A 57,153-nucleotide genomic window follows, 5' to 3' on the forward strand; every position below is an offset into this window, starting at 1 on the left:
GCAGGCGATGAAACACTGGTACGCTGACAGGCCCGATCTATTTCACAAAAAGCCACGGAATCGTCCGGGACCTGACAACTAATCCAGTAGGTGACGCCGTCGAGTTCTACGCTGCGCGCCCTCCCGGCGGCGTACCATCGCGTTACGGCCGACCGTCCACTTCTGACCGACAGCGGTCGCTGATGAACGGGTGTGCGTCGTTCGCACGGTGCAGCCGTCCGTCGGCTGCCAGTATGAAGCGGCTTTTGGACAGGCCATCGGCGACCGGCGAATCATCAGGAACGCCGTGGCCTGATCTCCTCGCTCAGCGTACTTGATACCAGGCAACCGACACGCCTGATCCGTGGCACTCGACAATACCTTCCTGCCCGACTATAGAAGGGAAATTCTTCCTGCCACTGCGCAACGCCCGGACGCCGGAGGAGGTAGCGCCATGAGCGAACGCCCGTTCGATCCGGCGCAGTGGGAGCAGACGGCCCGGCGGGGCTGGGACTCAGCGGCGTTGGGCTGGAAGGATTGGGCGCCAACCATCGAGGCCGGCGCCCATGTGGTCAACAACCGGCTGGTGGAAATGGCACGCCTTGAAGCCGGTCAGAAGGTCCTCGACATCGCCACGGGCTACGGCGAGCCTTTGGTGAGCGCACTCGAACGTATCGGCGCCACCGGCAGCGCCGTGGCAACGGACCTCTCACCGGAGATGCTCGTGCTTGCCCGTGAGCGGATCACCGAGCTGGGATTCGCGAACGTCGCCTTTCATGAATGCAACGGCGAGACTCTGAACATCCCTGAGACCGGGTTCGACGCCGCTCTGTGCCGCTGGGGCCTGATGCTGATGGCTGACCCAGACGCGTGCCTTAGACGGGTTCACGAGCTGCTTAAGCCGGGCGGGTATGTCGCCATGGCCGTCTTCAGCGAACCGCAGAACTCGCCGCTGCTAGCGATTGCGGGCATGACGGTGCGGCGCGAGGTCGGCGCGGGGCCGTCGGCTCCCGGCGAGCCCAACATCTTCCGGCTCGCCGACGCCGCGGATCTTCAGCGGCGGTTCCATGAAGCCGGCTTCGGCGAGATCGCGCTGGAGCAGGTCTCGGGTACGTATGTCTACGAGTCGCCCGAGGCCTACACCCGCTTCATCCAGGACGTCGCCCAGGACATCGTCAGACTCCTCGAGGGGCTGTCGCCCGAGCGACAGACGGCCATCTGGCGAACGGTCGCCGAGGCGGTCCAACCGTACCAGGCAGAAAACGGCCAGGTTCAGCTTGGTTTCGAGTGTCATTGCATCGCGGCACGTAAACCGGCTGGGGCTTAGGGCTGCACGAAAGACCAGGGAAGGCCATCAACGGGATGGCTGCGGCTGCTGACGAGCGCCCGACATTGCCACTTGGATCGATGTCGCGTTCGCAAGGCGCGTCATTCGCCCATGATGACTGCTCGCGGCCCTTCTTCTCCGCCCGGGGTTGAGCGCTGACTACAGCGGCGTTCAGTCCGGACGCCTTTGTTCTTTGCGTCGCACGGCTATCCCATACCCCCAGCCTGACCGGATTCAGCCATCCGCCGAGTTCCGGCTCCGACCCGTCACCAACTGGACAGAACCACCCGGCGATGCAAGCCTGCGGGAAGGCGCAGGAGGGGAACCTCCACCCCCGCATCCCGAAGCTGAAGGGATGGCGTATGGCCGGATCATCCTCGGTTTCATGATCGCCACGGCCTTTTTGTCCATGTGGATCCCCAACACGGCGACGACCATCATGATGACTGCATACTTCGCGTACGGATTCAGACTCGGAGAGAACGAATCATGGAATTCAAAGACAAGGTCGCTCTTGTAACGGGTGCCGGCACCGGAAACGGAGAAGCGTTGGCAGAGCGTCTACATGCTGGTGGGGCGTCGGTCGTGCTGGTTAGTCGTCGCCTTGAGCCGGTGGAATTGGTTTGTAGGAGAATTGACCCGAAGGGTGTACAGACTTTGGCGCTCAAGGCAGACGTGCGTGATCCATTAGCTATGGCATCCGCAGTGAACCAAAGCATCGAGCGATTCGGGAAGCTCGATTTGGCTGTGAATAACGCTGGTGTAACTGGTCCAGCCGGTGTGCCGGTCCAGGACGTAGAACTGGATATATGGCGCGAGGTCATCGACACGGGCCTGACCGGTATCTTCCACTCCATGAAGTATGAGATACCTGCAATACGGGCCAATGGTTCTGGTGCGATCGTGAACATGTCGTCTGCCAATGGATTAGTCGGGCTAGCGGGCATGGCCGCATACACCGTAGCGAAACACGGAGTAATCGGGTTGACTCGCTCAGCCGCCCTGGAGTTGGCAGAGTCAAATATCCGCGTATGTGCAGTTGCACCGGGCTACGTCGCAACCCCACGGATAATGGATTCCGGCAAAGAGGTCACGGACTGGATGGCGAGCGTGCATCCCATGAAGCGTCTCGCCACCCGGGAAGAAGTTGCTGATCTGGTCGCATATCTATTGAGTGAGCGCGCGGCCTTCATTACCGGGAGCGTCCATTCTATAGACGGCGGGTACACCGCACAGTAATGCTATTGCGCATAACCGGAACGTTGGGCGGACGGGAATTTATGAATACTCCAATCTTAATTGCCGCTGGAATCGTGTTTCTTGCATTTATGGCTCATACGGTTGTTGGTAATCGAGAGGCACTGAGTACACGGCCCTCGATGGCGGGTGGCGCGCACGGCGGCGATCCGACCACCGTGGAACGCAACTGGGTCCAGTCCCTCTGTGCCTTCCAGATGGTTACGGTCGATCTTCTTGCGCTGTCACTGCTGCTGTTTGCGCTGGGTGCTACGGACGCCGTACCCGCAGAACGGGAAGTCGCCGTAGCCGTCTCGGTTTTCCTTGCACTCTGGGGCGGGGCCTGGCTTGTCCAGTTGCTGGCATTGCGCCGTCGTCTGACGGACTATCTGCTGCTCAGTCAGTGGCTTTTCTGGTTTGTTTGTTCTGGCCTACTGTATTGGGGATCGCAGTCCCTATGAGTGGGGCCCAAAAGGAGGGTGGGCGGCGTTCATCCCATCACGTAAGGCGGACGCGTGAGACGCGCCGCTTCGTTCAGCGTCGCTACCGAGAATCCGCTTCTGGCCGAACTCGAACTCCGGTAGCTCAGGGCTGGACGGGACCATCCGGCGATGAAAACCTTCGTGAAGACGGAGGCGGAATTGGCTTTGACACCCAATCCCACAGCCGGAGGCCCAATCCTGGCACCCGGAGGGACATCGGATGGCCCATGACGAGCGAGACGATACGGACCGCGAAGTAGACGTCTCCGAACCCGCTGTGCATGGAAGCTCTGGATCCGGGAACGGTGCCTTCCCCGAACCGCTCCCCTGGATGCGGGCTGCCGGCCTGATCGGCGGACCGCTGCTCGCGATCGTCATTCTGTTCAGTCCCGAGCCCGAGGGCATGCCCGACGAGGCGTGGCGAATGGTGGCGGTGACGGTCTGGATGGTCGTCTGGTGGCTGAGCGAGGCGGTGCCGATTCCCGCGACGGCGCTGCTGCCGCTACCGCTTATGCCGCTGCTCGGGATCAGCGGTATTACCGGGACGGCGGCCCGGTATGCGCATCCCCTGATCTTTCTGTTCCTCGGCGGCTTCCTGCTGGCGGCAGCGATGCAGCGGGCCGGGCTTCATCGGCGTATCGCCCTCCACATCGTCACAGCGGTGGGGACGTCGCCTGGCCGGATCATTCTCGGCTTCATGATCGCCACCGCCTTCTTGTCCATGTGGATGTCCAACACGGCGACGACGATCATGATGTATGCCGTCGGCCTCTCGGTGATTGCCTTCGTCGCGGAGGAAACCTCCAGCGAGGTGATGGTCAGGAACTTCGGGGTGGCGCTGATGCTGGGCATCGCCTACAGCGCGTCCATCGGCGGTGTCGGCACGCTGATCGGTACGCCGCCCAACGCGCTTCTCGCGAGCTTCCTCCAGAGCAACTACGACGTCGGGATTACGTTCTTCAACTGGATGCTGCTCGGCGTGCCGGTGGTCGTCATCATGCTGCCGGTGGCCTGGCTGCTCCTGACCCGGCTCCTGTTCCCGGCACGCAAGATCGCCATCGAGGATCCCCAGCGGGTCATCGATGAACAAATGGCGGCGCTCGGGCGGATGCGCCCGGCCGAGCGGCTGGTCGGCACCGTGTTCCTGGGTACCGCAGTCTGCTGGATCTTTCGCGGCCCCATCGCCGGGGTGACCGGGCTGCCCATCGACGACACGATCATCGTCATGGTCGCAGCCCTGGTCCTGTTCTCGGTGCCGGTCTCGCCGGCGCGGGGCGAATTCGCCCTGGACTGGGAGGCCGCGCGCGATGTGCCCTAGGGCGTGCTGATTCTCTTCGGCGGCGGGCTGGCCCTGGCGCAGGGTTTCTCCGTCAGCGGCCTTGCCGAATGGATCGGCAATTCGGTGAGCGGCCTGAGAGTGAGCACTCTTGTGCTTGTGCTCGTCGTCATGGCGGCGATCGTCTACCTGACGGAGATCACTTCCAACACCGCGTCGACGGCGACGTTCCTGCCGATTCTCGGCGCCGTCGCTATGGGCCTGGAGCTCGACGCCGCCGTGCTGACGGTGCCGGTGGCACTTGGCGCGTCCATGGCGTTCATGATGCCGGTGGCGACGCCTCCCAACGCGATCGTTTTCTCCTACGAGCAGATGCGGCTCCGTGACATGGTCCGTGCAGGCTTTCTGCTGAATCTCATCGCGATCGCGGTCGCGTTCGGCCTGTTCGTGCTGCTCGGGCCGTTCGTCTTCGGCTTCACCCTCTGAAAATCGGTCGCGGGAGCGGCTGACGCAGGTAATGGTGAAACGATCACGACTTGATTCAAGAACTGACGCGCGGTCACCAAGTCGCTCACCTGCCCACCCCTCATCCGATCGAGCGGGCATAGGCCGCCAGACAATGGATGATGGTTCGGGCGCCGGATCCAGGTGTCAGCCGCATCCTCGCGCGGCAGCAGAATCGTCAACGCTTCGTAGATACCAAGTAGCAGGCTCAACCGCTCCAGCTGATGCACGTCCAACGTACCGTCAGGATGTGTCTTCCAGCGCCGGTAGGTGCTGGTGTTGTCCACCATTCCCGTGGAGAAGCCTGTGGACAGAGCGGCAATGGCCGCGTCACTCCAGGGAAAGCGACGTCTGATCACAAACTGATCAGTTCGATCAGCCTTGGCAGTTCACGAACAGATCGGCGCCGGGCGTGCGCACCTCAGCGCGCTCGCCCGGCATCTGTTTCGCAACGCGCCCACGTGCCTTGCCGACAAGCCGCACGACGGCTCTGAGACGTGGCAATATTTGTCGAATGGTCAGTAACATAATCGCCGGGAACTGTCCGATAAAGGCCGACACGTCCCGGCGCTCGGCGGGACTGGTGCGCCCCCTACCCTGGCGTGGGTTTCGAGAGCGGTGTGGCGCGATTACCTGCAACGGTGTACGCGGTGGAACCACGCGCGAACCGTCACGGCACTACTCGCCGCCGTGCTGTACACCCTTGGATTAGTGGCATTCGGCGGCACGTGAGTCGACGGTACGTGCAGGACTTCCCCCGACGCCGCGTGGCGGTCATTGCGGAGATCGCACCATGCTAACGCCAATCAATCGAATCCTGATCGCCCGTGCGCGGGCACGCCTGAGCGATCCGCGGGAGTGGCAAACATCGATCGCCGCGCTGGCCGACGACGCCGGCATGTCCCCTTACCAGTTCATCCGCCTGTTCCGCCGGGTGTTCGGCGATACCCCACACCGGTTCCGGATACGGGCGCGGCTGGACCGGGCGCGGTGGCTGCTGGCGACGGATCGGGGGTCGGTCACCGACGTCTGCATGGAGGTCGGCTACGACAGTCTGGGCTCCTTCAGTACGGCGTTCACCCGCCACTTCGGCGAGCCGCCCTCGACATGCCGGCGACGCTTCGTCGCATGCGGCGACGCGCGGCTCACCTCGCCCCAAACGCTGATCCCCGGTTGCTTCGGCCTAATGGGCGGCCCCGCCCTGATCCGCAATTTCCGAGAAGCCGTCAGTGGGAACGTGTGCGATGCTCCCGGAACAGCAACCAGGGAGCGACGCCCATGCGGATCAAGCTGACGAGTATCTTCGTCGACGACCAGGACAAGGCCCTCGCCTTTTACACCGACGTCCTCGGCTTCGTGAAAGCCAACGAGATACCGGCCGGCGAGTATCGATGGCTGACCGTGAAATCGCCGGAAGGTGGTGACGTGGAGCTTTCCCTGGAACCCAACGCCAACCCGGCCGCCCAGGCGTTCCAGGCCTCCCTCTTCGAGCAAGGGATACCCATGACCGCCTTCGAAGTGGACGACATCGACGCAGAGTACCGGCGGTTACGCAGCCGGAACGTCGTCTTCACCGTGGACCCGACCGAGGCCGGCCCTGTAACCATCGCCATCTTCGCCGACACCTGCGGCAACCTGATACAGATCTATCAACTGAACGATCGCTGATGCTGGCGACTCATGGGCCGCTCAGGGCGGGGATGGGGAACGACAACACCGCAAAGTCATCGCGCTTCTGGTACTTTCCGCAAACGCGTGGTGTTAGCTGGTTTGCGGTAGTCGAAGCCATGGACATTGGCAGGGCGTCCGACTCACTAACCTTGCAGGGAGTATTGTCAGGTCTCAGTGGCCGTGTGCGCCGCTGTGGCAAGGCGCGAGGAGCGTGGTGTAGCAAGGTCTACATGAGTGACGAGCAACGCAGACCACAGCGGCGCACACGGCCACCCACAGGGCGCCACTGTGCGGTGCCTCGGCGGCGTTGCGCTCGCTTGACGTGAGCCTCGCCACGCCGGCGCTCACGCGCCTTGCCGAGCCCCCGCGCAGTGGCGCTGAGACCTGACAATACTCCCTGCAAGATTAGTAAGCATGGAGCGTTGCGCCGAGTGCAGTAGCCGAACTCGTTGGGTAGCGCCGTTGACGCCTTGGAACGCGGCTATCATGGCCCTCTACCTCTTGGCGTCCCCTGCTTTGATACTCGTCGTCACGATCCTGGGCGCGGGTAGTCTCGCATGGTGGCTGTGCCTCTCTGCCGGTGCGCTGTTCGCGCTCTCTCAAGTCGGGCGGCTCTACGTGCGCGAACTTCGGTGCGAGATCTGCGCCCGCACGGCAAGGCGGCGCGGCCCGCGTTTCATGGTGTAATGTTCAGGCAATGGCAAAACGCACCAGAATAGCCATCGTGCTCTTCGCGCTGGTTGTCCTCGGCGGAACAGCTTATTTCGCGGATTCCCACCTGCCCCGCTTATTGGCCGAACCGCTTCCACAGGCCGACGCGGTTCTGGTGCACAAGGCCGAACGGAAGCTGTACCTGCTCAGAGACGGTGAACCGTACCGGGCGTACGGCATCGCGCTTGGCGCCAACCCGAACGGCCACAAGGCCCGGGAAGGCGATGAACGCACACCGGAAGGCTCGTACGTGCTCGACTGGCGCAACCCCGACAGCGCATACCACCTCTCCCTCCATATCTCGTACCCGAACGACGCGGACAAGGCGCGGGCCGCTGCTCGCGGTGTGCCGCCCGGCGGCATGATCATGATTCACGGTCAAAGGAATGGCCTCGGCTGGCTCGCTGGTATGCTTCAACGCTGGAACTGGACCGACGGGTGCGTGGCCGTCACCAATACGGCCATGGAAGAGATCTGGCGAGCGGTGCCGAACGGTACGCCCATTACGATCAAGCCGTGAGGCCAGACGACGCGCTATGGTCAACCGTTTGCGAGCACCGGGGCAGAGGGACTCACCCGGCGACGACACACCATCAGTGCGCGGCAACGCTTTGTCGCCAGCCGCCCGGAGAAGACATGGACCGCAACCCGGCATTTACCCTGAACAAACCGCGTTCACGCCTTGGCAGGTGGTTCGATGCGGCCGCCTCCATCCTGATCAGCGCGGCGGTCATCGCGGCCACTGCGCTGATAGGCCTGCGGGCCGCCGACGATGGCGTCGTGCTGGACGATGCCACGCCTCTGGTCAGGCTCGTCGGCGAGCTGTGGTGGTTGCTCGGGCTGTTCGGTGTCGCCGGCGTTGTCGCCGGGATCTACAGCTTCCGGCTGAAGGATCTTCCCCGCGCTTTCGCGTCTGCCCTCGCCCTTCTGCTGGCCGTGGGCGCTTACGTCATCGTCCTCCTTGCCGTGCAGTACTTCGCCGAAGTCGGCTGGCCGACGTAATCGATCCTTCCGTCGTACCCGTCATCGCCCGCCCCCACGCCGAGGGCGCTGAAAACGCGCCGGGGGCCGCTATCTCCTGACCGTCGGGGGCATCCCGACTGCCCCCGTCCATACGACTGGACCTCGTGGTCCCGGTACCGCTCGATGTTACGGACGAACTGTCGAGCCGGCCCGGCGGTGTCCCAGATACGGCACGAACTGTCCCGCCCACGGTCGCCGGCGCTGTTACAACGCTGAAACGCCAAACCGCACGCCGCCTGCCAGCTCCACCGGCCATGGTGGCGCCACACCGCGGGCGCATCCCCGCAACCTGCCCCCAGGGGCAAGATCGGCCCGTCAGCGGCTGTCGACGCAGACATCTGACTGGATGGCACGGCATTCGCATAAGCGCCAACCCAAGGGGCACGGCGACCGCTCGCCGAACGGCAGCGACCGCTGAATCCCGGTTCCCCGTTGATCATCGGGGCGCAGATTTCAGCCTGGCTTTGACGCCCCGATTTAGAACAGTTTTCAGGAGGAGGTTACCCGGATATGGCTAACGATCATGGCAACGTGGATCGACACCGGCGCATGCTGCTCGGCGCCGGGGTCGGTGGCTGCGTTGGCGCAGCACTGGGCACTCGGGTGGAGACCGTCGCGGCCGCATCCACCGTCAAGCCGGGCGATGTGCTGGTGCACTCCGGCGGTGACGACCAGGGCGAGGCGGTCGACGCGAAGGCCCTTATCCCGCTCGAGCCGGTGCTCACCCGGCCACGCTCGAGCGCTGGCAAGGTGCGCCAGGGCAAGAACAACCTCATTACCGTGGTACGCGTACCGGCCGGAGAGCTGGACCCGCGCTTCGCGGACGTCGCCGCCGGCGACGTTGTGGCGGTCTCCGCGGTATGCACGCACCAGGGCTGCCTGGTATCCGACGTCGGCCACTTCGGCACCGCCGAGGGCAAGCTCGCTTGCAGCTGTCACGGCAGCGTCTTCGACCCGCGGGTGGGGGGCAAGAACGTCGAGGGCCCGGCGCCGCGTGGCCTGCCCGCGCTGCCCATCGACCAGAAGGACGGCCAGCTCGTGGTCACCGGCGAGTTCACGGGCAAGGTCGGCCCATCCTAGCGGTCACGGCGCGCCGGTCTTTTCCGGCGCTCGACCCCACCATTCGAGCGGCGCGTAACGAACATAACGACATCCGAATCGACGGTATTACGCCGACGGGAGCCACCTCGCCCGGCGAGGCTTTCCATCAAGCAGGAGGAGACAAGCAATCATGCTCAAAAAAGCAGCAGTGACACTGTCCGCCGCGGCACTCGCCATGGGTGCCGCCAGTGTCCAGGCAGCGGATGGCTACAACCCGGTCACGCCCGAACGGCTCAAGGAGCCGGAGGCCCGCAACTGGCTCCACTGGCGGGGCAATTACAAGGGCTGGGGCTACAGCCCGCTGGATCAGATCGACACCGGCAACGTGGCCGACCTGGAGGTCGCCTGGACCATTTCCTCGGGGGTCACCGAGGGCCACGAGGCGCCGCCTATCGTCAACGACGGGGTGATGTTCGTCACCGCCGCCTACAACAATCTCTACGCCTTGGACGCCACCACCGGCGAGCTGCTGTGGCGATACAAGCGCCAGTTGCCGGACGATGTGGTGACCTGTTGCGATGTGGTCAACCGCGGCGTGGCGGTACGCGGCGAGACCGTGTACATGGGCACCCTGGATGCCCACCTCCTCGCCCTTGACGCCAAGTCGGGCAAAATCAAATGGGACGTCACCGTGGAGAACTACAAGGAGCGCTACGCCTTGACCTCCGCGCCCATGGTGATCGACGACAAAATCATCGTCGGCGTGCACGGCGGTGAGTACGGCGTGCGCGGTTTCATTGCCGCGTACGACGCGCAGAGCGGCAAGCAGCTGTGGAAGACCCACACCGCGGTCAGCGACGGCAGCTGGCCGGGGGACACATACAAGACCGGCGGCGCGCCGCCGTGGCTCACCGGCACCTACGACCAGGAAAGCGACACCCTGTACTGGGGCACGGGCAATCCCTCGCCGTGGATCGATCCCGCCCGCAAGGACAAGCATGACCTCCACTGGTCGGTATCCGTGGTCGCACTCAACCCCGATACCGGCAAGATCAAGGACGCCTTCCAGTACAGCCCCAACGACGCCTGGGACTTCGATGGCACCAACGAGCCCATGCTGATCGACATCGACGGCAAGCCGTCCATCGTCTCGCCGCAGCGCAACGGCTACCTCTACCGTCTCTCCCGCGAAGGCGGCGGTGTGGACTTCGTGGACGCCTGGCCGTTCGCGGAAAGCAACGTCTACGAGAAGATCAAGCCGGACGGCACCCCGGTGGTGGACGAGACGCACCGGCCCCAGGTCGGCAAGACCGTGGACGCCTGCCCGGCCTTCCTCGGCGCCAAGAACTGGATGCCCTCTGCCTATCATCCCGACACTGGGCTGATGTACGTACCCACCAACGAGTGGTGCATGAAGATCCGCGGGGCACAGGTCGAGTACAGTGCCGGCCAGCCCTACGTGGGCGCGGAGTTCGAGATGTACCAGGTGCCGGGCTTGGACCACGTCGGCCAACTCCAGGCGATCGACCCGGCCACCGGCGAAGTGCAGTGGAAGGAGGACTTCAAGGCCCCGCTCTGGGGGGGCGTGCTGACCACCGGTGGCGGCCTGGTATTTGCCGGCAACCTGGACAAGCGCGAGTTCATGGCCTTCGACGCGAAGACCGGCGAGAAGCTGTGGAGCCAGACCACCAACTCCGGGGTGGTGGGCACACCCATGTCCTACACGGTGGACGGCACTCAGTACGTCGCGGTGTGGTCCGGCTTCGGCGGCGCCATCCCGCTGTGGGCCGGGCCGGTCGCCAAGCTCACGGAGAGCATCCCCATGGGCGGCGTCCTCTGGGTATTCAAGCTCGACCAGGACTGAAAACGGCCTGACGGCTACCTCTCAATGCGACGGCGGCGCCCGTGGGCGCCGCCTCTTCTTCTCGGGGGCGGAGTTCCACCCTCAATGGAGGTCCCGCAATGCGCAGCTTGATGACCCTCATCCTTGGCCTCATGACCCTGTTGCCTGGCATCGTCGCTGCCGCTGACTACCCCACGCAGTACCCCTTCCCGCAGAGCCGGCTGCAATCCGGCCCGGAGATCCGTTTCTGCATCGACAAGCGCAACCCGACCTGGTCCACGCAAAAGGCCATCGCCGAGGAGATCGCCCTCAGCCTGGGGCGCCCCACCGAGTTCTACGTCACCCACAAGGCCTCCGAGGCCAGTGGCTATCAGGTGGCATCCACCCGCAAGGAGTTCCTCGTCCACCTCGCCACCCATTGCGACGCCTACATGGGGCTGCCCGGCAGTACCACCGCCGCGTTCGACTACCCGGCGGACGAGGAGATGCTGGCGAGCCGCCCCTACTACCGCACGAGCTTCGTGCTGGTCTCCCGTGACCCCGACGTGAGCAGCCTCACCAACCTCCCCAGTGACGCCCTCCTAGCCCTCCAGGGCCGCGGCGTGCCTTACCTGCTGCTGATGACCACGCGCCCGGACAGTGTCCAGGTCAAGCGCTTCCAGTCCACCGAAGCCATCGTCTCGGCGCTGCTCGCCGGCGAGGTCGATCACGGCGTGGTCTACGCCCCGCAGCTCTACGCCCAGGTCGAAGACCCGGCCGCCGAGGGGCTCCATGTGCACCCGGTTACCAGCCTGCCCAACATGGACTGGTACGTCTTTGTCGGCCTGCGCAGCGACCGGCCGACGCTGCGCCAGAAGTTCGATGACGCCATCGTGCGCCTGCTCGAAAACGGCCGTCTCGCTCGCATCCTCGCCGACCACAGCCTGCCGACCGAGGTCTTCCAGCCCGCGGCCGTGGATGCCGAGTTGCCGGACGACGACTTCGGCGCCGACGACGATGACGAGGACGACACATGACCGACGCCGCCATCGAGGTGGTCGATCTGCGCCACAGCTACGGCAGCGTGGAAGCGCTCCGGGGGGTGAGTCTATCGGTCCCCCTGGGCAGTTTCTTCGCCCTGCTCGGACCCAACGGCGCGGGCAAGACCACGCTAGTGCATGCCCTGTGCACGCTGCTGCGGCCGAGCTCGGGTCACGTGGGCGTCGCCGGCCACGATGTGCGCACGGCCCCGCGCGAGGTACGCCGCTCGCTCGGCCTGGTCTTCCAGGAGCCGAGCCTGGACGACCGCCTCACCGTCTTCGAGAACCTGATCTTCCACGGCCGGCTCTATCAGGTACCACGGCGCCGTCGCAGCGCCCGCGCCTGGGCGGCGCTGGAGCTGGTCGAGCTCACCGACTGGGCCAATGCCACCGCCGCCACGCTATCGCGGGGCATGAAGCGGCGCCTGGAGATCGGCCGCGCCATGCTCCACGAGCCGAGCCTGCTGGTGCTCGACGAGCCCACCACCGGCTTGGACGTGCAGAGCCGGCGGCGCATCTGGGAGTACCTGGCGCGGCTGCAACGCGACTACGGGGTCACGCTGCTGCTCACCACGCACCAGATCGCCGAGGCCGAGGGCGCCGACACCGTGGCGATCATCGACCAAGGCGAGCTCCAGGCCCTGGACAGCCCCGCCGCCCTGCGCCAGCGCATGGGGCGAAAACTCGTGAGCCTGCGCCTGACCGACGAGGGCCTGGAGCGGCGCCTCGCCGAGCGCTTCGCCGAGCGCTGCTGGCAGCGCGGCGGCGCGATCTGGATCGATGCCGACCAGCCCGAGGCGTTGCTGCACGAGCTGCTCACGGATGAGGCGAGCTGGACCGGCGTCGAGGGCCTGGAGCTGGTCGATCCCAGCCTGGAGGAGGTCTTCGTCGCCCTCACCGGTCGCGACCTGCGTGACCAGGCGGCCGACCCGAAGGAGCGCCTGCACGGGGCCGCCCGCGCCGGCGTCGAGCACACCCGCTAAGGGGACAGAAACCCATGGCACGGCTAAGCGACGCCATTCGGAACGGCTTCGAATTCCTGGCCGCGGTGCACGCGGTATGGCTGCGCGAGGTGCTGCGCATGCTGCGCGACAGCGGGCAGATCGTCGGCGCCTTCAGCCGCCCGGTACTGTGGGTGATGATCTTCGGCATCGGCCTGACCCCGTACTTCCGCACCGGGCTGCGGGAGACCACCTTCATGGTGCCGTTCACCTACATCCAGTTCATTCTCCCCGCGGTGGTGGTGCTCAACCTCATGTACCCGGCGGTACAGTCCGCGGTTTCGCTGATCTGGGACCGGGAGTTCGGTTTCGTGCGCGAGGTCTTCGCCTCGCCCACCCCACGCAGCGCGGTGTTCTTCGGCAAGCTTCTCGGCGGGGCCACCATCGCCATGGCCCAGGGCCTGCTGGTGCTGATCCTCGCCCCCGCCGCCAACGTCCCGGTGGCCTACACCACCATCATCGCCGCGCTGCTCCCCATGGCCGCGGTGGCGCTGGCGTTCACCGCCATCGGCCTGTTCCTGGCCTCGCGCATGAGTAGCTTCCAGGGCTTCGGCGTATTCGCCAATACACTGATCCTGCCGGCGTTCTTCCTGGCAAGCTCGATCTTCCCACTGGACCCGTCGTTATCGATGGAGCAGGCGTTGCAGAAGTTCCCCGCATGGCTGGTATTCCTGGTCCACGCCAACCCAGTGACCTACGCCATCGACGAGCTGCGCTGGGTGATGATCGAGTACCGCCAGTTCGACGCGCTTGCTGCGCGCAGCGTGCTCGCCGCCTTCGTGCTGATCCCGGTGCTCCTGGCCTACCATGCCTTCCGTCGCTGAAACGTTCACCCGAATCCGGCGCCGCCTCGGGCGCTCAGGGCTGATGATCGCCGGCGGCATTGCCGCACTCCTGGCGGTACGCGAGCTCCCGCCGGACGCCTCGCTCGCCGAGGTCCGCAAGGCCGGCGCGCTCATGGTCTGCGCCCCGCCGACGCTGCCCGGCCTGCTCGAGCCCCGACCCGGCGGCGACGGCTACGCCGGGATCGAGGCGGGGCTTGCCCGGTCGGTGGCCGAGGAGATCGGCGTGCCCGTGCAGTGGAATCCCCAGCCGGGTTGGGGCAGCGCCATCGACCCCAGTGACTGGGGCATACGCCCGTCGGCCTGCAACCTGGTCGTCGGGGGCATCGTCGCCAGCGCGCAGACGCGCGCACTGCTCGATCTCGTCCCCTATGCCCGCGAGCCCTGGGCCTTCGCCGGCAACCCCGAGGCCGACACGGCTGGGCTGTTCCTGCCGCTCTGGGGGATCGATCGCGGCCGCGCGGCGCACTGGCTGCGGGATCAGGGCTATCAGATGCGCCTGTTCTTCGACGGCGAGCGCGCGCGCGAGGCCCTGCGCGCCGGCGACGTGGGCGCGGTGCTTTCGCTGCGGCCGGTGGCACACTGGCTGGCCGGCGATCGCTTGCCGGTGACGCCCACCGAGGCCCTGCCCGCGCGCACGCTAGCGGTTGCCACCTGGAAGGGGCGCACTACCCTGAGTCGCGCCGTCCGGCGGGCATTGCCGCCACCGCAATGAGCGGTCGCGCTGCGAGTCGGCCGGCCATCAGCGCGCCGACGATAACGACCACAGCAAGACCACCATAGAGCAGCAGCAGGGCCGGGCTCCAGTAGAGCACGTAGAAGCGGATCTGACTGCCCAGGCCCTGCCCCAGAGACAGCACCTCCGCCGTGAGCAGCATGAACAGCGCCGTGCGCACCGCGCGCTGCACGCATTGCCGCCGGGCGCCGGGACTCCGCTGGCGCGGCGCCAGCCCCCCTACCAGCCAGGCGCCGCCCCCGCAGGCCGCGAGCACCACGGTGCCCTGCCCATCCAGGCGCAGGTGCACCATCATGTTCAGGGCGACGGCGACGAGCACCCACGGCACCGCGAGCGCGGTGAGCAGCAGCGGTGTCACCGCGGTCTCCACCCGCTGCCAGCGGCGCATGGCCAGTGCCAGCGGCAGCGCCCCGACGGCGGCCCAGACCAGGGCCTCGAGCAGCCGCGACACACTGACTCGCAGATGGGTCGTGGCCGACGGCCACTCGGCGTTGATCCAGGCGAGCCCGGCGCCACTGCCGAGGATCGCGGCTACCAGCCAGGCCACGAGCACGGCCGCGGCGATCCCCAGGATCGCGGGAAGCCAGCTGCGACCCGCGGCAATGCGCTTGGCGTCGATGGTCATGGCGGCGTCTCCCAGGCCGAACAGCCGGCAGGTGATTCCACCGAAGGCGGGTGTCGCCCCGGGCAAAACAGGCTCGCGGCCGCGAGTGCGGTCGTGCGGGTCATGGTCATGGGTCTGCTCCTGATTTGTTCTGCTGATGCGCCGCGGTGGTCCGGTCCGTGCGGATCCGCCCTCCCCCGGACGCCGATCCAGGCCATTGCAAGCACTGTACCCGCGGGCGAGCGGTGGCCGACAACCCGGCGCCCGGCCGATGCGGAGCGGCCGAGCGAGGCCCCGCCACGTCTGTGATGCCGCGCCAGCGGTCCGCGCGGCGCCCTCGTGCCGGGAGCGCGCGTTGACGCGCGCGACCGCCTCGCGCGACGCCTCGACGCCGGCCCCTTCCCGGCAGCCGCGGTGCGCCGGAATCGATACACCCAGTTCCGCACCCCGGGCCGTATCGATCAAAAATTGATATAGCCAGCGTGAGCACTGATCCCATCGGCTGAAATACTAATCTTCTCAGAAGTATTGTCATACGTCAGAGCACCACAGCGGCCCGGGGGCAAGACGCGTTCGCGCCGGCGTGGCTGGGTCACGTCAAGCGAGCGCAACGCCGCCACCGGGTCGCTGTGGCGCTCCCTTTGGGCCGGTCTGTGCGCCGATGGGATCTGCGTTGCTCACCGCTTATGGTGCCCGGCTACACAGCGCGCCTCGCGCCTTGCCCCATCGGCGCACAGACCGGCTGACGCATGACAATACTTCTGAGAAGATTAGTAACAAGAGCGATCAGCACGAAACGCTACGAAACCAGGGCTAAACGCAGCCGCCATGGGCGCTGCGAGCCCGGGGCACATGCCCACCAAGCGATGAATCGCCATGCCGTGGCGACGATCGCCTTCCGAGTACGGTCTGGATACGGGCCATGACGGGGTCGAGATCGTGCTGGAAAACACCCAGCTCAAACGGCGCCGGGAAACGCATGCGGGCTCTATCACATCGCCCAGGCAGAGATGGAGAGCCTCTATCACCAGATCCCGGGCTCGGGTTACTCCGTGCTACTCACCGACCCTGAGGGCTCCCCCGTCGATGGCGGGGGGCGCGGATCATGTGCCCGCCCTTGGCGCGGTCACAGCTGCCGTAACGCAAATGTTACACACGCATGGGTGCGTCCGGCACATTCCGTGCCCCGATGGCACAGCGAGCACTCCCTCGCATGGGCGCGCGGGCAGCCGATCCCCCGCCAATCGCCGCATTTCGCCGCCTTGACGCTACGGCACCACTCTTGCAGCCGGCGGGCCGCGCCGGGCTCCGGCGCGCTACTCGGCGACCCGGACGACTCCCGCGTCGCCCAATAAGACCCATTACAAGAGTGAGGAGAGACGCATGCGGTATCGCACTATCGCCGTGCTTACGGCGGCTTCGGCCCTGTGTATCGGCTCAGGCACGGCCTCCGCCATCGAGCTGACCCAAGGGGATTGGCGACTGAACATCAATGGCAACGTGAACGTCCACGCCATCAACAATAGCTGCGGCGACAGCGGCGACGCCACGGTGCTGGGGGGCGTGACCTGCCCGCTGTTCGGCGACGAGGACAATCTCGGCGGGGGCGACGACCGGGTCTCCGGCGTGTCCACCGGGCTGCTGCCGGCGGCGTTGGTGTTCAACCTGGGCACTACGCAGAAAGACTGGAACGGGCGGCCGTGGGACCTGAACGCCGTATTCGGGTTCTATCCGGGGGTCGTGAGCAACAGCGATCCCAACCTGGACCCCGGGCAGACGCAGGGGCTGCAGTCCGCGTCCATCGATACCCGGCAGGTCTACCTGCAGTTCGCCAACGACGACTTCGGCACCGTGAAGATGGGCCGGGATTTCGGTCTGTTCGGCTATGACGCCATCATCAACGACATGACCCTGCCCGGGGTCGGTGTGCAGGGCTTCCAGGCGCCCACGCCGAACAACACGACGCTGGGTTCCATCGGCTACGGCTACCTCTACACGGACACCCTGAGCCAGATCACCTACATCACGCCCAGCTTCTCCGGGTTCACGGTCAAGGCGGGCATCTACCAGCCCCTGGACGCCGTGAACTTCTCCACCCTCAGCGCGGAATCCGTGGCGAGCAAGAAGAGCCAGCCCGGTTTCCACGGCTCGGTGCGCTACGACATCGACGCCGCCGGCGTCACCGGCTTCGTGTCGATGAACGGCATCACCCAGGAGCACACTGGTCTTTCCGGCACCCGGAACCGGGACGGCGACAGCTGGGGCGTGGACTTCAACGCCATGATCAACGTGGCGGATTTCAGCGTCCTGGGCTCGTACTACACGGCCGAGGGTATGGGGAACACGGCGCTGTTCTTCGACGCCTTCGATGCCATGGGCGAGGCGCGGGACTCCGACGGCATGCTGCTCCAGGGCACCTACGCCATCGGGCGAACCAAGCTCGGTGTGAACTACGGTGTCAGCCGGCTGGACGCCAACCCGGGCGACCCGGGGACGCTGGTGGCCGAAAGCCGTAAGTACACCGTCGGCGTCTACCACGATTTCACGGACAATCTGACGTTCCTGGCGGAGTACTCGGACGCCACGTCCGAAAACCAGGCGGGTGACGACTACGCCAGCTCCAACATCAACGTGGGCGCATTCCTGAGCTTCTGACGCGAAGCGCCGGCAGGGCCGCCTGCGGGCGGCCCTGCTCTGTCGGCTACGCCCGCGATTCCATTACGGCCAAGCGGTCATGAGCGGGCATTGCCGCCCGCCCGGTTCCCTTCAGAACAAGGCATCCATCGCCTGATCCAGTCGCGTCACCGGCACGATCTCCAGCTCCGAGGGTCGCTGGCCCTTGGGCGGCAGGTTCTTCGCCGGCACCAGCGCACGGTGGAAGCCGTGCTTGGCGGCCTCGGTGAGGCGTTCGGGGCCGTTGGGGACGGGGCGAATCTCGCCGGCGAGTCCCACCTCGCCGAACATGACCCATTCCTGTGGCACCGGCCGGTCGCGAAGACTGGAGAGCACGGCCATGAGGCCGGGGAGGTCGCTGGCGGTCTCGGTGACGCGCACGCCGCCGACGACGTTGAGAAAAACGTCCTCGCCGAAGGTGCTCACGCCGCCGTGGCGGTGGAGCACGGCGAGCAGCATGGCGAGGCGATTGCCGTCGAGGCCGAGCGCCACGCGTCGGGGGTTGGACAGGGGGCTCTCGGAGACCAGGGCCTGGACTTCCACCAGCAGCGGCCGTGTGCCTTCGCGGGTGACCATGACAATGCTGCCGGGCACCGCCTCCTCGTGGCGGGAGAGGAATATGGCGGAGGGGTTCTTCACCTCGTGCAGGCCGGTGTCGAGCATGGCGAAAACGCCGAGCTCATTGGCGGCGCCGAAGCGGTTCTTCACCGCACGCAGCAGGCGGTAGCGGCTGCCGGAGTCGCTTTCGAAGTAGAGAACGGTGTCGACCATGTGCTCGAGCACCCGCGGGCCGGCGAGCTGGCCGTCCTTGGTGACGTGGCCGACGAGGAAGAGCACGGTGCCGGTCTGCTTGGCGAAGCGCACGAGCTGTGCGGAGCACTCGCGTACCTGGGCCACGGAGCCCGGCGCGGAGCCCAGCGCTTCGGTGTGCAGTGTCTGGATGGAGTCGATGACCATGACGCCGGGGCGCTCCGCAGCGGCGGCGTCCAGGATCGCCTCCACGGAGGTCTCGGCGAGCAGGCGCAACCCCTCGGCGGAGACGTTGAGACGGCTCGCGCGCAGGCCCACCTGGCGGAGGGACTCCTCGCCGGTGACGTAGAACGCGCTGTGGGATGCCGGCAACCGCGCGGCGGTCTCCAGCAGCAGGGTGGACTTGCCGATACCCGGGTCGCCGCCCACCAGGATCACGCCGCCCTGCACCAGCCCACCGCCGAGCACGCGGTCGAGCTCGCCGATACCGGTGGAAAAGCGCGTCTCCTCGTCGGTGGGCACGTCGGCAAGCGCCCGCACGCCCTGGTCGCCGGCGTACTGGCCGCGGCTTCGCCCGCGGGCAGCCGGCGTCGGCGCGCTCGCCTGGACCTGCTCCTCCAGCGTGTTCCAGGCACCGCAGTCCGGGCACTGGCCGGCCCATTTCGGTGTCTCCCCGCCGCAGGCGGTGCACACGTAGACGGTTCGGGTCTTGGCTGCCTTCGCCATGGGGTCTCCCTGTTCCCGGCGGCTATTGTCGGCGTCAGTCCGCGTAGACGAACGACACCCGCGAGGTGAGCTGGCAGACGAGCTCGTAGGCAATGGTCTCGCAATGCGCGGCGACGGTCTCGACCGGCAGGTCCTCCCCCCAGAGCACCACACGGTCGCCGACGGCGGCATCCGGCACGGGCCGCAGGTCCACGCAGAGCATGTCCATGGACACGCGCCCGGTTAGCCCGGTGGTCCGCCCGCGCACGAGCACCGGCGTGCCGTTGGAGGCATGGCGCGGATAGCCGTCACCGTAGCCGATGGAGACCACGCCCACGGGCATGTCCTCGGGGCAGACGAACGTGCCGCCATAACCGATACGGTCGCCGGCGCGGTGATGGTTGATGGCGATGAGCCGCGCCTCCAGGGTCATGCCCGGGCGCAGCGGCGGGCGTTCGCCGCCGTCGATGAACGGTGAGACGCCGTAGAGGCAGACACCGGGGCGCACCCAGTCGCCGTGGACGCCGGGCCACCCCAGGGTGCCGGCGGAGTTGGCGGCGGACGCTTCCCCCGGGAGTCCGGCGCGTGCCTGCTCGAACGCGCGGCGCTGGGCGGTGGTGGTGGGGTCATCACGGTCGTCCGCACAGGCGAGATGGGTCATCCAGCGGATGGTGCCCACGGCCTCGCAGCGGCGCAGGCGCTCACGGGCCGCGTGGGCATCCTCGGGCCGGAAGCCGAGGCGATGCATGCCGGTGTCCACCTTGACCCACACATCGATGGGCTCGCCCGCCGGCGCCTGTTCCAGGCACTCGATCTGCCACGGAGAGTGAATCACCGCCTCCAGGGCTTCACGACGGAATAACGGGATCTCCTCGGCACCAAAGAAGCCCTCCAGGAGCACGATGCGATGGCGGTGACCGGCGGCACGCAGCGGCAGTGCCTCGGCGAGACAGCTCACGGCGAAGGCGTCGGCCTCGGTGAGCGCACCCGCCGCCCGGGTGAGGCCGTGGCCATAGCCGTCGGCCTTGAGCACCGCCATCACCCGCGCGCCACCAGCCGTGTAGGAGCGAACCACGGCCAGATTGTGACGCAGTGCCGCCAGGTGCACCGTCGCGCGGGTGATGCGGTTCACGTCCAGGCCTCACCGCCGTAGACGTTGTCGATGTAGTTCTCGAAGCGCGTGAACTGCCCCATGAAGGTGAGCCTCACCGTGCCCACCGGGCCGTTACGCTGCTTGCCGATGATGATCTCCGCAACGCCCTTGTCGGGGCTGTCCTCGTTGTAGACCTCGTCGCGGTAGAGAAAGATGATGACGTCTGCGTCCTGCTCGATCGCTCCGGATTCACGTAGATCGGACATCACAGGACGCTTGTTCGGGCGCTGCTCCAGGCTGCGGTTGAGCTGGGAGAGCGCGATCACCGGCACGTCCAGCTCCTTGGCCATGCTCTTCAGCGCCCGGGAGATCTCCGAGACCTCCTGGGCGCGGTTCTCCTTGGAGCCCGGCAGCTGCATGAGCTGGAGGTAGTCGATGAGGATGAGGCCGAGGCCGTGCTCGCGCTTCAGCCGGCGGGCGCGTGCGCGCATCTCCGTGGGCGAGAGCCCGGGCGTGTCGTCGATGAAGAGCTTCGCCTGGGAGAGCAGGTTCATCGTGCTGGTCAGCCGCGGCCAGTCGTCGTCCTCCAGGCGGCCGGAGCGGATCTTCTGCAGCTCCACCCGTCCCAGCGAGGAGAGCATGCGCATGGCGAGCGCCTCGCCCGGCATCTCCATGCTGAACACCGCCACCGGCGTGTCGCCCTTCATGGCGGCGTTCTCGGCGATGTTCATGGCGAAGGTGGTGTTATGGACCAGGATGTCCTCGGCCACGAAGCTGTGCGTCTGCGCCACGGTAAGGTCGTAGACCCGTTTGACACCGGTGTACTCGATGGAGACGACCGTGTCCCAGTAGAGATCGCTGCCGCCCAGGCGCGCCAGATACTCGTCATCGAGCAGGTCTGCCAGCTCCATCGCTCTGGAACGGGAAAGCAGACGCCGGCTCCCGGCTGAGGTATGGGCATTGAAACCGTGGGGGAGATCCCGTCCCTTCGCCGCATAGATCTCCCGCCAGGTGTGCTCGCCCTTGTGCTGTATCACGTAATCGCAGACGGACTCTGGTAGCGAGTCGGTATTACTTTGCGCCCTTGTGGCGGCCAGCAGTTCCCGGGCACGTGCGAGCCTGTCCTCCTTGCCGAAGATCCCGATTTCGTGGATGAAACGCCTGAGGCTGGCCTGATGGCTGACGACCAGCTCCCACGCCTCCCGCACGTCATCTCCGTACTTAATCGCCTTATGGCGCAGCCGGGCCAGAATTCCGAACCGAAGCAGCAAATGCTGCACATCCCTAGCCAGCCCGGATGACGACGTGGCATATGAGAGCAGGCACTGATCGGCGTTCTGAACGTACAGGCTGCCGTCACAGGCAAACAGTCGGTTCAGGAACAACGCGAGCGACGCCCTGGGCAGCCGGAACACCGCGGCGGGAATCCGCTTTTGCAGCGCTGTCCTGCCTCTCAGCCCGTACTCTTCCAGCCACAGCGAGACACGGTTCTTGCAGTTCTTGCCGGCACCGGCGCGCTCCCCGGCCAACAGCTGCCTCTCGGACACGTCGAGTGCCGCCGCCACGGAGGCAAAAACGGCTTCACCCGGCAGATTCCTGCCCTGCAGCCAGTAGGTCACCGTAGCGGGTACGACACCCACCATCTCGGCCAGCCGCCGACCGGTGACCCCGGCACGCTGCATCAGAGCTCTTGGACTCTCGGAGAACTCACGCGTGGCAGCCGCGACGCTGGCACCATCCGCCAGCACGCGCACCGAGGGTGTACGCGCACCGGATGTCACGGTGCGGCACGCCACCCCGTGGAAACCTCTCACCGACCGCTCGAAGTCCTCCCGAAGACGCGAATTGGCGTTGGTGAACGTCGGGTTGGCTTGGGTCGTTCCGCCGTCGGCGATGAAGTACGCCAGCAGCTTCACCTCGTGCTCCGGCATGCGCTCGTTGCCGAAAACCGGCAACTCCCGCGGTACGCCTATGCGCTCACCCGCGCTGATCTCCGACAGCGGCTTCCATCCGTCCCCCGTCAGGTAGGGATGCGTGAGCGTGGTCTCGATGGTGCGCCCCAGCGCCGTCACCACGCGATACGTCGGCTTGAACCCGTCGTCCAGATAGGCGCTGGGGGTCGCGTCACGAAGTCGGAGACCTTCATCCAGCGTCAGCACCCGCCCCTCCCGGCGCCGGACGATATCCTCGATGGCAACGAGGTCGCCGGTCCGGGGGTCGAGGACGCGGCTCCCCTCGACGATGCACTTCCCCATCGAGGGCCTGCCCGCGACGATGACCATGTCGCCGTTCTGCAGCCCGGAGGTCATGCGGTCGAAGTCGCTGAACCCGGTGGCGAGTCCGGTGACGTCGCCGTCCTGGTGGTAGAGGGTGTCAATGCGGTCGACGACGTCCGGCAGGATGTCGCGAACGCCCACGAAGCCCTTGCGGTGGCGCCCGGACTGCTCGGCGATCTCGAAGATCGTGCGCTCGGCGTAGTCGAGGAGCTCGTCGCTGGTGCGACCTTCGGGGGTATAGCCGGCGCTGGCGACCGCGGTGCCCGCCTCGACGAGCTGGCGCAGGACGGACTTCTCGCGGACGATGTCCGCATAGGCGCGGATATTCGCGGAGCTGGGGGTATCCTTGGCAAGGGCGCCCAGGTAGGGCAGCCCGCCGGCGTCCTCGAGCTGGCTGTTGCTCTTCAGCCACTCGGAGAGAGTGACGGCATCCATGGGCTGCCCGCTCTCGGCGAGCGTCTCCATGGCGCGGAATATCAGCCGGTGGTCGCGGCGGTAGAAATCCGCTTCGCCCACCCGGTCGGCGACCTGGTCCCAGGCGCCGTTGTCGACCATCAGACCGCCGAGCACGGCCTGTTCGGCTTCAATGGAATGTGGCGGAACCTTGAGCGCTTCAGTCTCGCTCAGTGCCGCGCGCGCGTCGGCCATGAACCCCCTCCGGCCCCCAGCACTCGGGGTCACGGTTCAACGGCGAACGGCCGGGCGAAGCCCGGCCGTCACGGGCGAGTCGGGTTAAGGTTACCCGCCTTCGACCACCACCGTCACGGTGGTGTCCACATCGGTGTAAAGATGCAACTCGACCTCGTACTCGCCGGTCGCGCGGAACGGCCCCTCGGGCAGGCGAACCTCGTTGCGCACCACTTCGACACCGGCGGCAGTGATGGCATCGGCGATGTCCTGGGTGCCCACGGAGCCGAAGAGCTTGCCTTCGTCGCCGGCACGCGCCTGGATGGTCACGGTCAGGCCCTCGAGCTGCGCGGCACGCTGCTGCGCAGCGGAGAGACGCTCCGCGGCCTGGCGTTCGAGCTCGGCCCGGCGCTCCTCGAAGTAACGGATGTTCTCCGCAGTGGCCATCTTGGCCTTGCCCTGCGGCAGCAGGTAGTTGCGGCCGTAGCCGGCGCGCACCTTCACGCGATCGCCGAGATCGCCCAGGTTATCGACCTTTTCCAGCAGAATGACTTCCATCGTAATCCCCAATCTGATTCGTCAGTCCCGAGAACGCATCGGGTCACGCCCTGCCCGCCGGCCCTGCGAGGCGACCCCGCAGATCGACGAACACATCGAGCATGCCCACCAAGGCGTAGATGCGGGCAAGCGGCGGCAGCAGCACGTACACCGGCACGAGCCACGCAGCGCTGACACCCCGGCGACCGGCCACTGAATGCGCCACGGCAAGCGCCTGCAGCACGAAGACGGTGCTCACGACGAGCGCCACGTCGTTGATGATGCCGGGCCCGCTGAACGCGGCTACGGCGAGCAGGCCGAGCGCCACCAGAGCGAAGCCCCGGGTGAAATGCAGGCCGTGGAATTCCGCGCGGAAACCGCCCGGATTATACAACAGCGCCTGCCACCAGCGACCGAGCAACAGGCTCGCCACCCCGAGCAGGAGCAGGTTGCCGAACCACAACCCCGTCAACAGCGGTGCGATGTCGCCGACGGGAATCTGCAACGTCTCACCGGTGGCCGGGTCGGCGAACAGTTTCGCCCCCTGTTCGAGCACCTCGCGCCAGTAGGCGACTGCATCGCCGACGGCCACGTGGAACGCCACCACGCCGAGGCCCGCCATCCCCGCCGCCAGCTCCAGCGCCCGCGGCAGGGACACCGTGACCCGAAGGCAGATGGCCACCGCCATCACGGGCAGCCAGACCTGAATCGGCGCCTGCAGGGCCGGAACCGGAGTGCCCACGCTCGCCTGCGAGGCAAGTCCGAGCGTGGCAGTCGCCCCGGCGGTGACGAGCAACCCTTCGGCCGCCCCTCGCCGCAGGGTGACCAGCGCGATGACCGCGCCGCTCACCCACAGCAACAGCGGAATCATCGCCGCGACGCCGGCCACCGCCATGGCGGCCAGCCGGCCGCGCATCACGAAAGCCGCCAGCGCCCGCATCCGCCCGCCCTTCGGTCTTAGTGGCGGTCGGTGTAAGGCAGCAACGCCAGGTAACGCGCGCGCTTGATGGCCCGCGAGAGCTGACGCTGGTACCGGGCGCTCGTGCCGGTGATACGGCTCGGCACGATCTTGCCGGTCTCGGTGATGTAGTTCTTGAGGGTGTTGATGTCCTTGTAGTCGATTTCCTTCACGCCCTCGGCGGTGAAGCGGCAGTACTTCCTGCGGCGGAAAAAGCGTGCCATGACTCGTTACTCCCGATTGGTATCTGCGTCGCCGTCGGGGCCAATCACCCGTACGGCGCTGATGATGAGACGGTTGTCGCCGTCACGCTGGCGTGCGCGCGCCAGGAACCCGACAACGGTGACCTGCGTTCCCTCGGGCCAGGCGCTGACCTGGCGGGCGATGGGGTCGCCGGCGGCGCGTACCCCCACCCACATGCGGATGGGTCGGTTCATGCCGCCCTCCTCCTGGATGGATTCGTGCTCCAGCAGGAAGCGGGCGATGGGCACGCCGGCCGGTGAATAACGCAGTTGCGCGGCCTCGCACAGACGGCCGGTAAGGCGCACGCGGTTGTCGTTCACGGGCGCGCCGCCCACTTACGCGTCGGCGGACTCGCGTTCCTCGCTCTTCTCCGAATGCTCTTCGCTCTTGCGCTCGTCCTGGCTCTTGGCGAGCGGCGACGGCTCGGTCACCGGCTCCTGGCGGGAGAGCGTCATGTGGCGGATAACCGCGTCATTGAAACGGAACATGGAGACGAGCTCATCGAGATCCTCGGGCTGGCACTCGACGTTCATCAGCACGTAGTGCGCCTTGATGAGCTTCTTGATCGGGTAGGCGAGCTGACGCCGGCCCCAGTCCTCGAGTCGATGGACAGTACCGCCGTTGCCCTCGACGAGCGCGCGGTAACGCTCGATCATCGCGGGCACCTGATCGCTCTGGTCCGGATGGACCAGGAAGACCACTTCATAGTGTCGCATTGTCGCTCCTTACGGTTGATCTGACCGCAAACAGGTCACGAAAAGCCGCTCGCGGCATGCGGGCGGCAAGGAGACGCCCGACCCGGCCGGGTCAAGGCGAACGGAGAATGATAACCCCGCCGGGAGTGCGGTGCAAAACGCACTCGTCAGGCGACCGCGCAGCGACGCTGGCGAACCGCCTCGAAAACCATCACACCCGTGGCCACTGAGACATTGAGGCTCTCCACGTCACCGGCCATGGGAATGCACACGAGCGCATCGCAGGCCTCGCGGGTGAGACGGCGCAAGCCAGTGCCCTCAGCGCCCAGGACGACCGCCAGCGGCCCGGTGAGGTCGCTCTCATAGAGCGTGGCCTCGGCGGCGTCGGCCGCCCCGACGAGCCAGATACCCCGCGCGCGCAGCGCGCGCAGCGTGCGCGCGAGGTTGGTGACCTGAAAGAACGGCACACGGCCGGCGGCGCCGGCGGCCACCTTGTGTACCACGGGCGTGAGCCCCGCCGCCCGATCCCGCGGTGCGATCACCGCGTGCACGCCCGCCGCTTCGGCGGTGCGCAGGCAGGCGCCGAGATTGTGAGGATCCTGCACCTGATCCAGCACGAGCAGTAGCGGCGGTTCCGCGAGGTCGTCGAGGCGCTCGCCGAGCTCGTCGTCGCCACGGGGTTGCGCCCCCCGATAACGGACCACCACACCCTGGTGTGCACCGCCGTCGGCAAGGCGGTCGAGCGTGCGGCGGTCGGCGGAGTGCACCGGGCAATCGAGCTGCGAGAGCTGCTCGCGCAACCGGCGCATACGTGCGTCGCGGCGCCGTGCATCCACCCACGCCTCGACGACACGGGAAGGCTCGTAGCGAAGCGCCGCACGGACGGCGTGCTGACCGAACAGCACACTCTCCGGTGCGCTCATCGCTGCCCTCCGCGGCGGCCACGACCGCGTTGGCGCTGTCGTTGACCGCTCTTGCCCTTCTTCTGCTGACGGCGGCCACTGCCACGTCGGCGCGTGCCGTCCTCCATCAGCTCACCGTTGGCGTCCAGCGGATGGGCAATGGGCTCGAAGTCGATCTTGCGCTCGTCGATGTCCACCCGCGCGACGCGCACGCGGATGCGGTCGGTGAGACGATACTCCTTGCCGGTGCGTTCGCCGGTCAGGCGGTGGCCGATGGGGTCGAAGTGGAAGAAATCGCTCTCGAGATTCGTGATGTGGATGAGACCGTCCACGTAGACATTGTCGAGCTCAACGAACAGGCCGAACCCGGTAACGCCACTGACCACGCCGGTGAACTCGTCGCCGACATGGGCGGACATGTAACGGCACTTCAGTGTCATTTCGGCGTCGCGACTCGCCTCCTCGGCCCGACGGTCGGTCATCGAGCAATGCTCACCCAGGGTGACGAGCTCGTCGTGGCTGTAGCCGAACTCCCCGGGCTTGCCGCCGTTGAGGGTGTGCTTGATCGCACGGTGGACCACCAGGTCCGGGTAACGGCGTATCGGCGAGGTGAAGTGCGTATAGGCATCCAGCGCGAGGCCGAAATGCCCATCATTGCCGGGGCGATAGTCGGCAGCCATCATCGAGCGGAGTAACACGGTCTCGATGAGATGACGGTCCGGGCGCTTGTGCACACGCTGCATCAGCCGCGCGTAGTCCTTGGGGCTCGGCTTGTCACCGCCCTCCAGGCGCAAGCCGGTCTGGGCGAGGAACTGGCGCAGGTTGTCCAGCCGCTCGGCATTGGGCCGCTCGTGCACGCGGAAGAGCGCAGGCACCCGCTTGCGCTCGAGGAAACGGGCGGCGGCGACGTTGGCGCGCACCATGCACTCCTCGATGAGCTTGTGGGCGTCGTGACGCTCGGTGGGCCGCACCGCGGCGATCTGGCCCTGCTCGTCGAACTCCAGCTCCGTCTCCGTCGTCTCGAAGTCGATGGCGCCGCGGCGCTCCCGGTCCTTGCGCAGGGCGCGGTATAGCGCGAAGAGGTTGTCCACGTGCTTGAGCACGCCGCGGTAGCGCCTGCGCACGCCCGGATCCCGATCGATATGGATGGCCTTGGCCTCGTCGTAGGTCAACCGCGCCGAGGAGCGCATGACACCCTCGTAGAACCGCGAGCGGCGCAGCTTGCCCTCGCGGCTGATCTGCATCTCGCAGACCATGCACAGGCGGTCGACCTTCGGGTTGAGCGAGCACAGGCCGTTGGAGAGCACCTCCGGCAGCATGGGCACGACGCTGCGCGGGAAGTACACGGAGTTCCCGCGTTCGCTGGCCTCGCGGTCCAGTGGCGAGCCGGGCTGGACGTAGTGCGCGACGTCGGCGATGGCGACCAGCAGCTTCCAGCCGTTCGTGGTGGGCTCGCAGTAGACGGCGTCGTCGAAATCCCGTGCGTCCGGCCCGTCGATGGTCACCAGCGGCACGCGCCGCAAGTCTTCGCGCCCGCGCTTGGCCGCTGCCGGCACTTTGTCCCCGAACGTAGCGGCCTCGGTCTCCACTTCCGCCGGCCATTCCACGGGAATGCTGTGCACACGGGCGGCCACGTCGATCTCGCTGCCGGCGGGGATGTTGCGCCCCACCACCTCGATGACGCGGCCAATGGGCTGGCGTCGGCGGGTGGGCTGGTTGAGCAGCTCCGCGACCACCAGATCGCCGTTGTCGGCACCGGCCTGGTCCGCGGGCGGGATGATCACGTCCTGGTGAATGCGTTTGTTGTCCGGCACCAGGAAGCCGACACCGCTCTCGGAGAAGAAGCGTCCGGCGACCGTGCGGTTCGCCCGCTCGATGACCTCCACGATCTCCCCTTCGGGTCGGTCCTGGCGATCCATACCGACGATGCGCACCACCGCGCGGTCGCCGTGGAGGAGATTGCGCATTTCCCGCGGTGACAGGAAAACTTCCTGGCCCCCCAGGTCCGGGCGTAACACGCCCCAGCCCTCGGGCCCCGACCGTACGCGCCCGCGCACGAGATCCTCGTTGTCCACCACGAGATAGCCGTTGCGGCGGTTACGTACCACCTGGCCGTCGCGCTCCATCGCGCGCAGGCGCCGTCGCAGGCCTTCCAGCGCATCGTCGTCACTCAAGCCGAAGAGCTCCGCGAGCTCTCCCCGTGACAACGGTCGCGCGTTCTCCTCCAGTTGAGCGAGGATGAACTCGCGACTCGGGACCGGATTCTCGTATTTGCGTTGCTCGCGCTCCAGATACGGATCGGTACCCGGCTGGTTCTTGCGCTTTCGTGCCATGCGGCGTTGTCCTGTTGCTGTTTGTGCGACGCGGGCGCCAAAGCCCTCAGCATACGTGATCGTGTGCGCGCTGTGCACACAGGCGTTGACAGGCCTCGAGTCCGCCGGTACTCTTTGCGCCGCTGTTACGGGGCACGCCCCGGGACAGCGGACAAGCCGAGGTGGCGGAATTGGTAGACGCGCTAGCTTCAGGTGCTAGTGGGGGGAACCCCGTGGAGGTTCAAGTCCTCTCCTCGGCACCAGATTCCGCGAAAAAGGGCGGGCCTTCGGGTCCGCCCTTTTTCGTTTCCGGCAACGCTACCGGCCTGGTACGGCAGCGCCGGGGCGGCAGCATGCCGCCCCGCGCACGGATCACACATCGAACGGGTTGCGCAACACGATGGTGTCGTTGCGCTCCGCGCCGGTGGAGATGATGTCCACCGGAACGCCTACCAGCTCCTCGATCTTCTTCAGGTAGTCCCTTGCCGCCTCCGGTAGGTCCTCGAAGGCGCGCACTCCCACCGTGGAGCACCGCCACCCGGGCATTTCCACGTACTCGGGCTCGCATTCGGCAACCGCCTCGGCGCCCGAGGGCAGCGCCGACCAGGTCCGCTCGCCGCTGCGGTAACCCACGCAGATTCGCAGGCTGTCGAGCTCGTCGAGGACGTCCAGCTTCGTCATGCAAAGCCCGGAGAAGCTGTTGATCTGCACCGCACGGCGCATGGCCACGGCGTCGAACCAGCCGCAGCGCCTCGGGCGGCCGGTGGTTGCACCGAACTCCTGCCCGCGGCGGGCGAGGTGCTCCCCGAGCTCGTCGAACAGCTCGGTAGGAAACGGCCCGGCGCCGACGCGGGTGGTATAGGCCTTGGTGATACCGAGCACGTAGTCGATATCCCGCGGGCCGACACCGGTACCGGTGGCCGCCGCCCCGGCGGTCGTATTCGAGGAGGTCACGAACGGATACGTCCCGTGATCGATGTCGAGCAACGTGCCCTGGGCCCCTTCGAAGAGGATGTTGTCCCCGGCGGCGCGGCGCTCGTGCAGCCACGCACCGACGTCCGCGACCATCGGGCGCAACGCCTCGGCATGGGCGAGGCACTCCTCCTGGATGCGCTGAAAGTCCTGCGCGGGCTCGCCGAAATAGTGCTGCAGAACGAAGTTGTGGTAGTCCAGCAGCTCACCGAGTTTCGAGGCGAGCCGCTCACGGTGGAAAAGGTCTCCCACGCGCAGGCCCCGGCGTGCCACCTTGTCCTCGTAAGCCGGCCCGATGCCGCGGCCGGTGGTGCCGATGGCCGCTTTGCCCTTGGCGCGCTCGCGCGCCTGGTCGAGCGCCACGTGGGACGGAAGGATAACGGGGCAGGCGGGGCTTACTCGCAGACGCTCCCGGGCCGGCACACCGCGGGATTCGAGCTCGGTGACCTCGTCCATGAGTGCCGACGGCGACAGCACGACGCCGTTGCCGATCACGCAGAGCACGTCACTGCGCAGGATGCCGGAGGGGATCAGGTGGAGAACCGTCTTCTCACCGTCGATCACCAGGGTATGACCGGCGTTGTGACCGCCCTGAAAACGCGCCACCGCCGACGCCCGCTCGGTGAGCAGGTCCACGACCTTGCCCTTGCCCTCGTCGCCCCACTGGGAGCCGACCACCACGACACTCTTGCCCATCTTGACCCTTCCGTTCACTGTTGCCGCCGCTGGAGTCAGTCCAGCGGCCGTACCGTCCAGTCGTTGCCGTCCGCCACCAGGGTGCGATCGCAGCCCATAACCGCAGCCTGCTCCTCGTGACCGGGAAGCAGCCAGATCACGCGCTCGCCTGCCTCGCGCAGCGCCGCCACCCGGGCAAGCAGCGCCGGCGAGTCCCGCCAGGGCGCGCCGATCGCCGGGCGGGCACCGCTTTCCTCGTCGGCGGCAAGGCTCACCAGCATCTTGAGATCCGCGCTGAAGCCCGTCGCCGAACGCGAGCGGCCGAACACCCGGCCGATCTCGTCGTAGCGGCCGCCCCGCGCGACCTCCTGGCTGTGGCCGGCAACGAACGCCGCAAAGACCACACCGGTGTGGTAGCGGTACCCGCGCAGCTCTCCCAGGTCGAAATGCACCGGCACCCGCGGCAACCAGCGCTGCAGGGCGCTGGCGATGGACCAGAGCTGGCGCAGCGCCGCGTGCACGTCCGGTGCCGCCTCGGCAAGGCATTCGTTGGCCTCGTTGAGCACTTCCACACCACCGGCGAGGCCGGCGAGGCGGGTGAGCATGCCCGCCACGGGCTCGGCGACCTCGTATTCGGCGACCAGCGCACGAATCTCGGCATCCGCCTTGCGTTGCAAGGCCTCCCACAGCCGCGTCTCCGCCTCTTCCGGCAGCTCGGCCTGACGTGTCAGGCCGCGGAAGATACCGACGTGCCCGAGATCCAGATGCGGCGCCTCCACCCCGGCGATGTGCAGGGTTTCGAGCATCAGCGCGATGATCTCGACGTCGCTCTCGACGCCGGCGTGTCCGTAGAGCTCTGCGCCCACCTGCAGGGGATTGCGGGAGCCTGTGAGCCCTTCCGGGCGCGTCTGCAGCACGGTGCCGGTATAGCACAGCCGGACGGGACACTCGCGGCGCAGTTGGTGGGCATCGATGCGCGCCGCCTGCGGGGTGATATCGGCACGCACCCCCATCATCCGTCCGGAGAGCTGATCGGTCAGCTTGAAGGTCTGCAGCTCCAGGTCGTGAGCGGCGCCGGTGAGCAGTGATTCCAGGTACTCGATCGCCGGCGGCATGACGAACTCGTAGCCCCAGCGTTCATAGCAATCGAGAATACGCTGACGCACCCGCTCCAGCGCCATGGCCCGCGGCGGCAGCACCTCGTCCACCGCATCGGGCAGCAGCCAGCGGTCGTCGCGGCCAAAGGTCGGTTCGCTCATGTCAGCCTCCCGGCCGTTCGCACCCGCGCAGCCGCCCCGGCGACGAGCGCCAGGGCGGCTGCGGGAGGACGCTATTGGCGTACCAGATAGAGAAGCGCCAGACCGGCGAGCATGCTCACGAACCCGGTCAGGCGCAGCGCGCGATCGTTCTGCTGAACGATCTGGAAGAGCACCCGGCGCATGGCCCCGGGGCTGAGAAACGGCATTATGCCCTCGATCACCAGCACCAGCGCCAGCGCGCTCATCAGATCATGCAGCATCGTTGGCCTCTGGTTGGCGGAAACAGCGCCTCTTGCCCTCAGCGGGCGTCCACGCTCCCCGCCTGTCCGCTGGATCTGCCCCTACTGGTGGTCTCCGGCACCTTCACACCGTCCCCAGGCACCTCGTCACTCGCCGGCATCGCGGCGCCGGCGGGTTCGTCGAAATAGCGGAAGAACCGGGAGTCCGGCGAGAGCACCAGCACGTCGTCCTTGCTGTCGAGGCTCTTCCGGTAGGCCTCCAGGCTACGGTAGAAGGCGTAGAAGCCGGTATCGCGCTGATACGCCTCGGCGTAGGTCTCGGTGGCACGGGCATCACCGGCACCGCGGATGCGTTCGGCGTCGCGCTCGGCTTCGGCGACGATCACCGTGCGCTGACGATCCGCCTCCGCGCGGATCCGCTCGGCGGCCTCGGCGCCTTCAGCCCGGAACTCGCGCGCTACACGCCCGCGTTCGGCGGCCATGCGCTGGTAGACGGATTCACTCACACTCTCCGGCAGGTCCACACGCTTCAATCGCACATCGACGACCTCGACGCCCAGGCTCGCCGCAGCCTCGGTGGCGCGACGCTGCAGCAGCCGGGTGATCTGGGCTCGGTCACCGGAGATGATGTCGCGGATCGTGCGCTTGCCGAACTCGTTGCGCAGCCCCTCCTGGACAATCTCGGAAAGACGTAGATTCGCCCGCTCACTACTGCCCTGGACGGTGATGTAGAACTTACGCACATTGCCGATACGCCACTTCACGAACGCATCCACGATGAGGTTCTTCTTCTCCTGGGTGAGGAAGCGCTGGGGCTCCTGATCCAGAGTCTGCACCCGGGCGTCGAAATAGCGGACGTTGTTCACGAACGGGAGCTTGAAGTGCAGCCCCGGCTCGAGGTTGGAAGTGAGGATCTCACCCAGGCGGAACTTGATCGCGCGCTGGGTCTCGCGAACGGTGAACACCGACATGGAGCCGACCACCAGCGAAACCGCGATCAGGACGGCGACAATGGGCAGTGCGCGTCTCATCAACGAACCTCCCGGGTACGCAGCCGGTTGTTGCTCCAGCTCTGGCCGCTGTCGCTGCTGGAGCTGGGCGTGGTCGAGCTGCCGCTCTTCTGATCGGAGCCGGTGGCTGCCTTGGCGTCATTTTGCCCCTGCCGCCCCTGCTGCATGAGCCGGTCGACCGGCAGGTAGAGCAGCGACTGGCTCTCTTTGGCGTCGAGGAGGATTTTGCCGGTAGCCCCGAGCACAGTCTCCATGGTGTCGATATAGAGCCGCTCGCGCGTGACCTCGGGCGCCAACGCGTATTCCTTGGCCACCTGCGTGAAGCGCGAGGCCTCACCTTCGGCCCGGGCGATGACTTCCTGACGATAGCCCTCGGCCTCCTCGCGGATGCGCGCCGCCTGACCCTGGGCCTGCGGGATCACCTCGTTGCGATAGGCCTGCGCATGGTTGATCAGCCGCAGGCGATCCTCGCGCGCCTTGATCGCGTCGGCGAAGGCACCCTGTACCTGCTCGGGTGGCTGGACGTCCTGTACCGCCACCTCCACCAACCGGATGCCGGCCTGGTAGTTCTCAAGCGTGTTCTCGATAAGCGTTCGGGTCTGCTCGCGCACCTCCGCCCGGCCCTCGGTGAGAATGAAATCGAGCTCGTGTTTGCCCACCGTCTCTCGCAGTGCCGACTCGGTGAGCGACTTCAGCGTCTGGCCGGGCTCGCGGAAGTTGAAGATGTAGGCCGCCGGGTCACCAACCTCGTACTGCACCGCCAGGCGCATGTTCACGATGTTCTCATCCTGGGTGAGCATGAGCGCCTCGGAGGGCACCGTACGCGTGTTATTGGCGGTGAGCGCCTCGTAGCCCACGGTGATGCGCCGGCGCTCGGAGACCTGGACCTGCTCCACCTCACCCACGGGGTAGGGCATATGCCAGTGCGGCCCCGGCCCGGTGGTCGCCACGTGCCGGCCGAACCACAGCTCCACACCGCGCCAACCAGCGTCGACGATGTAGATACCCGAGGCAAGCCAGCCGAGCACGATTACCACGAGAATCACGGCGATGCCCGTTGGCCCGAAACCTCCTATGCCGCCGTTGCCGCCCCCTCCGCCGCCGGAACGGCCGCCAAACAGAGCATTGAGGCGGTCCTTGGCCCGCCGCAGCAACTCGTCGAGATCCGGTGGACCCTGGTTCTTGCCGCCACCGCTCCACGGATCCCGGTTGTTACCCCCGGGGTCATTCCAGGACATTGCGTTCGCTCTCCCGATTGGACATGAGTGCCCGCTGGCCGGCCTTCGGCCCAGCCGCGGATTCTAATGAGGCGTGTGAGCGCGCCGCAAGACGCGTCACAGGTACTCTATGCTAGTGGGCAGACCTTCGTGGCGTTGCAGCCGCTCGAGTTCGCGCTGCGGCAGGCTCACCTCCATGAGACAGTCGCCATTGTCGAGCACGCGCTCGTGGAGCACGTCACCGCTCTGATAAAGCCGCGCCCGCAGACGGCCCTGGCTCGGCGCCAGGCGCAAGCGCCCGTGGGCACGCCGTTCACCAACGCACTCTGCCACGGCTTCGAGCAATACATCGAGCCCCTCGCCCGTCGCCGCCGACAGCCAGACCGCCTGCACGCGTCCGTGATCGTCACGCACTACACGTGGCGGCTGATCGAGAAGATCAATCTTGTTATAGACCCGCAGCACCGGCACTTCACTCGCACCGATCTCTGCAAGCACCTCCTCGACCTCCTCGCCCTGCTCATCACGGGTCGAGGCGCTGGCATCGACGACGTGTAACAGCAGGTCCGCCTCCACCACCTCTTCCAGCGTGGAGCGGAACGCGGCGACGAGCTGGTGGGGCAGATCGCTGATGAACCCGACGGTATCGGCGAACACCGCTGGCTCGGCGCCGGGCAGCTCGATTCGCCGCAGCGTGGTATCCAGGGTCGCGAACAGCTGGTCCGCGGCAAACACCTCGGAGGCGGCGAGGCGATTGAACAGCGTCGACTTGCCGGCGTTGGTGTAGCCCACCAGGGAGACGGCCGGCAGGTCACGCTTGCGTCGCGACTGCCGCCCCTGGTGACGCTGGCGACGCACGCGCTCGAGGCGTTTTTCAAGCTGCTTGATGCGCTGGCCGAGCATGCGCCGGTCCATCTCCAGCTGGGTTTCACCGGGACCACGCAGGCCGATACCGCCTTTCTGCCGCTCCAGGTGACTCCACCCGCGCACGAGACGGCTGGCAATGTGGCGCAGCTGAGCGAGCTCGACCTGGAGCTTGCCTTCGTGCGTGCGGGCCCGCTGGGCGAAGATATCGAGGATCAGCCCGGTGCGATCGAGCACCCGGCAACCGAGCTCGCGCTCGAGGTTGCGCTCCTGGGCGGGGGTAAGGAAATGGTTGACCAAGACCAGGTCGGCGCCTGCCGACTGCAGGCGTTCGCGCAGCTCCTCGACCTTACCCCGGCCGAGAAAGAAGCGCGCATCGGGCTTGTCACGCCGATTGATCAGACGATCAACGACCTCGGCCCCCGCGGATTCCGCGAGGGCCGCCAACTCTTCCAGCGCCGACCTGCAGTCGGCGCGCCCGTCATCGAGCTGAACCAGGGCGGCGCGCTCGCCACCGCCCGGGCGCTCGAACAGCTGTGCCGGAGCGGTCGTGGTCACGCGGTCACTGGTTGCCGGTTTCCGCTGCGTGCTCATCCGTTTGATGCGGCCTCACGTGACGCGCCGGCACGATGGTGGAAATGGCATGCTTGTACACCATCTGGCTGACGCTGTTGCGAAGCAGGATCACGAACTGGTCGAACGACTCGATCTGACCCTGTAGTTTGATGCCGTTGACCAGGTAGATGGACACCGGCACCTTCTCTTTGCGCAGGGCGTTGAGAAACGGCTCCTGAAGTGACTGCCCTTTGGCCATTCCGATTGCTCCTTCGTGCTATCGGCACTTGTTGTTATGCGGGCACCGCCTTTTCATGCCCGCGCGAACCCGCCGGGCGTACCGGCAGTGACGTTGGCGGCAATCCATGCCGCGACCGCACCAAAAAACTGCATGCGGTCAAACCCGTCTTAGGAATACTTTAACACGGCCCCCAAAGCTTCCCGAAGCTGGCGAAGCACCGCCGGATCGGTCGCTTCGAAACGCCTGAGGTCGCGCTCACGCCGCAGCCAGGTGAGCTGGCGCTTGGCGAATTGTCTCGTCGCGGCAACCCCCCGCGCATACAGCGACTCGCGGTCGTAATACCCTTCAAGGTAGTCCCAGACCTGGCGGTAACCTACCGCGCGCATCGACGGCAGATCCCGGCTGAGATCACCGCGCTCGCGCAGCGCCGCTACCTCGTCTATGAACCCCGCGGCGAGCATCTGCTCGAAACGCCGTTCGATACGCTCGTGCAACACCGCCCTGTCGGCAGGGGCCACCGCGAGCTTGACCACGTTGAACGGCAAAGGTTCCGTGCGCGCCTGCCGGGTGAGCTCGGATAGCGTCCGTCCGGTGATCTCGTGGACTTCGAGCGCGCGTTGCACACGCTGTGCGTCGTTGGGATGCAGGCGGGCCGCCGTCTGCGGGTCGACCCGCGCCAGGCGCGCATGCAGCGACGGCCAGCCCTCGCGCGCGGCCTCGGCGTCGAGACGCGCACGAACGTCGGGATCGGCGTCCGGTAGATCAGCGAGGCCTTCGGTCAGCGCTCGAAAGTAAAGCATGGTGCCCCCCACCAGCAGCGGCACGCGACCGGTGGCGTGAATGTCGGCGATCTCGGCGAGGGCGTCATGGCGAAAACGCGCCGCCGAGTAACGCTCCGCCGGATCGAGGATATCAATCAGCCGGTGCGGAGCCCGGGCGAGAACATCGGCGCCGGGCTTGGCCGTTCCGATATCGAGGCCACGATAGACGAGCGCGGAATCGACACTGACGATCTCGAGCGGGAAGTGCTCGATGAGCTCCACGGCGGCGGCGGTCTTGCCGGACGCCGTGGGCCCCATCAACAGGACCACGGGCAAGCGCTCACTCATCACTGGCCCCGTTTGAACAGGCGGTCGAGGTCGTCCATGGTCAACCGCGTCCAGGTGGGGCGGCCGTGGTTGCATTGGCCGATGTTGCGGGTGCGCTCCATCTCCCGCAGCAGTGCGTTCATCTCCGCCACCTCCAGTCGCCGGTGCGCGCGCACGGAGCCGTGGCAGCCCATGGTGGCCAGCACGTGATTGATGGCAGCCTCCAGGCGGCCGCTTTCGCCTTCGGCCTGAAGGTCGCTCAACACGTCGCGCAGTAGCCGCTGCGGGTCGGCGCCCTTGAGCAGCGCGGGTATCCGGCGAATGAGCAAGACGTCCGGACCGCCGCGATCCACCTCGAAACCCAGCCGCGTAAAGGCTTCCGTGAAGCCCTCGGCGGCATCCGCCTCCTGCGGTGTCACCGACACCCGCACCGGTACGAGCAACGGCTGAGAGGCGATACCACGGGCAGTCATGTCGTCCTTGAGACGTTCGTAGACGATGCGCTCGTGGGCGGCATGCATATCCACCAGAATAAGCCCGTCCTCGTTCTGGGCGAGTACGTAGATGCCGTGCAGCTGCGCGAGCGCATAGCCGAGCGGCGGCACACCGCCTGCATCCTCGCGCGGACGTACACCGTGCGGATCGTGCGCCGGCACGGACATGGCAATGCCGGTTTGCACGTCATCGTCAGGTGGCGGCTCACCGCTGTCCACGCGGCTCGCCGATTCGTCCGTCGCAGACGGGGATGCGTCCGCCTCGTCTCTGCCGTACAGGGCGCGGGCTTCTGCCACTGGCAGCGTCATACGCCGCTGTTCCGGCACACGCTCGTCGCCGCGGAAACCATGACCACTACCGGAGCCCTCGCCGCGCTGCGCCGTTGCCGCAGGGGGCGTAGCGGCGACGGGCTCGGGCGCCTGCTCGGCGTCGCCGGCGTGCTCCAGGGCGTGGTGCACCTGCCGGAAGAGAAAGTCGTAGACCAGCCGGCTCTCGCGAAAGCGCACCTCGTGCTTGGTGGGATGGACATTGACATCCACCAGCGCGGGATCCACGCCCAGGTAGAGCACGTAAGCCGGGTGCCGGTCCTTGAACAGCAGATCGGCGTAGGCCCGGCGCACGGCATGGCTCACCAGCCGGTCGCGAATCATGCGCCCGTTGAGGTAGACGTACTGGAGGTCGTTCTGCGCACGCGCCGCTGTAGGCAGCCCAAGCCAACCGCACAGGCGCATGCCCGCGGCCTCCGTGTCCACGTACAACGACTGGCCGACGAAATCGCGACCGGTGAGCTCGGCGAGCCGTTGGTCATGCTCGTTACGCCCCCGCGCGGCCGGCAGCTGCAATGCCTGCCGGCCATTGTGCGTGAGTGTCAGGGCGACTTCGAGCCGACTCATGGCCACCCGCCGCACCAGTTCCTGGACATGGCGGAACTCGGTGCGCTCGGTGCGCAGGAACTTCCGCCGGGCAGGCGTACTGTGAAAGAGGTCGCGAACCTCCACGGTGGTGCCCTCGGGATGGGGTGCAGGCGCCGGCTCTCCCCCTGTGCCGTCGCGCACGTCGACCCGCCAGGCATGCTCGCCCCCGCGGACGCGACTGGTGATACGCAGGCGCGAGACCGAGGCAATGCTCGGCAACGCTTCGCCACGAAAGCCCAGGCTGGCGATATGCTCCAGGTCGTCGAGGTCGCGGATCTTGCTCGTGGCATGGCGGCCGATGCAGCGGGCGAGATCGTCGGCGGCCATGCCCTCGCCGTCGTCGCGCACGCGGATCAAGCCCTTGCCGCCCGCCTCGAGCTCCACCTCGATGCGGCGTGCACCGGCATCCAGCGCGTTCTCGAGCAACTCTTTGACCACCGAGGCCGGGCGCTCGATGATCTCGCCGGCGGCGATCTGGTTGACCAGCTGGGGCGGAAGCTCGCGAATGCGCGGCTCGGCGTTGGCGGGTTCGGTATGCTCGTCCATGCGCCGCTATTATGACGCTCGCGTGCGGGCAAGGGAAACGCCGGACAACTCCCTATGGAATGCGCAGCGTCGCCCCCGCGACGATGGTATCACCGTTGAGCTCGTTGGCCTGACGCAGGCGGCGCACGCTCACCCCGTGCTCCCGGGCAATGTCGCTGAGCGTGTCGCCGCGCTGAACGACATACTCACGGGCATCGGCGACCCGCAGTGCCGGTCGGTGCTCCTCGGCGTAGCTGCGGACGCCGTCGGCCAGCGCACGGGCGAGCTGCCATTGGTGGTCGTCCGTGCGCAGAAGCCGCTCCTCGGTGGGGTTGGAGATGAACGCCAGCTCCACCAGCACCGAGGGCATGTCCAGGGACTTCAGCACCACGAAGGCGGCGCGCTCGACATCCCGGCTGTGCATCCGCCCGGCACTGTCCATACGCTTGATGAGCGCGCTGGCAAGGCCGGTGCTCGCCTCGATGGTGGCCGCCCGCGAGAGATCCAGCAGCACGGACGCGACCATGTCGTCCTTGTCGTCGAGGGAGACACCGCCGATGCGGTCGGCCTGGTTCTCGCTGCGCGCGAGCATGCGCGCCACTTCACTCGAGGCGCCGCGGCGCGAGAGCGTGTACACGGAGCCGCCTCGCACGTTGCGCTGGCGCACCGCGTCGGCGTGGATGGAGATGAACATGTCGGCTCCCACCGCGCGTGCCTTGCGCGTGCGGTCGCGCAGACCGACGTAGTAGTCGCCCTCGCGGATCAGCGCAGGGCGCATGCCCGGGGTGCGCTCGATGAGCGAGGCGAGCTTGCGCGCGACGCTCAGGACCACGTCCTTTTCATGGGTTCCGCGGGAGCCGATCGCGCCGGGATCCTCGCCACCGTGCCCGGCGTCGATCGCAATCACCAGCTCCCCCTGCTCCTCCGCTTCGCGCTTGACCTGACGTTCCTCCCGTTCGCTGTTGCGGCGCTGGAGGTCCACTACGAGACGGTGGCCGTATGTATCGTTGGGGGCAACGAGGAAACTCTCCGGATCGGCGGCCTCGGCGAGGTCGAAGACGACGCGCAGGTCACCACCGCCGCGCCTGCCGGTACGGATATCGCGCAGGACACCGTCGACCTCGTCGTCGGCGACTGCGCCGTCGCCGATGCTGGCGTCACGGATGTCGACCACGACACGCCTGGGGTTGTCCAGGGTGAAGAGATTGAAGTCGACCGGCTCGGAAAGATCCAGCACCACACGCGTGTGATCCGGACCGGCCCACGTGCGCACGTCACTGATCGAGACGCCGCCTGCCTCGGCGACGCCAGCAATACCGATTAGCAACAGCGTGACCAGCAGTCGCCCCATGAACCGGATCCCAGTGCCCGTGCGTTGGTTGAGTTTATGGCCAACAGTTAGGCATAGGCGGCGCATTTTTTCAATATTTTTCCTGACACCGCAGCAGGATAGCGGCAATTGCTCGCCGTCTTCGTGAACTCACTCCAGCCGGCGGAGCACGTCGCGACCGTCTTCGGTCTCCGCGTCCAGCCGGGCCTCGCGCCCCGCCCCCGCAACTGTAAGCTGCACGCGCAGATCCGCCGCCGGCAGCACTCCGGCGCCGCGCTCCGGCCACTCCACCAACAGCACCGACGGCCCGTCGAGAAGATCGCGCAGACCGATGAACTCCAGCTCCTCCGGGTCGGCGAGGCGGTAGAGATCCAGGTGGTAGATCCTGCGGCTGCCGCAGTCGTAGGTCTCGACCAGGGTGTACGTCGGGCTTCGTACCGCCCCCTCATGCCCGAGCGCACGCAGCAGTGCACGCACCAGGGTGGTCTTGCCGGCACCCAGGTCGCCGTTCAGGTGAATCACCAGCGTATCGGGCAGCGCGGCGCCGAGCGCGGCGCCGAGCGACTCGGTGGCCGCCGGATCGGGCAGCGGGCGGGTGGACGTTTGCATCGGCAATTCAGCTCGGCAGGTAGGCGAAAAGGTCGCTGGCGAGCAGCCCGCGGCGGCCCGCCGTGGCGGCGCGATCCGCGGCGTCGGCGTGGAGGGCCACCCCCATGGCCGCGGCACGGCTCGCCGGCAGGCCCTGGGCGATCAACGCAGCGATCACACCACTCAACACATCGCCCATGCCCCCGGATGCCATGCCCGCATTGCCGCCACTGCACACCCAGCGCTGCCCGCCTGCGGCCACCAGTGTGCCCGCCCCCTTGAGAACCGCCGCTGCACCGTAGCGGTCGCTCAGGGCGGCCACCGCCGCGAAACGGTCGGCCTGCACGGTTGCCGTGTCACATCCGAGCAGCCGCGCGGCCTCGCCCGGATGCGGCGTGAGCACCCAGGTCGGGCGCGCCGTCGGCGCTGTTTCCGCCAGCAGATTGAGGCCGTCGGCATCGACGACCAGGGGGCCATCGAACGCGAGCGCGGTCCGGAACAGCTCCCGGGACCACGCCGCGCGCCCCAGCCCGGGCCCCAATGCGACCACCGTGGCTCGCTCCAGCAACGCCGTCATGTCGTCGGCGCCGGCCACCGCGTGCGCCATCACTTCGGGACGGGCACCGATAAGCGGAGCAACGTGACGTTCCCGCGTGGCCGCACTCACCAGGCCCGCCCCGGTACGTGCCGCGGCCTCGGCGGCAAGCCGCACGGCACCGCCGAAACCGTGATCACCGCCGACCACCAACACGTGGCCGAAGTGGCCCTTGTGCGCAGTCGCCGTACGTGCAGGCAACCAGTCGCCTACCGACACCGCGTCCACCCGCTCGGCGGCAGGCGTCAGGTCATGATAAACGGTGTCCGGAACGTCGAGACCGTCGAAATGCAATGTGCCCACGTACTCGGGAGCGTCAGCCGTCAACAACCCCTGTTTGAGGCCAATGAAGGTAACCGTGGCGTCGGCATGGAATGCGCTGCCGAGCACAGCGCCGGTGGTGGCACTCAGCCCGGAGGGTACATCCACGGCCAGCCGGCCGGCGCGGAGCGCATTCGCCGCCGCGATGGCCTCGGCATAAGCACCCTCGACCGGGCGGTCGAGGCCGGTACCGAGCAGGGCATCCACCACCACATCCGAGGCATCCAGCACCCGGGGATCCCAGGACTCGATCGCGACGACCTCACGACAGCGCTGCATGGCAACTGCCGCCGCACCGCCGAGGCGCTCCGGGTCAGAGAGCGCGACCACGCGCACCGTCAACCCGGCCCGCGCGGCCAGTCGCGCGACGATGTAACCATCGCCGCCGTTGTTGCCGCCTCCGCAGAGCACGCACACGCGGCACGCATCCGGCCACCGCCGGCGCAACAGGCGGTAGGCGGCACGGCCGGCGTGTTCCATGAGCGCCTCGCCGGGCGTACCGTGATCCTCGATGGCCCGGCGGTCGAGCTCGCGCACCTGGGCCGGCGTGTACAAAGCGGTCGGCAGTTCTGACATAGCCGTAGTGTACCAATCCTCACGAGCACGCATGCGGCGATACAATGGCGCTATGAACGAGGCGCACGCCAGAGCCCATCGACCCGATATGCACGCCCTCGCACGGGACATCCGGCGCTGGGCCCACGAACTCGGCTTCGATGACGTGGGCATCGCCAGCCCGGAGCTCGCCGAGGACGAAGCACACCTGCTGCACTGGCTGCGCGACGGCCGTCATGGCGAAATGCACTACATGCCCCGCCACGGCGTCAAGCGTGCCAGGCCGCGGCAGCTCGTACCCGGCACTCAGCGCGTCATCTGCGTGCGCCTCGACTACCACATCGACCGCCTGGACCCTATCCCCGCAGTCACCTCGGAGCCGTCACGGGCGTTCATCGCCCGCTACGCTCTTGGCCGCGACTACCACAAGCTAATGCGCCGGCGGCTGCAGCAGTTGGCCCGGCGCATCGAGAACGAGACGGGCCCGTTCGGTTACCGGGCATTCGTCGACAGTGCCCCGGTGCTGGAGAAGGCACTGGCGCGCAACGCGGGGATCGGCTGGATCGGAAAGCACACGCTGGCGCTCACGCGGCACGCGGGATCCTATTTCTTTCTGGGCGAGCTGTTCACCGATCTGCCGCTGCCCACGGACGACCCGCCGACGGCGCACTGCGGCAGCTGCCGGGCGTGCATCGACGTCTGCCCCACCGGCGCCATCACCGGCCCCTACCAGCTCGATGCCCGGCGCTGCATCTCGTATCTGACCATCGAGCACCATGGCTCGATCCCGGAGGCACTGCGGCCGGCGATCGGCAACCGCGTCTTCGGCTGCGACGACTGCCAGAGTATCTGTCCGTGGAACCGCTATGCCCGGCCCACCGACGAGACCGATTTCCACCCGCGCCACGGGCTCGACCGCGCAACGCTCGTCGAGCTCTTCGCCTGGGACGAGCCCACATTTCTCAAACGCACGGAAGGCTCGGCGATTCGCCGCCTCGGCCACGAACGGTGGCTGCGCAACATCGCTGTCGCCCTCGGCAACGGCCCTGCGACGCCCGGCGCCATTGAGGCGTTGCGGTCACGGATGAACCATCCATCCGCGTTGGTTCGCGAGCACGTGCACTGGGCACTCGACCGCCTGACCGCCGGCACCGGCTGAGGCCACCGGCCCGCGCGTTTTAGCGCGGACGGGCCCGACTCGTCGGGTAGCATGGCATGAGCCCACCGCCGTAGCCTGGCAGCGCCGCTATCCCGAGCAAAAGCCGGAGGCTACCGATTCGCACGCGAGGCGCGGGCTTGGTCGCTAGGCGACCTGCAGCGGAACCGCGTTGCGCGAGTGGGCGACGCGATTGTCGCCGTCGCAGTAAACGAGCGTGGGCTCGTGGTCGTCGAGCGCTTCCTCCGCCACTGTCGCATAGCAGCAGATGATCACCCGGTCGCCCTCGCCCGCCTTGTGCGCGGCGGCCCCGTTCATGGAGATCATGCGCGATCCGCGCTCGCCGCGGATGGCGTAGGTGGTGAAACGCTCACCGTTGGCGATGTTGTAGACATGCACCTGCTCGTACTCGCGGATACCCGCGATGTCGAGCAGATCGGCATCGATGGCGCAGGACCCCTCGTAGTCGAGTTCCGTCTGCGTGACCCGCGCCTGATGTAGCTTGCACTTGAGCATGGTCAGGTACATCGTCGATCCCCCCTGGTTTCCCCTATCGGCGGCAGTAGTACCGCCTCAGCCCTGATCGGTGAGCCGCACGGCAACGTTGTCGATAAGCCGCGCACGGCCCAGCCAGCCGGCGCCCAGCAGTATCAACTCCGGTTCGTCGCCCACCGGCTCGGCGAGGTCCTGGGGGCGGCGAACGCTGAAGTAGTCCGGCGTGAACCCCGCTGCCTCCAGCGCCTCACGCCCCTGAACCTCGACGGCAGCGAAGTCGCGCTCGCCACGGGCGAGACGCTCGGCCCCGGCGCTCAGTGCCGAGTGCAGCGCCGGCGCGACACGACGCTCGTCATCGTCGAGATACGCGTTGCGGCTGCTCATGGCGAGGCCATCCGGCTCGCGCGCCACCGGCGCACCCACGACCTGCACCGGCATGTTCAGGTCGGCGACCATGCGCCGGATGACCAGTAGCTGCTGGTAGTCCTTACGCCCGAAGACGGCGAGGTCCGGAGCGACGATGTTGAAGAGCTTCGCCACCACCGTGGCCACACCTTGAAAGTGGCCCGGGCGCGTGGCACCGCAGAGGATTCCGGTGAGCGGGCTGACGTCCACCACCGTGTCGAGGCCGCCGCCGTCGGGATACATCTCTGCCACCGACGGCGCGAACACCACGTCGACCCCCTCGCCGGCGAGCCGCTCGCAGTCGGCATCCAGGGTGCGCGGGTAGGCGGCGAAATCCTCTTCCGGGCCGAACTGGGTGGGATTGACGAAGATGCTCACGATCACGCGATCACTGCGTTCCCGCGCCTCTTCGACCAGCGTCATGTGCCCGCCGTGGAGATTGCCCATGGTCGGCACGAAAGCGATTTCCTCGCGCGCCTGCCGCCAGGCGCTCACCTGCGCCCGCAGCTCGGGGATGTGCCGGATGATATGCATGACACCCTCGTCAGAAGCTGTGTTCTTCGCCGGGGAAGGTTCGTACGCGCACGGCCTCGACGTACGCCTCGAGCGCGGCGGGGATCGAGCCCGCATCGGGCATGAAATCGCGGGAGAAGCGCGGCGGCCGGCCCGGGGTAATACCGAGCATGTCCTGGACGACGAGGATCTGGCCGTCACAGCCGGCGCCGGCACCAATACCGACGACAGGGATACGCAACCGCCGCGCCAGGCGCTTGCCGAGCGCTGCGGGGATACACTCCACCAGCAGCAGATCCGCCCCGGCGCGCTCCAGCGCCAGCGCGTCCTCGACCATGGCGTCGGCATCCTCCGCGTCACGCCCTTGTACGCGGTAGCCCCCGATCTTGTGCACGAGCTGGGGCTGCAGACCCAGGTGGGCGCACACCGGCACGCCGGCGGCGGCCAGCGCGGCAACAATATGCGCCTGATCGCCGGCGCCCTCGAGCTTGACCATCTGCGCGCCGCCCTCCTTCATGAGCCGACCGGCGTTCGCCAGCGCCGTCGCAGCGTCCGGATAACTCATGAAGGGCATATCGGCCATCACCAGCGCGCGTTGGCGGGCGGCGGCCACGCAGCGGGTATGGTAGATGATCTCGTCGACGGTAACCGGCAGGGTCGTTTCACGCCCCTGCATGACCATGCCCAGTGAATCGCCGACGAGCATGACATCCGTTCCCGCGGCGTCCACCGCGCGCGCCATGCTGTAGTCATAGGCGGTCAGGCAGGCGATCGCGCCGCCTTCGCGCTTGATGGCATGCAATCGCGCGACCGTCATCGGGCGCTCGCGCTTCTTCTCCGCTCCTCCCGCGTACATGGCATCACTCCGCTGGCACTGAGGGCAGTACTCTACAGCGCCGACCCTACAAACATGAAGCAGTGTTCATGAAAGGCGCTGCAGTGCAGCATCATCGACGCCGGTCAGCAGCGCGTCAACCGTGCCGTGCCCCGGCACTTCCACGCGGGCGTCGAGCTCGGCGAGCGGTACGAGCACGAACGCACGCTCCCGGATACCCGGATGAGGCACCGTCAACCGCGGGTGCGTCAGCCGGTGCCGGCCATAGAGGATGAGGTCCAGATCCAGCGTGCGCTCGCCCCAGTGCCGCCGACGTTCACGCCCGTGATCCCGTTCAATGGCCTGTAACGCGTCCAGTAGCTCCAGCGGGGTCAGGAACGTCTCCAGCCGGGCGACGGCATTGACGTAGTCCGGTTGGTCCTGGGGGCCCATGGGCGGATTACGGTAGAGCGAGGAGCACGCCGCCAGACGCGATGCCGGCACGGCCGCCAGCTCATCGAAGGCACGGCGCACGTGGGCGATGGGATCGTCCAGGTTGCTTCCGAGGGCGACCCAGGCGCGAACGCGCTCAGTCGCCATTGTCTCCCCCCTTGCGTCGCCGGCCGCCGCGCTGGCGGCGCCGGCGCGTGTTGGGGGCGCCAGCCCCCGAAGCCGCCGCCGTCTCACCTTGCTGGAAATCCGTCCACCACTGCGCGAGCTCGCGATCGACCTCGCCGGCCTCGGCACGCAGCAGCAGAAAGTCGTAGGCGGCGCGAAAGCGCGGGTGGCCCATCAGGCGGCTGGCACGCTTGCCGCTGCGCCGCTCGAAACGCGGCTGCAGCGACCAGATCTCGCGCATGGGCACACCGAAACGCTTGGGGATGGTGACGATGGCGACCTGCTCCTCGACCACCTCCGCCGCCGCCTGCTGCAGCGCCTGCGGATAGCTGTCCGCGTCCGCCTCGCGGACGGCGGCACGGGAGGTCACCACCGGCCACAGCAGCGCGGCGAACAGGAAGGCGGGGGTGACCGGGCGGTCCTCCATGATGCGCAGATCGGTGTTCGCGAGCGCCCTGGCAATGAACGCCATGGCCACGTCGTCGCCCGCCTCGTCGAGCAGGCGGTCGGTCGCTGGAAAGAGGTAGCCGAACAGACGCATGCGCCGCAGCAGCTCGAACGTGCCTTCCGCCTGACCGCCGAAGAAGAGCTTGAGCACCTCCTCGAACAGGCGTGCCGCGGGGACATCCGCAAGCAGTGGCGCCAGCTCCGGGATGGACGCGGCGATCGCTGGGTCGAGACGGAAGCCGAGCTTCACGGCAAAGCGCACCGCGCGCAGCATGCGCACCGGATCCTCGCGAAAGCGGGTCTCCGGGTCGCCGATGAGACGGATCACGCCCTCTTCCAGGTCGGCCATACCACCGGCGTAATCGACGATGGAGAAGTCGGCGATGTTGTAGTACAGCGCATTGACGGTGAAATCCCGGCGCAGCGCGTCTTCCTCGATCGTGCCGTAGACGTTGTCGCGCAGGATCATGCCATCGTCGCTGACGACGCCGTCGTCGTTGACGTCGTTGCCACCGCTGTCGCCGTTATCGCTGTTATCGCCGTTATCGCCGTTGTGCAGGGCACGGAAAGTGGCCACTTCGATGATCTCGCGCCCGAAGTGCACGTGAGCGAGGCGGAACCGCCGGCCGATGAGGCGGCAGTTGCGGAAGAGCTCGTTCACCTGCTCGGGCGTGGCATCCGTGGCGACGTCGAAGTCCTTCGGCTCGCGCCCCAGGGAGAGATCGCGAACCCCGCCCCCCACCAGATAGCCCCCGTAGCCGGCATTCTTCAGCCGATACAGCACTTTTAGCGCATTGTCGCTGATCTGCGAGCGGGAGATACGATGCTCGGAGCGCGGGATGATATATGGCTCCACGTGTCGCGCGGGCTGTTCTGTCACGGGTCCGATACGCCCTCTTGTGCGTAAGAAAAGAATGCGTATAATAGCAGCCCTCGTCGCGGGGTGCAGGTCACCAAGCGACAAAAAACGGCCATCTTCCGGCCGATACAATAGGCTCCCATCGTCTAGTGGTTCAGGACGCCGCCCTCTCAAGGCGGAAACCGGGGTTCAAATCCCCGTGGGAGCACCAGGTTCAGAAAAAAAGCCGCCTTCGAGCGGCTTTTTTCGTGCACGCGTACCACACCCCCGCAGCGGCATGTCCCACACCGGCATGGCCCGTTCGCGGTATCCTCTCGTGCGACCGCGATCATCCGGACCGACACGCACAGTGAATCACGAAGCCCGCATACGCTGCAGTCTGCCACGCCGCCTGGCCGCCATGTTCTACGACGGCCTGCTGCTGATCGCGCTCTGGATGCTGGCCACAGCTGCCGTGCTGCCGCTCACCGGGGGTGAGGCAGTGACGTCGGGCAACTGGATTTTCCGCGGCTACCTGCTGCTGATCGCCGGCATATTCCTCTGCGGTTTCTGGTGGCGGGCCGGCCGGACCCTGGGTATGCAGGCCTGGCGGCTGCGGGTGGTAACCATGAGCGACGGCGACCGCCCCAGTGCGACGCAGGCATGCATCCGGTTCGCCGCGGCTCTGCTGTCGTGGCTGCCACTCGGGCTGGGCTTCCTGTGGGTTCTGCTGGACCGTGACGGTCTGGCATGGCATGACCGTCTCTCAGGCACCCGCCTGATCGTCGAGCCCAAGCGCTAGTGTCCTGAATCAGAATCCAGGACATTAGCGCACCCGCGAGAGCCCGACGATACCTGCCACGAGAAAGAGCAACGGCGGTGCGAGCGCGCTCAACGCCGGTGGCAACCCGTAGATGACACCGGCATTGTTCAGCAGCCGGTTCAGCAGCATGAACGCGACGCCGACCAGGACACCGAGCACGATCTGCTGACCCGCCCCGGCACGGCGCTGCGAGCGGAACACCAGTGGCACCGTCAGCAACACCATGACCACCGTCGCCAGCGGCGTTGCCAGTTTCACCCAGAACGCGAGGCGGTAGCGCGCTGTCTCCAAGGCGTTGCGCTCGAGGTAATCGATGTACCGGGCGAGCTCGGGCAACGGCAGCATCTCCGGCGACAATGCCAGCAACCCGAGGAGCTCCGGGCTGAGGTCGGCACGCAGGCGGCGTTCGTCGGCGTGGCGCACCACCACGCCATCGTCGGAGAAGTCGGTCACCTCGACTTCGCTAAGACGCCATTCGGTGCCGTCATAGCGCCCGCGCTCGGCCTCGAGAACCCGCTCGAGCTCGCCGGCGGCGAGGGTATAGACGCTCACCTCCTCGATCACCGCTTCTTCGCGAACCCGCCCGACGTGAATGTAGCGCTCGCCATCGCGCAGCCACAGCGCGCCCTCACTGGCGCCCGCCGCGCCCTCGCTGACGCTGTGTGCCCGCAGATCCTGAGCCATCCGCGCGGCGTGGGGGGCCAGCCACTCCCCGAGCCCCACCGCCACCACCGCCAGGCCGACGCCGGCGAGCACCACCGCTCGCGCGATCGCGTTGACGGACATACCGGCGGCGCGCATCGCGGTAAGCTCGCTGCGGCCCGCCAACGCCCCCAGGGCCACCAGCGCGCCCACCAGGTTGGCAACCGGGAAGATTTCGTACGCGCGCCCGGGCGTCTGCAACAGCACATAGACCAGGGCAGTGCCCATCGTATAGCTGCCCTGCCCGACGTCCCCGGTCTGGTCGATGAACTCGAAAACCACGTCGAGCGCCATGAGCACGAGCAGAGCCATCAGGGCGCCGATCGCGACCTGCCGGGCGATGTAGCGCGTCAGCCGCAACGTCATCGCCGGCTCCCGAACTGGCGCCACAACAGCGAGCCCGCCAGTGCCAGGACGGCGAGATGCACCCACCAGATACCGAGCCACGGGGGCGTGACGCCGGACTCGTACCAGTCCTGGGCCGCCTTGAGCCCGTTGAAGTAGCCGACGTAGACGAGTACGGCGGCCACCAGGCGGGCATAACGGCCCTCCCGCGGCGCCGAGCGCGCCAGCGGAACGGCGGCGAGCGCGAGCACCAGCACGCTGACGGGCATCGCCACACGCCACTGCAGCTCGGCGCCCGCATCGCGGCCGCCATCGGCCAGCAGTGCCGGTGTCGATTGCGCGTCACGGCGGGTCCGGGACCGGGTTCCGCCGCGGTCATCAACACGGATGCCGTGCTCGCCGAACGCCAGCGTCCGCCATGCCGGCTGCCCTGCAACCCCGTCGTAGCGATAGCCGTCGGCCAGTACCAGGAACCGTCCGCCGCCCTGCCCGCCGTTACGCCGGTAAGCGCGTTCAGCGACCACCAGGCGCTCCTCCGGGCCGTTCCCCAGGCGGGCGAACAGGCCTCGCAGCGTGCCGTCATCGGCGACGGACTCCACGTAGAGAACCCCGCCGTCGTCGCCCAGCGGCAGAAAGCGCCCGCCCTGCAGACCGGCGAACTGCGCCCGCTCGCTAGCGGCTGCGACAGCATCGTCCGCCGTGCCCTCCGCCCAGGGGCCCAGGGTCAGCGACAGCGCCGCGACCACGACCGCGAGCGGCACGGCAAGCGCATAGAGCCCGCGCAGCACGGCCCGCGGGCCGACGCCACAGGCCGCCATGGCGGCCATCTCCGAGTCCCGGTACAGCCGTCCCAGCGCCAGGATCACGGCGAGGAAGAAACTGGCCGGCAGGACCACCCCGAGGTTCGCCAGCGCTTTCAGGCCAAGCAGAGTGAAAATCACATCCGGTGGCACGTCCCCGCGCGCGGCGTCGGCCATGAACCGCACCAGGCGATTGGTGAGCAGCACCACCACGAGCACGACGGTGACGCCCAGCCACGCCATGAGCGTTTCGCGGAGCAGGTACCGCTGCACACGCCCGATCAACACGGCCCGACCACCTCGTCCGCACGGGGGTAATTGTGGGAAAACCGGCGATAACGGGCGAAAATCGCGCGAATCTGGGTTAGGATAAGTTTTTCACGCATAACGAATGCCCCCGGCGGCGCCGAGCAGGCCCGCCGCACGGGCCTACGTCGGGCAACCGCGAAGGAGATATCGATGGAGTACTCGGTCAAGAGCGGCAACCCGGAGAAGCAGCGCTCGGCCTGCGTGGTGGTCGGCGTCTTCGAATCCCGCCGGCTTTCCAGCGCCGCTGCCCGCATCGACGAAGCCAGCGGGGGATTCCTCACCCAGTTGGGGCGCCGCGGCGATATGGAAGGCCGGCTCGGCCAGACGCTCATGCTCACCAATGTACCAGACACCCTCTGTGACCGAGTGCTTCTCGTGGGTTGCGGACGCGAGCGCGAATTCGACGACGGCGCCTACCGCCAGGCGGTCGCTGCCATGACCAACGCACTGCACGACAGCGGCGCGGTCGAGGCAGTGAGCTATCTCCCCGACCTGCCGGTCAAGGCCCGCGACAACATCTGGCGCGTGCGCGAGGCCGTGCAGACCGTCGACAGCACCCTCTACCGCTTCGATCGCCTGAAAAGCCGCAAGGATACGCCGCGACGTCCGCTACGCAAGCTCACTCTCTCGGTTCCCAGCCGGCGCGACCTGGCGCCGGGCGAGCGGGCAGCGCGCGAAGGTCATGCCATCGCCCAGGGCATGGGGGTCGCCCGCGATCTCGGCAACCTCCCGGGCAACATCTGCACGCCCACCTACCTCGCCGACCAGGCTCGCGAGCTCGCCGAGCAGTACGAACGTCTGGAAGTGGATATCCTCGGCCCCGGCGAGATGGAAGAGCTCGGCATGGGCGCGCTGCTGTCCGTCGCCCGTGGCAGCCGTCAGGAGCCACGGCTGATCGTCATGCGCTACCGCGGAACCGACAGCGATGCACGGCCCTATGCGCTGGTGGGCAAGGGCGTGACGTTCGATAGCGGCGGCATCTCGATCAAGCCGGCGGCGGCCATGGACGAGATGAAGTTCGACATGTGCGGCGCAGCGAGCGTCTTCGGCACGGTCAAGAGCGTGCTCGAGCTGGAGCTGCCGATCAACGTGGTGGGCGTGGTCGCCGCCACCGAGAATATGCCGGACGGTAATGCGAGCAAACCCGGTGACATCGTCACCACCGCGTCCGGCCAGACCGTCGAGATCCTCAATACCGACGCCGAAGGCCGCCTCGCGCTGTGCGACGCACTCACCTACACCGAGCGCTTCAATCCGGAAACGGTCATCGACATCGCCACTCTGACCGGTGCGTGCATCATCGCCCTGGGGCACGAGGCACACGCAGTGCTGGGCAATCACCACAGCCTGGTGAGCGAGCTCATGCACGCCGGACGGGCCACGGCGGATCGCTGCTGGGAGCTGCCCCTGTGGGACGAGTACCAGGAGGCACTCAATAGCAACTTCGCGGACATGGCCAACGTCGGCGGCCGCCCGGCAGGCACCATCACTGCGGCATGCTTCCTCTCGCGTTTCACCAAGAAGCAGCGCTGGGCGCACCTGGACATCGCAGGCACTGCCTGGAAGAGCGGCGACCAGAAGGGCGCGACCGGACGCCCGGTACCGCTGCTCACCCAGTACCTGATCGACCGGACCTGAGGCGGTTTCAGTGCGGGTCGATTTCTACGTGCTGCCGGGGGACACGCCGGCAGCACGCGAGCACTTCTGCTGCCGCCTCGCCGAGAAGGCGTGGCGCGAAGGGCTGCGGGTGGTGATCCTCGCCACCGACGGCCCGGCGGCCGCCCGCCTCGACGAAGCGCTGTGGACGTTCCGCGAGGGCAGCTTCGTGCCCCATGCGCTCGCGCGGGAAGCCGACACCCACGAACCGGTGATCATCACCACCGAGGCGCCGCCGACCGATCGCGATATGCTGATCAACGTCACAGACCGACTGCCCGACCCATGGCAAGCTTACGAGCGTGTCGCCGAGATCGTCATCCAGGCAGCGGAAGTCATCGGCCCGGCACGGGCACGTTTTCGCAGCTACCGGGACGCCGGCGTGACGCCCACTAACCACACACTCGGCTCGGGATGATGACGACGCCCCGGCCGCACGCATGGATGCTGTTCATGGACGATCGAAACGCCGCTCGACAAGGTGCCGCCGAGCCACCGGTGCTGCTCGACGTCGTCCGCCCCGGTGAGGCGGAAGCACCGGGCCCTGCTCTGGCCTACCGGCCGACACTGCGGACGCGGCAGTGGCTCAACCGCACGCTGCGCGCCTCCCTACGCAATCATCTCCCGGCGCTCGCCCGCCAGCACGTCCAGGCGGCCCTGAAAAACGGCGGCTGACGGCGCGGACGACCCCGCGGAAACACCTCAGCGGTACTAGGCGCTGTTGCGCACGCACACAAATACGTGTGTGCGTCGGTTATACTTCGTGGTTTAGCCGTGCAACCCAGCAAGCATCGGGATTCCACCACACCATGGAGAAAACGTACGACCCGCGCGCCATCGAGTCCCGCTGGTACGAAACCTGGGAGCAGAAGGGCTACTTCGCCCCCTCCGGCGAGGGCGATCCCTACTGCATCATGATCCCGCCCCCCAACGTCACCGGCACGTTGCACATGGGCCATGCCTTCCAGGACACCATCATGGACACGCTCACCCGCTTCCAGCGGATGCGCGGGCGCAACACGCTGTGGCAGCCGGGCACCGACCACGCCGGCATCGCCACGCAGATGGTGGTCGAGCGCCAGCTCAACGCCGAGAACCGCACCCGCCACGACCTCGGCCGTGAGGCCTTCGTGGAGCGAGTCTGGCAGTGGCGCGCCGAGTCCGGGGGCACGATCCAGAACCAGCTCCGGCGCATGGGCGCTTCCGTAGACTGGTCCCGCGAACGCTTCACCATGGACGACGGCCTGTCCGAGGCGGTGCGCGAGACCTTCGTGCGCCTCTATCACGAGGGGCTGATCTACCGCGGCCAACGCCTGGTGAACTGGGACCCGGTGCTGCACACGGCGGTCTCCGACCTGGAGGTGGAGTCCAGCGAGGAGAAGGGCCACATCTGGCACATGCGGTATCCGCTCGCCGATGGCAGCGGTCACCTGGTGGTGGCGACGACCCGCCCCGAAACCATGCTAGGCGACACCGCCGTGGCCGTGCATCCGGAGGACGAGCGTTACCGTCACCTCATCGGCAGACACCTCCGCCTGCCGCTCGCCGAGCGCGAGATTCCGGTGATCGCCGACGACTACGTCGACCCGGAATTCGGCTCCGGCTGCGTGAAGATCACACCGGCACACGACTTCAATGACTACCAGGTGGGCCTGCGCCACGATCTCCCGCAGATCAACATCTTCACCCCGTCGGCGGCGGTCAATGACAACGCCCCCGAAGCCTACCGCGGCCTCGATCGCTACGAGGCGCGCAAGTGCGTGGTCGCCGACCTCGACGCCGAGGGGCTGCTCGAGCGCGTCGAGGACCATACGCTGATGGTGCCCCGGGGCGACCGCACCGGCGCGGTGATCGAGCCCTATCTCACCAATCAGTGGTTCGTCGACCTCACCCGTGACGTCCAGGACGACGGCCGCCCCGGCGGACGCCGCGAGATCACCCAGCCTGCCATCGACGCGGTGAAAAACGGTGATATCCGCTTCATCCCCGGTAACTGGGACAAGACCTACTACAACTGGCTCGAGGATATCCAGGACTGGTGCATCAGTCGCCAGATCTGGTGGGGCCACCGGATCCCCGCCTGGTACGACGCCGACGGCGACGTCTACGTGGGCCGCAGCGAGTCGGAGGTGCGCGAACGCCACGGCCTGGGCGACGACGTCTCCCTGACCCGGGACGAGGACGTCCTCGACACCTGGTTCTCCTCGGCGCTGTGGCCGTTCTCCACCCTGGGCTGGCCCGAGAACACCGACGCCCTGCGCACCTTCTACCCCACCTCGGTGCTGGTCACCGGCTTCGACATCATCTTTTTCTGGGTCGCCCGGATGATCATGATGGGCCTGAAGTTCATGGGCGATGTGCCGTTCCACGAGGTCTACATCCACGGCCTGGTGCGCGACTCCGACGGCCAGAAGATGTCGAAATCCAAGGGCAACGTGCTCGATCCCATCGACATCGTCGACGGCATCGACCTGGAGTCGCTGGTGGAAAAACGCACCAGCGGGCTCATGCGGCCCCAGCTAGCGCCGACCATCGAACGCCAGACACGCAAGCACTTCCCCGAGGGCATCAGCGCCCACGGCACCGACGCGCTGCGCTTCACCTTTGCGAGCCTTGCCACCACCGGACGCGACGTGGTCTTCGACATGGGGCGCGTGGATGGCTACCGGAACTTCTGCAACAAGCTCTGGAACGCCGCCCGTTACGTGCTGATGAACACCGAGGGCGAGGACACCGGCGTCGCCGGCGGGGAGATCACCCTCTCGACCGCCGACCGCTGGATCATATCGCGCCTGCAACGCGCCGAGGCCGCGGTCATCGAAGGGCTGGAAGCCTACCGCCTGGACCAGGCGGCGCAGGCGCTGTACGAGTTCATCTGGGACGAGTACTGCGACTGGTACCTGGAGCTCTCCAAGCCCGTCCTCCAGCAAACGGGGGACCCGGCGGCACTGCGCGGCACCCGCCGCACCCTGGTGCGGGTACTCGAGGCGGTGCTGCGCCTCGCTCACCCGCTGATGCCGTTCATCAGCGAGGAAATCTGGCAGCGTGTCGCCCCGCTCGCCGGTGCCGAAGGCGAGACGGTCATGCGGCAGGCCTACCCGACGCCCGACCCGGCCCGCGAGGACCCCGAGGCCGAAGCGGAAATCGCCTGGGTACAACGCTTCATCCTCGGCGTGCGGCGCATTCGCGGCGAGATGAACATCGCGCCGAACCGGCCGCTGCCGGTCCTCCTCGCCAACGCTGCCGAGAGCGACCACGAACGCGTTGACCACCACCGGGACTACCTCTCGGCGCTGGCCCGCCTCGAGTCCATCGAGTTCGTGGCACGCGACGACGCACCGGAATCGGCAATCGCGCTGGTGGGGGAGATGGAGCTGCTGGTACCGATGGCCGGGCTCATCGACAAGGACGCCGAGCTCGCGCGTCTGGCCAAGGAGCGCGGCAAGATCGCCAAGGATCTTGAACGCGTGGAAGCGAAGCTCGGCAATGAGAGTTTCGTCGCCAAGGCGCCGGAGGCAGTGGTGCAGAAGGAGCGGGACAAGCTCGCGGAAATGCGCTCCGCCCTGGCCCGGCTCGACGAGCAGTACGCCCGCGTCGAGGCGATCTAGTCGCGGTGTCGAGGGACAGTGTCCCGAACACGCTGCACGGCGGGCATTAACCGTCCGCCGTGCAGCCCTTCAACCGCTCCCGGCCGCGCTCAACACCAGGTTGACCACCACCACGAGCGCTATCACGAACAGCGCCGTGAACACCACGCCACCGATTATGAACGCCGCGGGGCTCCCCTGGGTGAAATCGCGCTGACGCGCCTCCTCGCTCTGCACGCCGAGGGCCGCGGCGACCACGCTCTTGATGACCTGCCAACGCGTGGGACGGGATTCACTGCCTTCATCTTTCATCGCTTCCTCTCGGTAACCATTGCGACGCCCGATCGTCGTGCCATCCTCGGCGCGAGGCGCCAAGCCCGACGACCGCGAGACCGTGCGCCTGACGACCACCGGCTTCAACGCCCGGGATCGAGTTCGACGATGCCACGCCGCCACGCCTCGATTCGCGCCGTCAGATCGGGGCCTGCGGAGACGTCACGCTCGGGGAACCGGTAGCGGAATTCGAACGTTTCCATGGGGGCTCCCTCGCGTGCGACGAGCCGATAGAGCCGGTAGCCAGCGCGGCCGGCGCCGACACCGAGCGTACGGGCCTCCACGAGATAATCCGAAACCGGCTCCCCGGGCAGCTCCCGGGCGCGAAGATCGGGGCGGCCGATGGAGATATGGGCAAGGCTTTCCACGTACCCGCGCAGAAAACGCTCAGCAGCCACGTCACCCAGATAGCGACGCCACAAGAGCTCGCGCCGCTCGCCCTCACCACCGGCGCGGAAGCGCCGGCTCTCGACCTGCCCGCAGCGCTCCGCAGCGACCAGACGATAGCCTTCGCCGGCAAAGAGCAGGCGTTCGGGGGCATCGATCGAGGCACAGAAATCCGCCGTCCAGCCCGGCGCGCTCATGGCCGCGAGCACGGCGAACAGCGCGATGCGCGATAGCAGTCGATGCATACTCAGCCTCCGTGTTCCGTGGCCGGCATGAGCTCCTCGTCCGGCACCCGGGCGAGCAGCAGCGCACCGGCGGCGAACATCAGAATCAATGCCAGCATGGAGTAGCGCACGTCCCCGAACCAGGTACCGAACAGGCCGAACAGCGGCGGCCCCAGCAGCGCCGCGAACTTG

At 67.2% G+C, this 57,153-nt stretch carries 53 protein-coding genes, 2 tRNA genes and 1 pseudogene (1 of these 56 only partly in view); 23 read left to right on the forward strand and 33 right to left on the reverse strand.

What is annotated here, in order from left to right; all coding sequences use genetic code 11:
• Positions 1-433 precede the first annotated feature (433 nt).
• From ACPEES_RS04420 to ACPEES_RS04485, 14 genes and pseudogenes are all read left to right on the forward strand, one after another.
• Positions 434-1,306: a class I SAM-dependent methyltransferase gene (locus ACPEES_RS04420; protein ID WP_435101443.1), complete on the forward strand. Its 873-nt coding sequence runs from the start codon at positions 434-436 to the stop codon at positions 1,304-1,306.
• Between the two features lie 489 nt (positions 1,307-1,795).
• Positions 1,796-2,545 (forward strand): SDR family NAD(P)-dependent oxidoreductase, encoded by a 750-nt coding sequence (locus ACPEES_RS04425; protein WP_435101445.1) that lies wholly within the window; start codon positions 1,796-1,798, stop codon positions 2,543-2,545.
• Between the two features lie 41 nt (positions 2,546-2,586).
• Positions 2,587-3,003 (forward strand): hypothetical protein, encoded by a 417-nt coding sequence (locus tag ACPEES_RS04430; RefSeq protein ID WP_435101447.1) that lies wholly within the window; start codon positions 2,587-2,589, stop codon positions 3,001-3,003.
• Between the two features lie 352 nt (positions 3,004-3,355).
• Positions 3,356-4,786 (forward strand): annotated as a pseudogene (locus tag ACPEES_RS04435) (SLC13 family permease).
• Positions 4,787-5,597: 811 nt separating this feature from the next.
• On the forward strand, positions 5,598-6,098 hold the full coding sequence (locus ACPEES_RS04440) for a helix-turn-helix domain-containing protein (protein ID WP_435101449.1): 501 nt from the start codon (positions 5,598-5,600) through the stop codon (positions 6,096-6,098).
• Positions 6,083-6,472, forward strand: coding sequence for a VOC family protein (locus tag ACPEES_RS04445; protein WP_435101451.1), 390 nt, complete (start codon positions 6,083-6,085; stop codon positions 6,470-6,472). Before ACPEES_RS04440 ends, ACPEES_RS04445 begins: the two co-directional genes overlap by 16 nt.
• A 700-nt stretch (positions 6,473-7,172) precedes the next feature.
• A complete protein-coding gene (locus tag ACPEES_RS04450) occupies positions 7,173-7,706 on the forward strand; it encodes a L,D-transpeptidase family protein (protein ID WP_435101453.1) in 534 nt (177 codons plus the stop codon).
• A 116-nt stretch (positions 7,707-7,822) separates the two neighbouring features.
• A complete protein-coding gene (locus tag ACPEES_RS04455) occupies positions 7,823-8,188 on the forward strand; it encodes a hypothetical protein (RefSeq protein WP_435101455.1) in 366 nt (121 codons plus the stop codon).
• Between the two features lie 531 nt (positions 8,189-8,719).
• Positions 8,720-9,289 (forward strand): ubiquinol-cytochrome c reductase iron-sulfur subunit, encoded by a 570-nt coding sequence (locus tag ACPEES_RS04460; protein ID WP_435101457.1) that lies wholly within the window; start codon positions 8,720-8,722, stop codon positions 9,287-9,289.
• A 151-nt stretch (positions 9,290-9,440) separates the two neighbouring features.
• Entirely contained in the window at positions 9,441-11,114 is a 1,674-nt protein-coding gene (locus ACPEES_RS04465) for a PQQ-dependent dehydrogenase, methanol/ethanol family (protein WP_435101459.1), read from the forward strand.
• Positions 11,115-11,212: 98 nt separating this feature from the next.
• Positions 11,213-12,109: a substrate-binding periplasmic protein gene (locus tag ACPEES_RS04470; protein WP_435101461.1), complete on the forward strand. Its 897-nt coding sequence runs from the start codon at positions 11,213-11,215 to the stop codon at positions 12,107-12,109.
• Positions 12,106-13,095 carry an ABC transporter ATP-binding protein gene (locus ACPEES_RS04475; RefSeq protein WP_435101463.1) on the forward strand — a complete coding sequence of 330 codons (990 nt, stop codon included), beginning with the start codon at positions 12,106-12,108 and terminating at the stop codon, positions 13,093-13,095. The genes ACPEES_RS04470 and ACPEES_RS04475 overlap by 4 nt, the downstream gene beginning before the upstream one ends.
• Before the next feature lie 14 nt (positions 13,096-13,109).
• Complete coding sequence (locus ACPEES_RS04480; RefSeq protein WP_435101465.1) at positions 13,110-13,937, forward strand: ABC transporter permease; 828 nt, start codon at positions 13,110-13,112, stop codon at positions 13,935-13,937.
• The gene (locus tag ACPEES_RS04485; RefSeq protein ID WP_435101467.1) at positions 13,921-14,670 is read left to right on the forward strand and encodes a hypothetical protein; all 750 of its coding nucleotides are present in this window, start codon (positions 13,921-13,923) and stop codon (positions 14,668-14,670) included. The genes ACPEES_RS04480 and ACPEES_RS04485 overlap by 17 nt, the downstream gene beginning before the upstream one ends.
• On the opposite strand, the gene ACPEES_RS04490 is transcribed toward ACPEES_RS04485, so the two are convergent.
• Positions 14,624-15,316, reverse strand: a complete 693-nt coding sequence (locus ACPEES_RS04490; protein WP_435101469.1) for a hypothetical protein — start codon at positions 15,314-15,316, stop codon at positions 14,624-14,626. The genes ACPEES_RS04485 and ACPEES_RS04490 overlap by 47 nt on opposite strands.
• A 1,362-nt stretch (positions 15,317-16,678) precedes the next feature.
• Between ACPEES_RS04490 and ACPEES_RS04495 the strand changes: the two genes are divergently transcribed.
• Complete coding sequence (locus tag ACPEES_RS04495) at positions 16,679-17,950, forward strand: porin (protein ID WP_435101471.1); 1,272 nt, start codon at positions 16,679-16,681, stop codon at positions 17,948-17,950.
• Between the two features lie 111 nt (positions 17,951-18,061).
• On the opposite strand, the gene radA is transcribed toward ACPEES_RS04495, so the two are convergent.
• From radA to rnr, 10 genes are all read right to left on the reverse strand, one after another.
• Positions 18,062-19,444 (reverse strand): DNA repair protein RadA, encoded by a 1,383-nt coding sequence (gene radA, locus ACPEES_RS04500; protein WP_435101473.1) that lies wholly within the window; start codon positions 19,442-19,444, stop codon positions 18,062-18,064.
• A gap of 34 nt (positions 19,445-19,478) precedes the next feature.
• Positions 19,479-20,555: an alanine racemase gene (gene alr / locus ACPEES_RS04505; protein ID WP_435101475.1), complete on the reverse strand. Its 1,077-nt coding sequence runs from the start codon at positions 20,553-20,555 to the stop codon at positions 19,479-19,481.
• Positions 20,552-23,440 (reverse strand): replicative DNA helicase, encoded by a 2,889-nt coding sequence (gene dnaB / locus ACPEES_RS04510; RefSeq protein ID WP_435101477.1) that lies wholly within the window; start codon positions 23,438-23,440, stop codon positions 20,552-20,554. Before dnaB ends, alr begins: the two co-directional genes overlap by 4 nt.
• Before the next feature lie 90 nt (positions 23,441-23,530).
• Positions 23,531-23,977: a 50S ribosomal protein L9 gene (rplI, locus tag ACPEES_RS04515; protein WP_435101479.1), complete on the reverse strand. Its 447-nt coding sequence runs from the start codon at positions 23,975-23,977 to the stop codon at positions 23,531-23,533.
• Between the two features lie 43 nt (positions 23,978-24,020).
• Positions 24,021-24,896: a hypothetical protein gene (locus tag ACPEES_RS04520; RefSeq protein WP_435101481.1), complete on the reverse strand. Its 876-nt coding sequence runs from the start codon at positions 24,894-24,896 to the stop codon at positions 24,021-24,023.
• 17 nt (positions 24,897-24,913) lie between these two features.
• A complete protein-coding gene (gene rpsR, locus ACPEES_RS04525) occupies positions 24,914-25,138 on the reverse strand; it encodes a 30S ribosomal protein S18 (protein WP_435101483.1) in 225 nt (74 codons plus the stop codon).
• A 6-nt stretch (positions 25,139-25,144) separates the two neighbouring features.
• Positions 25,145-25,477 carry a primosomal replication protein N gene (gene priB / locus ACPEES_RS04530; RefSeq protein WP_435101485.1) on the reverse strand — a complete coding sequence of 111 codons (333 nt, stop codon included), beginning with the start codon at positions 25,475-25,477 and terminating at the stop codon, positions 25,145-25,147.
• 15 nt (positions 25,478-25,492) lie between these two features.
• Complete coding sequence (gene rpsF / locus ACPEES_RS04535) at positions 25,493-25,873, reverse strand: 30S ribosomal protein S6 (protein WP_435101487.1); 381 nt, start codon at positions 25,871-25,873, stop codon at positions 25,493-25,495.
• A 146-nt stretch (positions 25,874-26,019) separates the two neighbouring features.
• Complete coding sequence (gene rlmB, locus ACPEES_RS04540; protein WP_435101489.1) at positions 26,020-26,775, reverse strand: 23S rRNA (guanosine(2251)-2'-O)-methyltransferase RlmB; 756 nt, start codon at positions 26,773-26,775, stop codon at positions 26,020-26,022.
• Complete coding sequence (gene rnr / locus ACPEES_RS04545; RefSeq protein ID WP_435101491.1) at positions 26,772-29,087, reverse strand: ribonuclease R; 2,316 nt, start codon at positions 29,085-29,087, stop codon at positions 26,772-26,774. Before rnr ends, rlmB begins: the two co-directional genes overlap by 4 nt.
• A 155-nt stretch (positions 29,088-29,242) precedes the next feature.
• Between rnr and ACPEES_RS04550 the strand changes: the two genes are divergently transcribed.
• A tRNA-Leu gene (locus ACPEES_RS04550) sits at positions 29,243-29,329 on the forward strand.
• A 109-nt stretch (positions 29,330-29,438) separates the two neighbouring features.
• Here the strand turns inward: ACPEES_RS04550 and ACPEES_RS04555 are convergent.
• The 12 genes from ACPEES_RS04555 to ACPEES_RS04610 form a co-directional block, all read right to left on the reverse strand.
• The gene (locus ACPEES_RS04555) at positions 29,439-30,734 is read right to left on the reverse strand and encodes an adenylosuccinate synthase (protein ID WP_435101493.1); all 1,296 of its coding nucleotides are present in this window, start codon (positions 30,732-30,734) and stop codon (positions 29,439-29,441) included.
• Positions 30,735-30,769: 35 nt separating this feature from the next.
• Positions 30,770-31,972, reverse strand: coding sequence for an ATP phosphoribosyltransferase regulatory subunit (locus tag ACPEES_RS04560; protein ID WP_435101495.1), 1,203 nt, complete (start codon positions 31,970-31,972; stop codon positions 30,770-30,772).
• A 71-nt stretch (positions 31,973-32,043) separates the two neighbouring features.
• Positions 32,044-32,232, reverse strand: a complete 189-nt coding sequence (locus ACPEES_RS04565) for a DUF2065 domain-containing protein (RefSeq protein ID WP_435101497.1) — start codon at positions 32,230-32,232, stop codon at positions 32,044-32,046.
• Between the two features lie 38 nt (positions 32,233-32,270).
• Complete coding sequence (gene hflC / locus ACPEES_RS04570) at positions 32,271-33,242, reverse strand: protease modulator HflC (RefSeq protein ID WP_435101499.1); 972 nt, start codon at positions 33,240-33,242, stop codon at positions 32,271-32,273.
• Complete coding sequence (hflK, locus tag ACPEES_RS04575; protein ID WP_435101501.1) at positions 33,242-34,459, reverse strand: FtsH protease activity modulator HflK; 1,218 nt, start codon at positions 34,457-34,459, stop codon at positions 33,242-33,244. Before hflK ends, hflC begins: the two co-directional genes overlap by 1 nt.
• Positions 34,460-34,555: 96 nt before the next feature.
• Positions 34,556-35,896: a ribosome rescue GTPase HflX gene (hflX, locus tag ACPEES_RS04580; protein WP_435101503.1), complete on the reverse strand. Its 1,341-nt coding sequence runs from the start codon at positions 35,894-35,896 to the stop codon at positions 34,556-34,558.
• Positions 35,865-36,116, reverse strand: a complete 252-nt coding sequence (gene hfq, locus ACPEES_RS04585; RefSeq protein ID WP_435101505.1) for an RNA chaperone Hfq — start codon at positions 36,114-36,116, stop codon at positions 35,865-35,867. Before hfq ends, hflX begins: the two co-directional genes overlap by 32 nt.
• Positions 36,117-36,265: 149 nt before the next feature.
• Positions 36,266-37,207: a tRNA (adenosine(37)-N6)-dimethylallyltransferase MiaA gene (gene miaA, locus ACPEES_RS04590; protein ID WP_435101507.1), complete on the reverse strand. Its 942-nt coding sequence runs from the start codon at positions 37,205-37,207 to the stop codon at positions 36,266-36,268.
• On the reverse strand, positions 37,207-39,141 hold the full coding sequence (mutL, locus tag ACPEES_RS04595) for a DNA mismatch repair endonuclease MutL (RefSeq protein WP_435101510.1): 1,935 nt from the start codon (positions 39,139-39,141) through the stop codon (positions 37,207-37,209). The genes miaA and mutL overlap by 1 nt, the downstream gene beginning before the upstream one ends.
• 52 nt (positions 39,142-39,193) lie before the next feature.
• A complete protein-coding gene (locus tag ACPEES_RS04600; RefSeq protein ID WP_435101512.1) occupies positions 39,194-40,471 on the reverse strand; it encodes an N-acetylmuramoyl-L-alanine amidase in 1,278 nt (425 codons plus the stop codon).
• 129 nt (positions 40,472-40,600) lie between these two features.
• Positions 40,601-41,059 (reverse strand): tRNA (adenosine(37)-N6)-threonylcarbamoyltransferase complex ATPase subunit type 1 TsaE, encoded by a 459-nt coding sequence (gene tsaE / locus ACPEES_RS04605; RefSeq protein ID WP_435101514.1) that lies wholly within the window; start codon positions 41,057-41,059, stop codon positions 40,601-40,603.
• A gap of 7 nt (positions 41,060-41,066) precedes the next feature.
• Positions 41,067-42,530, reverse strand: a complete 1,464-nt coding sequence (locus tag ACPEES_RS04610) for an NAD(P)H-hydrate dehydratase (protein ID WP_435101516.1) — start codon at positions 42,528-42,530, stop codon at positions 41,067-41,069.
• A gap of 31 nt (positions 42,531-42,561) precedes the next feature.
• On the opposite strand from ACPEES_RS04610, the gene queG reads away from it, so the two are divergent.
• A complete protein-coding gene (queG, locus tag ACPEES_RS04615; protein ID WP_435101518.1) occupies positions 42,562-43,668 on the forward strand; it encodes a tRNA epoxyqueuosine(34) reductase QueG in 1,107 nt (368 codons plus the stop codon).
• Between the two features lie 144 nt (positions 43,669-43,812).
• Here queG and panD read toward each other — a convergent pair whose 3' ends face one another.
• The 5 genes from panD to pcnB form a co-directional block, all read right to left on the reverse strand.
• The gene (gene panD / locus ACPEES_RS04620; RefSeq protein ID WP_435101520.1) at positions 43,813-44,193 is read right to left on the reverse strand and encodes an aspartate 1-decarboxylase; all 381 of its coding nucleotides are present in this window, start codon (positions 44,191-44,193) and stop codon (positions 43,813-43,815) included.
• A gap of 45 nt (positions 44,194-44,238) precedes the next feature.
• A complete protein-coding gene (gene panC, locus ACPEES_RS04625; protein WP_435101522.1) occupies positions 44,239-45,099 on the reverse strand; it encodes a pantoate--beta-alanine ligase in 861 nt (286 codons plus the stop codon).
• 10 nt (positions 45,100-45,109) lie between these two features.
• Positions 45,110-45,934 (reverse strand): 3-methyl-2-oxobutanoate hydroxymethyltransferase, encoded by an 825-nt coding sequence (gene panB / locus ACPEES_RS04630; protein ID WP_435101524.1) that lies wholly within the window; start codon positions 45,932-45,934, stop codon positions 45,110-45,112.
• Between the two features lie 66 nt (positions 45,935-46,000).
• Positions 46,001-46,492, reverse strand: a complete 492-nt coding sequence (gene folK, locus ACPEES_RS04635; protein WP_435101526.1) for a 2-amino-4-hydroxy-6-hydroxymethyldihydropteridine diphosphokinase — start codon at positions 46,490-46,492, stop codon at positions 46,001-46,003.
• Positions 46,482-47,837 carry a polynucleotide adenylyltransferase PcnB gene (pcnB, locus tag ACPEES_RS04640; RefSeq protein WP_435101528.1) on the reverse strand — a complete coding sequence of 452 codons (1,356 nt, stop codon included), beginning with the start codon at positions 47,835-47,837 and terminating at the stop codon, positions 46,482-46,484. Before pcnB ends, folK begins: the two co-directional genes overlap by 11 nt.
• A 114-nt stretch (positions 47,838-47,951) precedes the next feature.
• Here pcnB and ACPEES_RS04645 point away from each other — a divergent pair.
• Together ACPEES_RS04645 and ACPEES_RS04650 are read left to right on the forward strand one after the other, a co-directional pair.
• Positions 47,952-48,027, forward strand: a tRNA-Glu gene (locus ACPEES_RS04645).
• 138 nt (positions 48,028-48,165) lie between these two features.
• A complete protein-coding gene (locus ACPEES_RS04650; protein WP_435101530.1) occupies positions 48,166-48,597 on the forward strand; it encodes an RDD family protein in 432 nt (143 codons plus the stop codon).
• A gap of 24 nt (positions 48,598-48,621) precedes the next feature.
• On the opposite strand, the gene lptG is transcribed toward ACPEES_RS04650, so the two are convergent.
• Both lptG and lptF read right to left on the reverse strand, forming a co-directional pair.
• Positions 48,622-49,686 (reverse strand): LPS export ABC transporter permease LptG, encoded by a 1,065-nt coding sequence (lptG, locus tag ACPEES_RS04655; protein WP_435101532.1) that lies wholly within the window; start codon positions 49,684-49,686, stop codon positions 48,622-48,624.
• Positions 49,683-50,753: an LPS export ABC transporter permease LptF gene (gene lptF, locus ACPEES_RS04660; RefSeq protein WP_435101535.1), complete on the reverse strand. Its 1,071-nt coding sequence runs from the start codon at positions 50,751-50,753 to the stop codon at positions 49,683-49,685. The genes lptG and lptF overlap by 4 nt, the downstream gene beginning before the upstream one ends.
• Positions 50,754-50,924: 171 nt before the next feature.
• Between lptF and ACPEES_RS04665 the strand changes: the two genes are divergently transcribed.
• The 4 genes from ACPEES_RS04665 to ACPEES_RS04680 all read left to right on the forward strand — a co-directional run bounded on the left by ACPEES_RS04665 (position 50,925) and on the right by ACPEES_RS04680 (position 56,038).
• On the forward strand, positions 50,925-52,412 hold the full coding sequence (locus ACPEES_RS04665; protein ID WP_435101538.1) for a leucyl aminopeptidase: 1,488 nt from the start codon (positions 50,925-50,927) through the stop codon (positions 52,410-52,412).
• Between the two features lie 10 nt (positions 52,413-52,422).
• Complete coding sequence (locus ACPEES_RS04670) at positions 52,423-52,848, forward strand: DNA polymerase III subunit chi (RefSeq protein ID WP_435101539.1); 426 nt, start codon at positions 52,423-52,425, stop codon at positions 52,846-52,848.
• Between the two features lie 35 nt (positions 52,849-52,883).
• Positions 52,884-53,105 (forward strand): hypothetical protein, encoded by a 222-nt coding sequence (locus ACPEES_RS04675; protein WP_435101541.1) that lies wholly within the window; start codon positions 52,884-52,886, stop codon positions 53,103-53,105.
• A 134-nt stretch (positions 53,106-53,239) separates the two neighbouring features.
• The gene (locus ACPEES_RS04680) at positions 53,240-56,038 is read left to right on the forward strand and encodes a valine--tRNA ligase (RefSeq protein ID WP_435101543.1); all 2,799 of its coding nucleotides are present in this window, start codon (positions 53,240-53,242) and stop codon (positions 56,036-56,038) included.
• A gap of 69 nt (positions 56,039-56,107) precedes the next feature.
• Here ACPEES_RS04680 and ACPEES_RS04685 read toward each other — a convergent pair whose 3' ends face one another.
• The 3 genes from ACPEES_RS04685 to ACPEES_RS04695 all read right to left on the reverse strand — a co-directional run.
• On the reverse strand, positions 56,108-56,329 hold the full coding sequence (locus tag ACPEES_RS04685) for a DUF2970 domain-containing protein (RefSeq protein WP_435101545.1): 222 nt from the start codon (positions 56,327-56,329) through the stop codon (positions 56,108-56,110).
• Between the two features lie 104 nt (positions 56,330-56,433).
• Positions 56,434-56,982: a hypothetical protein gene (locus ACPEES_RS04690; protein WP_435101547.1), complete on the reverse strand. Its 549-nt coding sequence runs from the start codon at positions 56,980-56,982 to the stop codon at positions 56,434-56,436.
• 2 nt (positions 56,983-56,984) lie between these two features.
• On the reverse strand, positions 56,985-57,153 hold the 3' portion of the coding sequence (locus ACPEES_RS04695; RefSeq protein WP_435101549.1) for an MFS transporter. It continues 1,088 nt past the right edge of the window; only the last 169 of its 1,257 coding nucleotides appear in the window; the start codon falls outside the window, past its right edge; the stop codon is at positions 56,985-56,987.

The sequence above is a fragment of the Arhodomonas sp. AD133 genome, assembly GCF_051195215.1.
Taxonomy (GTDB): Bacteria; Pseudomonadota; Gammaproteobacteria; order Nitrococcales; family Nitrococcaceae; genus Arhodomonas.

Coding starts and splice junctions, on each gene's coding strand:
- ACPEES_RS04420 (WP_435101443.1), top strand. CDS start 434: ATGAGCGAACGCCCGTTCGATCCGGCGCAGTGGGAGCAGACGGCCCGG.
- ACPEES_RS04425 (WP_435101445.1), top strand. CDS start 1,796: ATGGAATTCAAAGACAAGGTCGCTCTTGTAACGGGTGCCGGCACCGGA.
- ACPEES_RS04430 (WP_435101447.1), top strand. CDS start 2,587: ATGAATACTCCAATCTTAATTGCCGCTGGAATCGTGTTTCTTGCATTT.
- ACPEES_RS04440 (WP_435101449.1), top strand. CDS start 5,598: ATGCTAACGCCAATCAATCGAATCCTGATCGCCCGTGCGCGGGCACGC.
- ACPEES_RS04445 (WP_435101451.1), top strand. CDS start 6,083: ATGCGGATCAAGCTGACGAGTATCTTCGTCGACGACCAGGACAAGGCC.
- ACPEES_RS04450 (WP_435101453.1), top strand. CDS start 7,173: ATGGCAAAACGCACCAGAATAGCCATCGTGCTCTTCGCGCTGGTTGTC.
- ACPEES_RS04455 (WP_435101455.1), top strand. CDS start 7,823: ATGGACCGCAACCCGGCATTTACCCTGAACAAACCGCGTTCACGCCTT.
- ACPEES_RS04460 (WP_435101457.1), top strand. CDS start 8,720: ATGGCTAACGATCATGGCAACGTGGATCGACACCGGCGCATGCTGCTC.
- ACPEES_RS04465 (WP_435101459.1), top strand. CDS start 9,441: ATGCTCAAAAAAGCAGCAGTGACACTGTCCGCCGCGGCACTCGCCATG.
- ACPEES_RS04470 (WP_435101461.1), top strand. CDS start 11,213: ATGCGCAGCTTGATGACCCTCATCCTTGGCCTCATGACCCTGTTGCCT.
- ACPEES_RS04475 (WP_435101463.1), top strand. CDS start 12,106: ATGACCGACGCCGCCATCGAGGTGGTCGATCTGCGCCACAGCTACGGC.
- ACPEES_RS04480 (WP_435101465.1), top strand. CDS start 13,110: ATGGCACGGCTAAGCGACGCCATTCGGAACGGCTTCGAATTCCTGGCC.
- ACPEES_RS04485 (WP_435101467.1), top strand. CDS start 13,921: ATGCCTTCCGTCGCTGAAACGTTCACCCGAATCCGGCGCCGCCTCGGG.
- ACPEES_RS04490 (WP_435101469.1), bottom strand. CDS start 15,316: ATGACCATCGACGCCAAGCGCATTGCCGCGGGTCGCAGCTGGCTTCCC.
- ACPEES_RS04495 (WP_435101471.1), top strand. CDS start 16,679: ATGCGGTATCGCACTATCGCCGTGCTTACGGCGGCTTCGGCCCTGTGT.
- radA (WP_435101473.1), bottom strand. CDS start 19,444: ATGGCGAAGGCAGCCAAGACCCGAACCGTCTACGTGTGCACCGCCTGC.
- dnaB (WP_435101477.1), bottom strand. CDS start 23,440: ATGGCCGACGCGCGCGCGGCACTGAGCGAGACTGAAGCGCTCAAGGTT.
- rplI (WP_435101479.1), bottom strand. CDS start 23,977: ATGGAAGTCATTCTGCTGGAAAAGGTCGATAACCTGGGCGATCTCGGC.
- ACPEES_RS04520 (WP_435101481.1), bottom strand. CDS start 24,896: ATGCGGGCGCTGGCGGCTTTCGTGATGCGCGGCCGGCTGGCCGCCATG.
- rpsR (WP_435101483.1), bottom strand. CDS start 25,138: ATGGCACGCTTTTTCCGCCGCAGGAAGTACTGCCGCTTCACCGCCGAG.
- rpsF (WP_435101487.1), bottom strand. CDS start 25,873: ATGCGACACTATGAAGTGGTCTTCCTGGTCCATCCGGACCAGAGCGAT.
- rlmB (WP_435101489.1), bottom strand. CDS start 26,775: ATGAGCGCACCGGAGAGTGTGCTGTTCGGTCAGCACGCCGTCCGTGCG.
- rnr (WP_435101491.1), bottom strand. CDS start 29,087: ATGGCACGAAAGCGCAAGAACCAGCCGGGTACCGATCCGTATCTGGAG.
- ACPEES_RS04555 (WP_435101493.1), bottom strand. CDS start 30,734: ATGGGCAAGAGTGTCGTGGTGGTCGGCTCCCAGTGGGGCGACGAGGGC.
- ACPEES_RS04560 (WP_435101495.1), bottom strand. CDS start 31,972: ATGAGCGAACCGACCTTTGGCCGCGACGACCGCTGGCTGCTGCCCGAT.
- ACPEES_RS04565 (WP_435101497.1), bottom strand. CDS start 32,232: ATGCTGCATGATCTGATGAGCGCGCTGGCGCTGGTGCTGGTGATCGAG.
- hflC (WP_435101499.1), bottom strand. CDS start 33,242: ATGAGACGCGCACTGCCCATTGTCGCCGTCCTGATCGCGGTTTCGCTG.
- hflK (WP_435101501.1), bottom strand. CDS start 34,459: ATGTCCTGGAATGACCCCGGGGGTAACAACCGGGATCCGTGGAGCGGT.
- hflX (WP_435101503.1), bottom strand. CDS start 35,896: ATGAGCACGCAGCGGAAACCGGCAACCAGTGACCGCGTGACCACGACC.
- hfq (WP_435101505.1), bottom strand. CDS start 36,116: ATGGCCAAAGGGCAGTCACTTCAGGAGCCGTTTCTCAACGCCCTGCGC.
- miaA (WP_435101507.1), bottom strand. CDS start 37,207: ATGAGTGAGCGCTTGCCCGTGGTCCTGTTGATGGGGCCCACGGCGTCC.
- mutL (WP_435101510.1), bottom strand. CDS start 39,141: ATGGACGAGCATACCGAACCCGCCAACGCCGAGCCGCGCATTCGCGAG.
- ACPEES_RS04600 (WP_435101512.1), bottom strand. CDS start 40,471: ATGGGGCGACTGCTGGTCACGCTGTTGCTAATCGGTATTGCTGGCGTC.
- tsaE (WP_435101514.1), bottom strand. CDS start 41,059: ATGCAAACGTCCACCCGCCCGCTGCCCGATCCGGCGGCCACCGAGTCG.
- ACPEES_RS04610 (WP_435101516.1), bottom strand. CDS start 42,530: ATGTCAGAACTGCCGACCGCTTTGTACACGCCGGCCCAGGTGCGCGAG.
- queG (WP_435101518.1), top strand. CDS start 42,562: ATGCGGCGATACAATGGCGCTATGAACGAGGCGCACGCCAGAGCCCAT.
- panD (WP_435101520.1), bottom strand. CDS start 44,193: ATGTACCTGACCATGCTCAAGTGCAAGCTACATCAGGCGCGGGTCACG.
- panC (WP_435101522.1), bottom strand. CDS start 45,099: ATGCATATCATCCGGCACATCCCCGAGCTGCGGGCGCAGGTGAGCGCC.
- panB (WP_435101524.1), bottom strand. CDS start 45,934: ATGTACGCGGGAGGAGCGGAGAAGAAGCGCGAGCGCCCGATGACGGTC.
- folK (WP_435101526.1), bottom strand. CDS start 46,492: ATGGCGACTGAGCGCGTTCGCGCCTGGGTCGCCCTCGGAAGCAACCTG.
- lptG (WP_435101532.1), bottom strand. CDS start 49,686: ATGACGTTGCGGCTGACGCGCTACATCGCCCGGCAGGTCGCGATCGGC.
- ACPEES_RS04665 (WP_435101538.1), top strand. CDS start 50,925: ATGGAGTACTCGGTCAAGAGCGGCAACCCGGAGAAGCAGCGCTCGGCC.
- ACPEES_RS04675 (WP_435101541.1), top strand. CDS start 52,884: ATGGACGATCGAAACGCCGCTCGACAAGGTGCCGCCGAGCCACCGGTG.
- ACPEES_RS04680 (WP_435101543.1), top strand. CDS start 53,240: ATGGAGAAAACGTACGACCCGCGCGCCATCGAGTCCCGCTGGTACGAA.
- ACPEES_RS04685 (WP_435101545.1), bottom strand. CDS start 56,329: ATGAAAGATGAAGGCAGTGAATCCCGTCCCACGCGTTGGCAGGTCATC.
- ACPEES_RS04690 (WP_435101547.1), bottom strand. CDS start 56,982: ATGCATCGACTGCTATCGCGCATCGCGCTGTTCGCCGTGCTCGCGGCC.